General features: G+C 25.1%; 50 protein-coding genes, 2 tRNA genes and 1 pseudogene (1 of these 53 running past the window's edge). 13 read left to right on the top strand and 40 right to left on the bottom strand.

Annotated features, from left to right (window positions below):
• Nucleotides 1–565, bottom strand: partial view of an undecaprenyl-diphosphate phosphatase gene (locus AC5LG6_RS06300; RefSeq protein WP_141047085.1) — the 5' portion only. It extends 203 nt beyond the left edge of the window; only the first 565 of its 768 coding nucleotides appear in the window; it begins with the start codon at nucleotides 563–565; the stop codon falls past the left edge of the window.
• Complete coding sequence (locus AC5LG6_RS06295; RefSeq protein ID WP_498585992.1) at nucleotides 562–1,227, bottom strand: MqnA/MqnD/SBP family protein; 666 nt, start codon at nucleotides 1,225–1,227, stop codon at nucleotides 562–564. Before AC5LG6_RS06295 ends, AC5LG6_RS06300 begins: the two co-directional genes overlap by 4 nt.
• Before the next feature lie 70 nt (nucleotides 1,228–1,297).
• On the opposite strand from AC5LG6_RS06295, the gene AC5LG6_RS06290 reads away from it, so the two are divergent.
• From AC5LG6_RS06290 to AC5LG6_RS06250, 9 genes are all read left to right on the top strand, one after another.
• Entirely contained in the window at nucleotides 1,298–1,519 is a 222-nt protein-coding gene (locus AC5LG6_RS06290) for a MoaD/ThiS family protein (RefSeq protein ID WP_066164942.1), read from the top strand.
• A 1-nt stretch (nucleotide 1,520) separates the two neighbouring features.
• The gene (locus AC5LG6_RS06285) at nucleotides 1,521–1,970 is read left to right on the top strand and encodes a molybdopterin synthase catalytic subunit (RefSeq protein WP_498585991.1); all 450 of its coding nucleotides are present in this window, start codon (nucleotides 1,521–1,523) and stop codon (nucleotides 1,968–1,970) included.
• Nucleotides 1,967–2,770, top strand: coding sequence for a histidinol-phosphatase HisJ (gene hisJ, locus AC5LG6_RS06280; protein ID WP_498585990.1), 804 nt, complete (start codon nucleotides 1,967–1,969; stop codon nucleotides 2,768–2,770). The genes AC5LG6_RS06285 and hisJ overlap by 4 nt, the downstream gene beginning before the upstream one ends.
• 36 nt (nucleotides 2,771–2,806) lie before the next feature.
• On the top strand, nucleotides 2,807–4,234 hold the full coding sequence (gene glnA / locus AC5LG6_RS06275) for a type I glutamate--ammonia ligase (RefSeq protein ID WP_498585989.1): 1,428 nt from the start codon (nucleotides 2,807–2,809) through the stop codon (nucleotides 4,232–4,234).
• A gap of 179 nt (nucleotides 4,235–4,413) precedes the next feature.
• A complete protein-coding gene (ribH, locus tag AC5LG6_RS06270; RefSeq protein WP_066220172.1) occupies nucleotides 4,414–4,884 on the top strand; it encodes a 6,7-dimethyl-8-ribityllumazine synthase in 471 nt (156 codons plus the stop codon).
• Nucleotide 4,885: 1 nt separating this feature from the next.
• Nucleotides 4,886–5,284 (top strand): transcription antitermination factor NusB, encoded by a 399-nt coding sequence (gene nusB, locus AC5LG6_RS06265; protein WP_066156314.1) that lies wholly within the window; start codon nucleotides 4,886–4,888, stop codon nucleotides 5,282–5,284.
• A gap of 11 nt (nucleotides 5,285–5,295) precedes the next feature.
• The gene (gene pyrF / locus AC5LG6_RS06260; protein ID WP_082764307.1) at nucleotides 5,296–5,994 is read left to right on the top strand and encodes an orotidine-5'-phosphate decarboxylase; all 699 of its coding nucleotides are present in this window, start codon (nucleotides 5,296–5,298) and stop codon (nucleotides 5,992–5,994) included.
• An 80-nt stretch (nucleotides 5,995–6,074) separates the two neighbouring features.
• Nucleotides 6,075–6,165: transfer RNA gene (locus tag AC5LG6_RS06255), tRNA-Ser, on the top strand.
• 2 nt (nucleotides 6,166–6,167) lie between these two features.
• Nucleotides 6,168–6,244 (top strand) — tRNA-Ile (locus tag AC5LG6_RS06250).
• A 643-nt stretch (nucleotides 6,245–6,887) separates the two neighbouring features.
• On the opposite strand, the gene AC5LG6_RS06245 is transcribed toward AC5LG6_RS06250, so the two are convergent.
• The 4 genes from AC5LG6_RS06245 to AC5LG6_RS06230 are packed head-to-tail and all read right to left on the bottom strand — an operon-like array spanning nucleotide 6,888 to nucleotide 8,021.
• On the bottom strand, nucleotides 6,888–7,160 hold the full coding sequence (locus tag AC5LG6_RS06245) for a hypothetical protein (protein ID WP_498585988.1): 273 nt from the start codon (nucleotides 7,158–7,160) through the stop codon (nucleotides 6,888–6,890).
• Nucleotides 7,161–7,162: 2 nt separating this feature from the next.
• Complete coding sequence (locus AC5LG6_RS06240) at nucleotides 7,163–7,447, bottom strand: hypothetical protein (protein WP_498585987.1); 285 nt, start codon at nucleotides 7,445–7,447, stop codon at nucleotides 7,163–7,165.
• Nucleotides 7,448–7,449: 2 nt separating this feature from the next.
• The gene (locus AC5LG6_RS06235; protein ID WP_498585986.1) at nucleotides 7,450–7,728 is read right to left on the bottom strand and encodes a hypothetical protein; all 279 of its coding nucleotides are present in this window, start codon (nucleotides 7,726–7,728) and stop codon (nucleotides 7,450–7,452) included.
• 11 nt (nucleotides 7,729–7,739) lie between these two features.
• The gene (locus AC5LG6_RS06230) at nucleotides 7,740–8,021 is read right to left on the bottom strand and encodes a hypothetical protein (RefSeq protein WP_498585985.1); all 282 of its coding nucleotides are present in this window, start codon (nucleotides 8,019–8,021) and stop codon (nucleotides 7,740–7,742) included.
• A 140-nt stretch (nucleotides 8,022–8,161) separates the two neighbouring features.
• Here AC5LG6_RS06230 and AC5LG6_RS06225 point away from each other — a divergent pair, with 140 nt between their 5' ends.
• Nucleotides 8,162–8,380: a helix-turn-helix domain-containing protein gene (locus AC5LG6_RS06225; protein ID WP_026805419.1), complete on the top strand. Its 219-nt coding sequence runs from the start codon at nucleotides 8,162–8,164 to the stop codon at nucleotides 8,378–8,380.
• 712 nt (nucleotides 8,381–9,092) lie between these two features.
• Here AC5LG6_RS06225 and AC5LG6_RS06220 read toward each other — a convergent pair.
• The 15 genes and pseudogenes from AC5LG6_RS06220 to AC5LG6_RS06150 all read right to left on the bottom strand — a co-directional run.
• Entirely contained in the window at nucleotides 9,093–10,679 is a 1,587-nt protein-coding gene (locus AC5LG6_RS06220) for a type II toxin-antitoxin system HipA family toxin (RefSeq protein WP_498585984.1), read from the bottom strand.
• A gap of 257 nt (nucleotides 10,680–10,936) precedes the next feature.
• Nucleotides 10,937–11,380 (bottom strand): hypothetical protein, encoded by a 444-nt coding sequence (locus AC5LG6_RS06215; RefSeq protein WP_498585983.1) that lies wholly within the window; start codon nucleotides 11,378–11,380, stop codon nucleotides 10,937–10,939.
• A gap of 143 nt (nucleotides 11,381–11,523) precedes the next feature.
• Nucleotides 11,524–12,969, bottom strand: coding sequence for a dGTPase (dgt, locus tag AC5LG6_RS06210; RefSeq protein ID WP_498585982.1), 1,446 nt, complete (start codon nucleotides 12,967–12,969; stop codon nucleotides 11,524–11,526).
• A gap of 26 nt (nucleotides 12,970–12,995) precedes the next feature.
• Nucleotides 12,996–14,471: a hypothetical protein gene (locus AC5LG6_RS06205; protein ID WP_498585981.1), complete on the bottom strand. Its 1,476-nt coding sequence runs from the start codon at nucleotides 14,469–14,471 to the stop codon at nucleotides 12,996–12,998.
• A gap of 1 nt (nucleotide 14,472) precedes the next feature.
• Complete coding sequence (locus tag AC5LG6_RS06200) at nucleotides 14,473–17,256, bottom strand: AAA domain-containing protein (RefSeq protein WP_498585980.1); 2,784 nt, start codon at nucleotides 17,254–17,256, stop codon at nucleotides 14,473–14,475.
• A 1-nt stretch (nucleotide 17,257) separates the two neighbouring features.
• Nucleotides 17,258–18,769 (bottom strand): DUF2779 domain-containing protein, encoded by a 1,512-nt coding sequence (locus AC5LG6_RS06195; RefSeq protein ID WP_498585979.1) that lies wholly within the window; start codon nucleotides 18,767–18,769, stop codon nucleotides 17,258–17,260.
• Nucleotides 18,747–19,529 carry a DUF6602 domain-containing protein gene (locus AC5LG6_RS06190; RefSeq protein ID WP_020847942.1) on the bottom strand — a complete coding sequence of 261 codons (783 nt, stop codon included), beginning with the start codon at nucleotides 19,527–19,529 and terminating at the stop codon, nucleotides 18,747–18,749. Before AC5LG6_RS06190 ends, AC5LG6_RS06195 begins: the two co-directional genes overlap by 23 nt.
• Nucleotides 19,530–19,537: 8 nt before the next feature.
• Nucleotides 19,538–21,613 (bottom strand): hypothetical protein, encoded by a 2,076-nt coding sequence (locus tag AC5LG6_RS06185; RefSeq protein WP_498585978.1) that lies wholly within the window; start codon nucleotides 21,611–21,613, stop codon nucleotides 19,538–19,540.
• An 11-nt stretch (nucleotides 21,614–21,624) separates the two neighbouring features.
• Nucleotides 21,625–21,918 carry a hypothetical protein gene (locus AC5LG6_RS06180; RefSeq protein ID WP_498585977.1) on the bottom strand — a complete coding sequence of 98 codons (294 nt, stop codon included), beginning with the start codon at nucleotides 21,916–21,918 and terminating at the stop codon, nucleotides 21,625–21,627.
• 12 nt (nucleotides 21,919–21,930) lie between these two features.
• Nucleotides 21,931–25,512 carry an AAA family ATPase gene (locus AC5LG6_RS06175; protein ID WP_498585976.1) on the bottom strand — a complete coding sequence of 1,194 codons (3,582 nt, stop codon included), beginning with the start codon at nucleotides 25,510–25,512 and terminating at the stop codon, nucleotides 21,931–21,933.
• Nucleotides 25,509–26,702, bottom strand: coding sequence for an exonuclease SbcCD subunit D C-terminal domain-containing protein (locus AC5LG6_RS06170; protein WP_498585975.1), 1,194 nt, complete (start codon nucleotides 26,700–26,702; stop codon nucleotides 25,509–25,511). The genes AC5LG6_RS06175 and AC5LG6_RS06170 overlap by 4 nt, the downstream gene beginning before the upstream one ends.
• A 485-nt stretch (nucleotides 26,703–27,187) precedes the next feature.
• Entirely contained in the window at nucleotides 27,188–28,051 is an 864-nt protein-coding gene (locus AC5LG6_RS06165; RefSeq protein ID WP_434257194.1) for a hypothetical protein, read from the bottom strand.
• Nucleotides 28,044–32,858 carry an ATP-binding protein gene (locus AC5LG6_RS06160; protein ID WP_498585974.1) on the bottom strand — a complete coding sequence of 1,605 codons (4,815 nt, stop codon included), beginning with the start codon at nucleotides 32,856–32,858 and terminating at the stop codon, nucleotides 28,044–28,046. Before AC5LG6_RS06160 ends, AC5LG6_RS06165 begins: the two co-directional genes overlap by 8 nt.
• A gap of 247 nt (nucleotides 32,859–33,105) precedes the next feature.
• Nucleotides 33,106–33,258: a helix-turn-helix domain-containing protein gene (locus AC5LG6_RS06155; protein WP_498586031.1), complete on the bottom strand. Its 153-nt coding sequence runs from the start codon at nucleotides 33,256–33,258 to the stop codon at nucleotides 33,106–33,108.
• 12 nt (nucleotides 33,259–33,270) lie between these two features.
• A pseudogene (locus tag AC5LG6_RS06150) lies at nucleotides 33,271–33,666 on the bottom strand (recombinase family protein); the annotation flags it as partial.
• Between the two features lie 254 nt (nucleotides 33,667–33,920).
• Here AC5LG6_RS06150 and AC5LG6_RS06145 point away from each other — a divergent pair.
• Together AC5LG6_RS06145 and AC5LG6_RS06140 are read left to right on the top strand one after the other, a co-directional pair.
• On the top strand, nucleotides 33,921–36,035 hold the full coding sequence (locus AC5LG6_RS06145) for a TonB-dependent receptor (protein ID WP_498585973.1): 2,115 nt from the start codon (nucleotides 33,921–33,923) through the stop codon (nucleotides 36,033–36,035).
• A gap of 15 nt (nucleotides 36,036–36,050) precedes the next feature.
• Nucleotides 36,051–36,809 carry a DUF4198 domain-containing protein gene (locus AC5LG6_RS06140; protein WP_151029576.1) on the top strand — a complete coding sequence of 253 codons (759 nt, stop codon included), beginning with the start codon at nucleotides 36,051–36,053 and terminating at the stop codon, nucleotides 36,807–36,809.
• Between the two features lie 124 nt (nucleotides 36,810–36,933).
• On the opposite strand, the gene AC5LG6_RS06135 is transcribed toward AC5LG6_RS06140, so the two are convergent.
• The 19 genes from AC5LG6_RS06135 to AC5LG6_RS06045 all read right to left on the bottom strand — a co-directional run bounded on the left by AC5LG6_RS06135 (nucleotide 36,934) and on the right by AC5LG6_RS06045 (nucleotide 57,238).
• Complete coding sequence (locus AC5LG6_RS06135; RefSeq protein ID WP_066358158.1) at nucleotides 36,934–37,299, bottom strand: YgiW/YdeI family stress tolerance OB fold protein; 366 nt, start codon at nucleotides 37,297–37,299, stop codon at nucleotides 36,934–36,936.
• 84 nt (nucleotides 37,300–37,383) lie between these two features.
• Nucleotides 37,384–38,745 (bottom strand): ATP-binding protein, encoded by a 1,362-nt coding sequence (locus AC5LG6_RS06130; protein ID WP_434261612.1) that lies wholly within the window; start codon nucleotides 38,743–38,745, stop codon nucleotides 37,384–37,386.
• Nucleotides 38,742–39,407 (bottom strand): response regulator, encoded by a 666-nt coding sequence (locus tag AC5LG6_RS06125; RefSeq protein WP_066358163.1) that lies wholly within the window; start codon nucleotides 39,405–39,407, stop codon nucleotides 38,742–38,744. Before AC5LG6_RS06125 ends, AC5LG6_RS06130 begins: the two co-directional genes overlap by 4 nt.
• A 555-nt stretch (nucleotides 39,408–39,962) precedes the next feature.
• Nucleotides 39,963–40,256 carry a plasmid mobilization protein gene (locus tag AC5LG6_RS06120; RefSeq protein WP_434236531.1) on the bottom strand — a complete coding sequence of 98 codons (294 nt, stop codon included), beginning with the start codon at nucleotides 40,254–40,256 and terminating at the stop codon, nucleotides 39,963–39,965.
• A gap of 69 nt (nucleotides 40,257–40,325) precedes the next feature.
• Nucleotides 40,326–40,988 (bottom strand): AAA family ATPase, encoded by a 663-nt coding sequence (locus AC5LG6_RS06115; RefSeq protein ID WP_260937322.1) that lies wholly within the window; start codon nucleotides 40,986–40,988, stop codon nucleotides 40,326–40,328.
• Between the two features lie 86 nt (nucleotides 40,989–41,074).
• Complete coding sequence (locus AC5LG6_RS06110) at nucleotides 41,075–41,962, bottom strand: hypothetical protein (RefSeq protein ID WP_260937320.1); 888 nt, start codon at nucleotides 41,960–41,962, stop codon at nucleotides 41,075–41,077.
• Complete coding sequence (locus AC5LG6_RS06105; RefSeq protein WP_260937318.1) at nucleotides 41,962–42,621, bottom strand: AbiV family abortive infection protein; 660 nt, start codon at nucleotides 42,619–42,621, stop codon at nucleotides 41,962–41,964. Before AC5LG6_RS06105 ends, AC5LG6_RS06110 begins: the two co-directional genes overlap by 1 nt.
• A gap of 47 nt (nucleotides 42,622–42,668) precedes the next feature.
• Nucleotides 42,669–45,497, bottom strand: a complete 2,829-nt coding sequence (locus AC5LG6_RS06100; protein WP_498585972.1) for a type I restriction endonuclease subunit R — start codon at nucleotides 45,495–45,497, stop codon at nucleotides 42,669–42,671.
• 9 nt (nucleotides 45,498–45,506) lie between these two features.
• The gene (locus AC5LG6_RS06095) at nucleotides 45,507–46,586 is read right to left on the bottom strand and encodes a DUF262 domain-containing protein (RefSeq protein ID WP_498585971.1); all 1,080 of its coding nucleotides are present in this window, start codon (nucleotides 46,584–46,586) and stop codon (nucleotides 45,507–45,509) included.
• Nucleotides 46,583–47,329, bottom strand: coding sequence for an FRG domain-containing protein (locus AC5LG6_RS06090; RefSeq protein ID WP_498585970.1), 747 nt, complete (start codon nucleotides 47,327–47,329; stop codon nucleotides 46,583–46,585). Before AC5LG6_RS06090 ends, AC5LG6_RS06095 begins: the two co-directional genes overlap by 4 nt.
• Nucleotides 47,330–47,354: 25 nt before the next feature.
• Nucleotides 47,355–48,614: a restriction endonuclease subunit S gene (locus tag AC5LG6_RS06085; protein WP_498585969.1), complete on the bottom strand. Its 1,260-nt coding sequence runs from the start codon at nucleotides 48,612–48,614 to the stop codon at nucleotides 47,355–47,357.
• A gap of 67 nt (nucleotides 48,615–48,681) precedes the next feature.
• Nucleotides 48,682–49,641: an Abi family protein gene (locus AC5LG6_RS06080; protein WP_498585968.1), complete on the bottom strand. Its 960-nt coding sequence runs from the start codon at nucleotides 49,639–49,641 to the stop codon at nucleotides 48,682–48,684.
• Between the two features lie 9 nt (nucleotides 49,642–49,650).
• Complete coding sequence (locus AC5LG6_RS06075; RefSeq protein ID WP_498585967.1) at nucleotides 49,651–51,213, bottom strand: type I restriction-modification system subunit M; 1,563 nt, start codon at nucleotides 51,211–51,213, stop codon at nucleotides 49,651–49,653.
• A 529-nt stretch (nucleotides 51,214–51,742) separates the two neighbouring features.
• Nucleotides 51,743–52,663 carry a site-specific integrase gene (locus tag AC5LG6_RS06070; protein WP_498585966.1) on the bottom strand — a complete coding sequence of 307 codons (921 nt, stop codon included), beginning with the start codon at nucleotides 52,661–52,663 and terminating at the stop codon, nucleotides 51,743–51,745.
• Nucleotides 52,664–54,131: 1,468 nt separating this feature from the next.
• Complete coding sequence (locus AC5LG6_RS06065) at nucleotides 54,132–54,254, bottom strand: hypothetical protein (protein ID WP_258315628.1); 123 nt, start codon at nucleotides 54,252–54,254, stop codon at nucleotides 54,132–54,134.
• 203 nt (nucleotides 54,255–54,457) lie between these two features.
• On the bottom strand, nucleotides 54,458–55,570 hold the full coding sequence (locus tag AC5LG6_RS06060) for a hypothetical protein (protein ID WP_260937298.1): 1,113 nt from the start codon (nucleotides 55,568–55,570) through the stop codon (nucleotides 54,458–54,460).
• 34 nt (nucleotides 55,571–55,604) lie between these two features.
• On the bottom strand, nucleotides 55,605–56,315 hold the full coding sequence (locus AC5LG6_RS06055) for a hypothetical protein (RefSeq protein WP_498585965.1): 711 nt from the start codon (nucleotides 56,313–56,315) through the stop codon (nucleotides 55,605–55,607).
• Nucleotides 56,316–56,403: 88 nt separating this feature from the next.
• Nucleotides 56,404–56,679, bottom strand: a complete 276-nt coding sequence (locus AC5LG6_RS06050) for a hypothetical protein (protein ID WP_390840292.1) — start codon at nucleotides 56,677–56,679, stop codon at nucleotides 56,404–56,406.
• Between the two features lie 10 nt (nucleotides 56,680–56,689).
• Nucleotides 56,690–57,238, bottom strand: coding sequence for a hypothetical protein (locus tag AC5LG6_RS06045; protein WP_260937290.1), 549 nt, complete (start codon nucleotides 57,236–57,238; stop codon nucleotides 56,690–56,692).
• A 156-nt stretch (nucleotides 57,239–57,394) separates the two neighbouring features.
• On the opposite strand from AC5LG6_RS06045, the gene AC5LG6_RS06040 reads away from it, so the two are divergent.
• A complete protein-coding gene (locus AC5LG6_RS06040) occupies nucleotides 57,395–57,571 on the top strand; it encodes a hypothetical protein (RefSeq protein WP_498585964.1) in 177 nt (58 codons plus the stop codon).
• The last annotated feature ends 100 nt before the right edge of the window (nucleotides 57,572–57,671 follow it).

The following is a 57,671-nucleotide window of genomic DNA, read 5'->3' as shown; positions in this document are numbered from 1 at the left end:
TAGCACACATAACAGGAACAGCTAGTAAAAAAGAGAATTCAGCACTTGCTTTTCTATTAAATCCTACAAGCATAGCTCCAATTATACTAGCACCAGCTCTGCTAGTACCTGGTATTAGTGCAGCTATTTGAGCAATACCAATAAACAAAGCTTGTTTATAACTCACATCTTCAACATCTGTTATATGTTTTTTATTCTCATCATAAAACTTCTCAACTATTAAAAAGACAATACCGCCAATAATAAACATCCAAGCTACAATCTCTATAGAAAAGAGAGCTTTTATTTGGCTTGAGAAAATAAATCCAACAATTCCTATAGGTAAAAATGCTAGTGCAATTTTCATCCATAAATTTATATGTTTAAATGTAAATTTAGATGGATATATAAAAACCAAAGCCATAATAGCAGCAAATTGAATAATAATCTCAAAAGCTTTATTTACATTGTTTTGTTCAATTCCCAAAAACTCACTTAAAACTATTAAGTGTCCCGTTGATGATACTGGTATAAACTCAGTAACTCCTTCTATGATTCCTAGCCAAATTGCATCAAATATATTCAAATAATCCCCTTTTGTTTTGTAAGTTTTAAAAATAGTTTTAAAGCTCGTTTCTCTTTATACCCAATATCATAATCAATTTTTGTGAGATAATCCAAAATATTTTTCTTTGAAATACCACTTCTTTTTGAGTACTGCTCTAAAATATATTGAGGAATTTTGATTTTTCTTTTATCAAAATTTTTTGTAAGTTTTTTTAATCTACTCTCATATTTGTTGTAGCATAAAACAGCAAATACAAAAGGAAGATTATATCTATTTTGCCACTGTTTAGCTAAATCTATAAACTCTTCATCTTTGTTGTTATGATAAAACTTTAAAGCCTTATCTCCAATGATTACTTCGCCATCTAGTTCTAAAACTTTTGCTAGTGCATTTGAAGTTTTTGATTGAAAATCATCTCTATTTTTTCTATTTGGTAAGATTAAAACAGAATCCACATAATCTCTTGCAATTATTCCAAAATCAAGAAATTTCTCATTTCTTGAACCAATTGAAGAGATGAAAGCACTGTGTACTTTTCGTTTCTTAAAACGGTTTGTAATTTTTGATGGATAAGATTTTTTGTACTCAATACTTGACTTAAGTTGATTTGATTTTATATTTTTTTTGATATAAATGTGAAAAGGTAATAGGTTTATAAAATCAATCTTTGAGAATATCATAAAATTGTTGCCTTTAGTCTTTAAAATTAAAGTTGATATAATAGTATAAAAATAATTAGAAGGTATTAAAATGGTAAAAGTAGAGTTCTTAGGACCTATAAATAAAGAGAGTATAGATTTAGATATAAAAAATTTAAGTGAGTTGTCAAATATTTTAAAAAATGATGAAAAAATATCTTCTTGGCTTGAAACTTGTGCAGTTGCTGTGAATGATACTTTAGTTTTTTCAAAAAACTTTGAGCTAAAATCTGGTGATAAAATTTCACTTCTTCCTCCTGTTTGTGGTGGTTGAAATGTTTACGAAAGATTTACAAATACACAAAGGTAATTTACCAATAGAAAAGATTCACAACTCTTGGTATGAGAAATATAAAAACCTAAATTATGGTGCGTTTATAACTTTTGTTGGCGTTGTAAGAGATGAAAATGGAATAGATGGTCTATCTTTTGATATTTATGAACCTATTTTAAACTCTTGGTTTGCTTCATGGCAAGAAAAAGCAAAAAAAGAAAATGCAATAGTTTTTATGGCTCATAGTATTGGAGATGTAAAAAATCACGAAAGCTCATATATAGCTGGTGTTTGTAGCCCAAAAAGAAGAGTTGCTTTAGAGCTAATAGATGAATTTGTAGAAGATTTTAAAAAAAATGCTCCTATTTGGAAATATGATATTTTAAACAATCAAAGAATTTATGCAAAAGATAGAAGCCAAAAAATAGACGGAGCTGGGATTTTATCATGAATAAAAAATTAAGAGTAGATTTGCACAATCACACAACACTTTGTAACCATGCAACAGGAACAGTTGAAGAGTATGTAAAAAGAGCAATAGAACTAGGAATTGATGAGTATGGATTTGCATGTCATGCTCCTATGAATTTTGATCCAAAATATAGAATGAAACTCGAAGAGAGAACCCTTTATGAATCTTGGATAAATGAAGCAAAAGAGAAGTATAAAGATAAAATCAAAGTTTTATTAGCCTATGAAGTTGATTATTTAAATGGCTTTATGCTTGATGAGATTTTAAATGCAAATGTAGATTATCTAATAGGTTCAGTTCACTTTTTACAAAATAAAAATGAGATGTGGGGATTTGATAATCCTGAATTTATTGGTGTTTATAAAAGTGTTGATATAGATAAAATTTGGGAAGATTACTTTGATGCAATTGAAGCTATGGCAAAAACGAACTATTTTCAAATAGTTGGGCATTTGGATTTGATAAAAGTTTTCAAATTTTTACCAAAAAAAGATGTTAGATTAATTGCAAAAAATGCCTTAAAACAGATAAAAAAATCAAATATGATTTTGGAGCTAAATCCAGCAGGATTAAGAAAACCAATAGGAGAGACCTATCCTTCAAAAGCACTTTTAGAAGAGGCTTTTGATTTAGGAATTAATATAACATTTGGTTCAGATGCACATAGTGTTGAGCATGTTGGTTTTGGATATAGTGAAATCAGTTCTTTGGCAAAAGAGCTTGGATACACAAAATGTGCTACTTTTTATAAAAAAGAGATGAATTTAATCGAGTTTTAGATAAAATGGCAACTTAAAAATTTTTGGAGTTAAAAAATGGGAAAATTTGTAAATAATATAGAAGAGTTTTTTAAGTTTTGTAGTGAAAATGAAGTAAAATTTGTAGATTTTAGATTCACAGATTTAAAAGGTATGTGGCATCATGTAACTTACAATATTAAAGCTGTAAATAAAGATTTACTAGCAAATGGAATGCCTTTTGATGGTTCATCAATCGATGCTTGGCAACCAATTCATAAATCAGATATGATCTTAAAACCAGATGTTCCAACTGCATTTTTAGACCCATTTACAGCTGATAGTACGATAATTGTAATTTGTGATGTTTATGACATATATGAAAATCAAATGTATGAAAAATGTCCAAGATCAATTGCAAAAAAAGCAGTTGAATATCTAGCAGAAGCAAATATTGGTGATGTTGCATATTTTGGTCCTGAAAATGAGTTTTTCGTTTTTGATGATGTAAAAATTATAGATAGCGTAAATGAATCTTATTTTAAAGTTGATTGCGAAGATGGAGAATGGAATGATGCAAAAAACTATGAGGGTGGAAATATAGGTCACAGAGCAAGACTTAAAGGTGGATATTTTCCAGTAGCTCCAATTGATAATGGAGTTGATATAAGAGCTGAAATGATGCAAGTTTTAGAGCAAGTTGGTCTTGAAGTAACACTAGGTCACCACGAAGTAGCTCAAGGTCAACACGAGATTGGTATTGTTTTTGGAGATTTAATTGAAGCTAGTGATAATGTTCAAAAACTAAAATATGTTATTAAAATGGTAGCTCATCTAAATGGAAAATCTGCAACATTTATGCCAAAACCACTTTATGGAGATAATGGAAGTGGAATGCATGTTCATCAAAGTATCTGGAAAAATGGAAAAAATCTATTCTACAAACAGGGTGAATATGGAAATTTAAGTGATATTGCAAGATGGTATATTGGTGGAATTTTTAAACATGCACGAACACTTGCAGCATTTACAAATCCATCTACAAACTCTTACAAAAGATTAATTCCTGGATTTGAAGCACCTTCAATTTTAACTTATTCGTCACAAAATAGAAGTGCTTCTTGTAGAATTCCTTATGGAGCAGGAGAAAAAGCAACAAGAGTTGAAATGAGATTTCCAGATTCAACAGCTTGTCCATATTTAGCATTTTCAGCTATGTTAATGGCTGGACTTGATGGAATAAAAAATAAATATGAACCAATTGGTCCTATGGATGATGATCTGTTTGAGCTATCTTTAGATGAGATTAGAGAAAGGGATATTCCTCAAATGCCTCATACATTAAGAGGTTCTTTAGAGGCTCTTATTAGACATAATGATTTCTTAAGACCTGTATTTACTAAAAAAATGATAGATACTTATCAACATTATAAATTTTCAACTCAAGTTTGGCCTTATGAAGCAAGACCTACGCCATTTGAGTTCAAAACTATGTACTCTTGCTAATTTATTAAGATAAGAGTTTTACTCTTATCTCAATTTTTATTACTTTTACTAAATCTATACCCTTTTTAATAAATTCAATAATCAAAATATCTTATAAATAGTTCATAAACTATTGCTTTCAGAAATTAAGTACTATTTTTGTATAATGTAAGTTATTTATAAAGATTTTGGAGTTTAAAATGAGAGTAATAGAAGGAAGTTTAAGACTAAAAGGAAATGAAAAAGTAGCCATCATAAATGGAAGATTTAACCACATAATAACTGATAGATTAGTAGAAGGTGCAAAAGATTCATTCAAAAGACATGGTGGAAATGAAGAAAATTTAGATTTAATTTTAGTTCCAGGAGCTTTTGAAATACCATTTGCTCTTGAAAAAGCACTATCAAGTGGAAAATATGATGCTGTTTGTTGTGTTGGAGCAGTTATAAGAGGAGCTACTCCTCATTTTGACTATATTAGTGCAGAAGCAACAAAAGGAATAGCAACAGTTGCTTTAAAATATGGAAAACCTGTATCAAATGGTGTTTTAACAACAGATACGATTGAGCAAGCAATTGAACGAGCTGGTTCAAAAGTTGGAAACAAAGGTGCGGAAGCTATGGTTACAATAATAGAGATGCTAGATTTATATAGCGAAATGGGAAAATAATTTGGCAACAAGAACACAAGCAAGAGAGTCTGTAATTGGACTTCTATATGCATATGATTTAGGTAATGAAGAAATAGCAAAATTTGTTGATGATATTTTAGAAGAAAAAAAGATAAGAAATAGTCAAAAAGAGTTCGCTTTAAATCTATTTAATGGAACTATCAAACATATTTCAAAAATTGATGAAGAGATTATAAAACATCTTACTCAAGGTACAATAGAAGATGTAGGAAGTGTTGAAAAATCAATATTAAGACTTGCAATATATGAGATATTATTTGAGAACTTATCAAGAGCAATAGTTATAAATGAAGCAATTGAACTATCAAAAAAATTAGCAAGTGATGGTGCTCCAAAGTTTATAAACGCTATTTTAGACCAAATAAAAATAGAGAAATAAAAGGTCAATTTATGAAAACAAATATGAAACTTTGTGTATCTTTAGATTTAGAAAGCAGTAAAGAGAATCTTGCTTTAGTTGAAAAAATAAAAGATTTTGATATTTGGTTAAAAGTTGGATTTAGAACATATTTAAGAGATGGAAAGAAATTTCTAGAAGATTTAAAGTCTATAAATCCAAACTTCAAAATATTTTTGGATCTTAAATTGTATGATATACCAAATACAATGGCAGATGCAGCAGAAGATATTTCAAACTTTGGACTTGTTGATATGTTTAATGTTCATGCAAGTGCAGGAAAATTTGCGATGCAAACAGTTATGGAAAGAATAAAAAATATTCCAAATAGACCTTTAGTTTTAGCTGTTACTGCTCTTACTTCATTTGATAATAGTAGTTTTAAAGAAATTTATGGAAAAGATATAGATACAAAAGCTAGAGAGTTTGCAAAAGATACATTTGAAGCAGGTCTAGATGGTGTTGTTTGTTCTGCTTTTGAAAGTATTGATATAAAAAATAATACCAATAAAGAGTTCATTACATTATGTCCTGGAATTCGTCCTTTTGGAGAAGATAGTGGAGATCAAAAAAGAGTTGCTGATATAAACTTTTCAAAAGAAAACTTTGTAGATTTCATTGTTGTAGGTCGTCCTATATATAAAAATGAAAATCCAAATGATATAGTAAAGAAAATATTACAAAATATATAAAAAAACAAATGGTTAAGGGATTTTTAAGAGATTTTCTCTTATAATTCCCGTCCTGATTTTATGAACTTAAAATTAGAAACGGACAGTTGGGTGAGTTGGCTGAAACCACCTCCCTGCTAAGGAGACGTACTGGCAACGGTACCGAGGGTTCAAATCCCTCACTGTCCGCCACTGGGTCGTTAGCTCAGCTGGTTAGAGCACTCGGCTCATAACCGAGTGGTCGAAGGTTCGAGTCCTTCACGACCCACCAGCTTAAAAGCCTATAAAAATGCACTTTCAAACAAAAAAATCATAAATATAATTTATCATCAAAATTTATTTTTAATACATTTTTAATACAAGTATTAATTCTTATATAAACTATTATTCAAATTGATTAAATTAAATTCTACTTTTCTATTTAATTTTATCTTACACATAGTATATTTTACACTTAGAAAATTTCTACTTTAAAACTGTCCGAATCACTCCGGCAACCTGTCCGAATAAATCGGCTGGAGCATTAAAGATATTTTTGTTTGATGATATAAAGATTTTGTAATATTTGATAGCTTTGCTATAATTAACACAGAAAATTTATTGATAAATAAACTAGGAGAAAATTTGGAAGAGTTAAGATTTTTATTAGTTGCATTATTCGCATTTTTTGTACTTTATCTATCTTTTAAAGTAAAAAAGAAAAACGAAAATAAAAGCACTAAGTAATTTTTTAATCTCTAAAAATAATAAATCCCTGTTACTTATAAGTAAATAGGGATTTTATAAAATATTAAAATTACTTTTATTTTAAATTTTTATCTTTTTCATAATCAAATTTGCCAACTGCTAAAATTATTCCAATTACCAACATTGTAAGTAGCATAATTGTTACGGTATTAAATTCTAATTGCATTTTATCTTCCTTTATATGATCTGATTCTTTTAATTTTTAGATATTTTTTATATCTGTTAAACTCTCGTTTAAATTTATCATTTAAGTCAATTGCTAGAAGTATTAACATCATAAAACAAAATACAAAAGCTATAGCTATTTGTCCATCATTTATTCCAAAATATATGTTTATTGTAATATAAATAGCTAAAATATAAATATATAATTTAAATGAATTTGCAAAGTTATATAAAAAAATAAATAAAAATTTATCTAATCTATTTATTGGTAACATTTTTAATCCTTTATTTCACATTTTGTAACAGGAATTGAAGTTGAGCCTTTAAAAAAACTATTTTTATCTACACTCCAATTATCAGCTTTTGAGACATCAATCTTTAAAGAACTCATATTACAAATAAGCTCTTTATTGTTATTAAAATCATCTATTATATTGGCTCTTTCATTTAGATGAAAATATAAAACTATCAATGGTAATAAGAATATAACTAATATTATAAAAAATTGTGTTCTTATTTTACTTGATAAATATTCATATTTTTTTAATCTCTTTTCATTCATAACTATTCTTCTTTCTTAGATTTAGTTTCTTTACTATTTGATTTTAAAAAACTATCTGGACTCTTATGAACAATTTTTACTGCAGAAGTTAGTAATACAGCCCAAAATGCAAGATATAAGAGTCCATTATTAAAATCAAAATATTCATATTCATTATTAAAGAAAAGTGCATAAACCATAACAAATAAAAGTGACACTACTAAAACTAAAATAGATATTACAAAAAGAAATTTTCCAAGTCTACAAATAGTTTTATTACCTATTTTATAAAAATTACACATGTTATCTCCCTTTATTTAATATCACAATTATAGATTGTAAATATATTTACACCATTAGTTATTTGATAAGCTCTTTTTTTATCAAATTCATAAGCTAAATCTTTTGAAACAATATTGTTCTTACATATTAATTCTTGATCATTTACAAAAGCTTCATAAATTTTCTCTTTTTTATAATTATTATAAAAATATAAAAAAGCTATAAGTAGTAATAGTAATGCGCCAAGTCCTAAACTTCCTAAATATGAGAAAAATAGTTCTTTCTCTTTTTTACAAGTAATATCTTGTTCCATATTGTCTCCTTGTATTATCTAAAATAGATATTATTTAATTTATTATATACTAAAAAGGATATTATGTCAAGAAATATAATCTAAAATAGATAAATTAATGATATAATTAAAACTATATTAGATAATAAATAGGATAATTTATGACAAAAGAAGAGTTTTGTAAAAGATTAAAAGATATTAATCTAACACAAAAAGAGTTTTCAGAAATAACCAATGTACCATATTCAACACTTAATAATTGGGGATTCCATGATATACAAGTTCCAAAATGGGTAGGTCCATTTATAGAACATTATGAGAAATCTAAAAAGTATGATTCAATTAGAAAGTTAATATTGGAGTCTAAAGAGATATTGTAGAAACTTAATAATTGCTGTCAAGTTGAGAGTAGTTTTTTCAAAAATAAATTCCATTTTTTAGATTTTACAAAAAATATATCTCTACTTATATTCATAATTTTTAAAAATTATGAATTATAGATTACAAAATAAAAAAGGAGTATTTTTAAAATGCAAATATAAAAAGAAAAACTAATTCTAAAGGCTCATTTCCAACAATAGATTCAGTTTTTAAAATTTTATATATGTCAACACAGGAGGTTAAAGCAAAATGGGAAAGAACTAGTATGAGAAATTGGAGTGAAATTTATCCTCAACTTTGTATATTTTTCAGTGAAATTATGGAAAAATACACAAAGTAAGAAAAACGGCTAGAGGTGATTTACACAGTTTAGTTTACAGTCTCATATTGCTTGTAAATAGTTTTTATAAGTAGTTTAAATATTCTTTTTTAAACTCTTCATATAATTTCCATATTTTTGAATAAGTTGAAAAAAATAACTTTAATTACCAAAAAATAAACAACTTAATAAATTCGTATATTCTTTGTTAATAAAACTTCACAATATCAATACCATATTTATCTCTTACTTTTAATAGATTTTCATTTAATGCTTTATATTTTAGATCTTTTTTATAATCTATTAAACAAAAGGTTTTAATATTATGATCTGATGCAAAGTTTGATGCAGTTTATTAAGTTATCTTTTTTCATACTTTTTCTCTTTAATTGTTAAATAATCCAACCATGTTCTTTTAAATGCTCTACTCTCATTTTATGAAACTTACTTAATACTTCATGAAACTCAATTGGTTCTTTTGATGCTTTCAAATATGCACCCTCACCTATTTTTGTTTTTTGAATTTTTCTATAAAAAGGAATTAATCCTAATGATTTTATCTCTTCAATATAACTAGGTAACTCAGTTTCATATAATTTTGCAATGATATGAGCTTCTTTTTTAAATTCTTTAAAATTTACTTTTAATCTTTCGCATAATGGTTTAAAATCATTTGGTCTAATATTTGATTGTTTTCCATTTATAGTTAAATGTGAATCATAACCTTTTGATGTATCATAGAATCCCGTACAAGCTACATCATATAAAGGAGCAAAAAAAACTAAATCTCTGTCATATATCAATGATAAATTTTTTGTATGCATATCTTCATGTTGAATAATTACAGAATAAACATAATGTTTCAAAAGCTCCATTCTTTCGTGAGGATTTATTAGCTCTTTTGCTATTCTTTCAAAAAGTTTTTCACTAGTTGTATCATACTTGTTATCACTTCTTAATCCCAAAAAAACTGCGAATGTAGATTTAGCATATCTATGTAATCCAAGTCTATCAAATCTTTTTACAATATAGTGGTACTCTTCATCATTTTCATTTTTTACAATTGCACTATATGGAACTCTAAAACCTAATGTATTTTTAGCAAATGACATAAACAAATGTTCATTTAAAGATATATGAGGAAAATAGTTTTCATTGTCTTTATTTGCTTTTGGCTTACTATATGGTTTTAGTATATATGCGTGTGCAGAATCATCTAGTACTATCTTTTTATTATCTGTATCTATATTAACCAATTTTTTATACTGAAATCCAGATATACCGTGAGCTTTTTTTATTTCTAATTTTGAGATATCATAACCATCAGGAAATAGTATCTCATCTTCAATATCCACTACTAAATCTTTTAAAACATTAATTTTTGGATTAGAACCTAAAATTTCATTTAAAGATGATAAATAAGGTGGATTTGAGCTTTTATTCTTTACTATTTCTCTTGTTTTAGTAAAAGACAAATCACCTATGTTATCTTCCAACATTGTTAATATTTGGAATTCATCAGCCGTTCTTGAAGTTGTTTCTAATATTTCTCTATTAATCCCTTCTGGTATATTTTCTTCAAACACTGCAGGGATATTATTAAAATCAAATGGTAATATTTGTAAGTCTAGGCTAGGAATAGGCTTCGATTTGTTTATCAAAAATTCATTATCGTAATAAAACCTATATCTATCACTTAATTTAAATAGAATACCTGCAATTTCATTATCTTTAACAACATAAATAAATTCAAATCTTCTGTAGTTTGAGATAACATCATTAATTGCATACTCAGTTGTAGATGCACTACCTTGAACTATTACTCTGTTGCATTCTATTAGCTCTTTCAAAATACTTTGTAATGTTCTTGGACTAGGTTTATATTTATCTAATTTATTAATTAAAAATTTTAAGCTAACAAATTTATTTTCCATATGTAATTCTTCAAGAATAGCTGTAATTATTGGTTTTAACTTCATATTTTTCCTTTAAGCATATTGCGAATATGTTTTATATTATTTTAAGATTATACATTTATTTTAGAAAAAAAACAATATTATATTAATTTATTCTTAATAAGTTTCGTAATATGCTTAAATGATTTTCTATCTGATTATTTTTATAAATTATTGTATTAATTGACTTAATTCGCTAATTAACTTTGAATCTAAACAGAAACTAAATTTTAAATCAATCTACTATGAGTATTGATTGCCCATTTACTTTTGGTCAGCCATTATCCTCTCCTAAAGTTGATTTTTTTTATTATTAACATAAATATAGGAACTACATATAATCCATGTATCATAATCTCATAAGATAAAGATGTTATTTTCCCCATCATTAAATTTGGTAAAAAGAATCCGAGTGTAACTATTAAAAGTGGTATTCTAAAAATAAATCTTTTACTAAACTCAAGTAAATTCTTATAATCTTTTATCTCCTTATCATCTGCCCAAATTCTATACACAGTGATAGCACTAAAAATTGTCAATACTATAAATAATATTGTTGTTATTATAGAGAATGTTATTACTCCTGCTATTGGGGGATTAATAAGCTTTGTTATATTCGTATTTGAAGGATTAACAATATCAAACTGATATAGAGCTAAAATAATACCAATAAAAGATGTTACAATAACTCTGAAAAGAATATTAAAAGGACTAGAAAAAATCATATTAAATATATAAAAAATATTTAAAAATGGATTTGACCAATTTTTCTTTCAGATTTTTTTAAAAAAACTTTTTTAAAATAATTATTAACCCTTATGTTATAGATATATTACATAAGGGTTAAAATTTTAAATATAATTAAATTCTATTTTATTGCATGTAATATTTTATACTCTTCAAGGGCAAAATCATCTGTCATTCCACTAATATAATCAATTATTAATCTAACTCTATAATAGAATTCTAAAATATTATATTCTTCAATATTATCAGTATTTAATTTTTTAATATCATTTTTATAAGCAACTATTTGTTTAGAAGAAATTCTTTTTATCAATCGCTTTGATATAAAACAATCTATCTTTTCATCTTCTAAAAGTTTTGAAAAATCAGAAGTAGTTAATTCTAAAAGTGGTTTATAAATATCAAATAAACCATTTACAATAGTATAAGCTTGAAGCTCCAGAGTTTGAACCTCTTTATTTGAATAGATATGTTTTTTTGAAATATCTTGTAAAACTTCCAAAGCTTTATAATATTTACTTGTTTTATCATACTCTAAAAGTGCGCTATTAAAACTTCCTTCAAATATTGCTTTATGATTTTCAATAAATATATTTGAAACATGCTCCACAAAACTTTTAACTAAATCGACTCTTACTAAAGTAAAAAACATATTAAACTGATAAGGCTCTTCATTCTCTTTTGCTTTTTTATATCGTTTCTCAAGTATCTGTGATAAAAAAGTTTCATCTCGTTTTTTACATTCACTTGTAATAAGAGTATAAACTTCATCTAAAGATAATATTCCTTTTTCAACAGAGTCTTCTAAATCAGCTGTTAAATATGAGATATCATCAGCTGCTTCCATAATATATGTTATTGGAAATCTATGTCCTACTTTTATATTTAAAGTTTTTTGAATTTTTTCGACTAAATCTTTCTCACTAAAATAGAATCCTGGTTTCTTTTTTAGATAATTCAAAGAATCTGTATCTTTTGGTTTCTCTTCAAAAGCTCCTCTTGTGTATTTCAAAACAGCAATTATTTGAAAATATGATAAGTTTAGTCTTTGAAGTTTTGTTATTATTCTTATTGCTTGAGCGTTGCCATCATAATTACAAATATCACTTTTTAAGATATTTTTTAAATCCTCTATCTCTTTTGTACTAGAATTAAAAGTTTCTAATTTTTGTACAACATTATTTTTAAGCCATTTATTTATTGTTTCTTCAGCAAAATGACCAAAAGGAGGATTACCAATATCATGAATCAAACTTGTCATTTCAGAGGTAGAAATAAATGCATTTTCCATATCTTCTAAACCATAAGTTTTTAAATCATTTTTTTTCAATTCATCTAAAATAGTTCTTGCAATATATCTTGCATTTTGTGCAACTTCTAGTGAATGAGTAAGTCTTGAACGAATAGAAGCATTTAATTCCAAAGCAAAAACTTGAGTTCTTTTTTGCAGTCTTCTAAAAGCCGCTGATGAAAATATTCTACCTCTATCACTTTCAATACTTATATCAATATCACTATATGAATTAAGTTCTCTGTCGGTTGTTAATTTTTCTTTATAGTTAATCATCAATATTCCTTTCAACTCTAATAAAATTAATCTATTTTTATACGATTTATATTTTTTAATTCATTTTCAAATTGAATAATTTCTTCTTTATTTTCTTTTGAAATTAAACTTGATTTTTTTTGATTTAAAATATTTAGTTCTCTTTGTAAAGTTTCTAGATTTTCTTTTTGTTTTTCATAATTCTCAAGCTCTTGTGCCAATTCAAATATTTTACTTCTATTTTCTAAATAAATAGGATATTTCTCTAATTGTTCTTCATTATTTGTTTTTTCAAATTCATCAATTCTTTTTCTTACTAATGCACGTTTTTTAGAGTCATTTAAATCTATTCCATAAAGCTTATTTTTATCCTCTTTAATTTTCTGCATTTCTTTATCAAAATCTTTTTTATCTTTAAAAGTTAAATTATTCATTAATTTTGTAATTTCTTCAACTTGAATATTTATTTCATCAAGTTTATTTTTATCATAGTTAGGTTCAACCATTATAATTTTTTCTAAAAAATAATTTGATAGAATTTCTTTAATACTTTTTTTATCTTCTAAATCATTTATCTCATAAATGGAATCATTTTTTCTTATATAATATTCATCCCCAAATATAAAAATATCATCCAAATTAATATCTATAAAAAATATTCTTTTTTCTTTATCATTAGTATAATTAGTAAAAATATATAAATTTTTTTGATTCTTATTTAATTTAATTATTTCATGGGCAATATCTTCAATTTTTGTTGAAAAAATAACAACAATTGAATTATCTTTATTTAAAGAAATTTTGTCTCTTAGAATAGGAAGAAATTCTTCTTTATGACAAAAAAAATTTTCATTTTGTATAAAAGTTTGATTATTTAGATTTTCATAAATTTGATTATCTAAAAATTTTAAATCATTGTGATTATTAATACCTTGATTACTATAAATTAAAAATTTATTATCAGAATAAGTCAATAATTTAACTTTTTTTGTTGATTCTTTACTATCTATTAATTCAAAATTTAAAAATCTTTTATCATTTTCTCTTATATTTTTTTCAAATTCATTTTTTAAAAAATTATGAATATCTTTAAATTCATCTTTAGTTAAATAAAATCTTTCTTGAATTTTTTCTTTTTTAAATTTATTTTCATATTGTAAATATTCAGCATTTTCATCAAAGTTAATAATAAGATTATCACTATCTAATCCATTTATCATATCAATCTGAGCTAAATTTTTTAAATTCTCTCGTATTATATTTTCATCAAGATTTAATAAATCAGCAATTTTTTTAATATTCATTGTTAAATATTTTTCATCTGCTTTTTGAATTATTTTTAATGAATATTTTTCAAATAAGTTCAATGGAACTGTCTGTTTAAAAAGTATGTTTACATAAGCTTCAAAAGTTAATAATTCTATATCTTTTATTGAACATAATTTGCTATCAAACTTATTTTTCTTTTTGTAGTTTCTTATTTGACTCATTTGCTCAAGGGTTAAGTCATAACCATATAACATTTTATTCTCCTTTTACACTACCAAATTTTTTTGCAATATTAAATATTTCATCATATTGTTGTGCCGATTTCCCATTATTACCAAATCTAAAATTATCAGGATTTCCTACGATAATTAAAAGATTCCTTGCTCTTGAAAAAGCTACATTAATCCTATGAGGTTTTTTTGCAAAACCAACTTCATGTTTTTTATTATTTCTTACCAAAGACACAATTATGATATCTTTCTCTTGTCCTTGAAATCTATCAACAGTACCAAATCTAATATCTAAATGGGGATAATTTCTATCTTCTCTTGGAAGTCTCCAAAATCCTTTTTTTTCTAAACTTGTTAATTCTGATAATTGACTTCCATAAAAAGTAATTACTCCAACGGAAGGTTTTTTTTCTATTTTTTCATATGATTTATTTAAAAAATCAAGTGTTGTTTTTATTCTTTTAATTTCAGATTCATTAAAAAAAGAGCTACTTCCTTTATGTTGACTTTCTTCATCACTTTTTTTTGTTTTTAGCCAAACTAAATGTTTCTTGTGAAATGTTTTATCTTGTATTTGATGACATTTTTCTAAATCTGGGTTTTTTAGTCCACACTTCAAGCCTTCATTATTCTTTTCATCTCTATAAAATTGATTTATTGCTTTTTGAATATCAGGATGCATTCTATATTTAGTATTTAACATAACATAGTTATCTGGATTATTTTGAATAAGTTTTTCAAAAACTGTAGTATCAAAATCTAAAGAATCTAAACTTATATTACACTCTTCAGCTATATCTTCCAAACTAACATCTTTTATAATTGGGGGTAATTGTTTATGATCTCCTACAAGTATAAGTTTTTGACCTTTTAATATTGGAAGTACAAGTTCTGGAGGTGTTGCTTTTGATACCTCGTCTACGATAACAACATCAAAGTTTTTATTTTTAAAACTATTTTTTCCTGTTTCAAATAACGTTGCACCCCAAATATTTAATTTATGCATATAGTTAGAAGATAAATAACCTAATTCTTCATCATAGATATTTTCATCTTCTTCAATTTGTAAATCATTTAAAAAGTTTCTTTGTATTTCTTCAAAATATTTTAGTTCATTTAACTCATTAAATCTATCATGAATTAAATCAATATTTTCATCATTAGTCTCCATTAAATTTTTTAAATGTATAAATTCTTTTTCATTTTTATCTAACTCATCTTTTAAATTTTTTACAATTCTATTTTGATAAAAAGTACCTAAGTTTTGTTCTATTGGTAAACTTTCTCCATCTTCAGGCTCGTAATCTTTTCTTATAATTCTAATTGGATATAAAGAGGGATGATTTAATCTCTGTATAGCATTATCTACAGCCATATTTGCTTGAGATACTATTAAAACTTTTTTACCACGTATTGCTTCTTGATAAGCTATTTCAGATATTACTTCAGTTTTTCCAGTTCCTGGAGGTCCTTGAATCATAAAAAGTTCTTGAGAAATCAAAGCTTTTTTTATAGCTTCTTTTTGTTTATCATTTAAAACTTTTGAAAGATATTTGATTTCAAAATTATCTATTTGATTTTGACTTATAACTGGTAGCTTTTTATCTCCGAATAAATAAGGTTTTAATGGATGATTTTGGATTCTTTCTAAACCTTGTTTAAGTGTTTTTAATTGGAATTGATCTCTAAAATAAGATACTCTTAATATTAATTTTTCTCTTGGGTTGAATTTTTTTGAGCTATTATTTCCTAATAAACTTAATACATTATTGATATTGTCTTTTTCTTCATTACTTAATGTATATTCATTTTCAGAGTAATGCGCATATTCATTACTTAGTTTAGAAAATAATTTAACTAAAAGATTTTTTTCTTCATCTTTTATATTTAATTTTAAAATATGATTTTTTACTTGAGTTGTACTATTTACTTTTTCTTCGATAAATTGTCTAGCTTTCATGGCAAAATTTAAATCATCTAATGCAGATGAGATAATTTCACTATTTTCATTATTTGTAAACTCTTTTTTAAATTCATCACTAAGTGTAAAGGTAAATTCTTTTTTATTAGCATCAAACTGTCTATCTAACTTACCAAAAAAATTATCTTTTGAATTTCTTCTATCCTCATCCCATTCATGTAATTTTTTATTTTTATTAACATTCTCAGGATAATAAAAAATAAAATCTTCACCTCTAGCTTTTTTTAATTTTTCAAATATATTATTATCATTTACAGAGATAGTTGCCTTGTTTTTACTATATGAAATTTCAGTTTCAATATAAAAATCTTTTGCATCAATTAATTTTTCTAAAAGAGTCAAATAAACAAACCATTTTTTATATTCTTCATTTTCTTCTAATGACTGAGTTTTATAAGGTTTTAATTCTTCAAATTTTTTTTCTATGGCATCTAGTAGGCTCTTTTTTGAATTATTATAGTATTCTCGATTAAACTCTGTTGGTATCTTTACTTCACATTCAATATCTAAAAAATCATTATTTTCATCAATTATAATTTCAGGTTTTTTTTGAATATCAAAACAAAACATATAATTATCTATTTTATTCCTAAGATTGTCTATGCTTCTTTCTACAAAAAGGATATAGTCACTATCATTGATTTTTATTCCAATTTTATTTTTATCTTTACTTTTATGTTTAAATATAAATATTTTTAATTCTTCATCTTGAGGAAACTCTTTTTCAATAAATTCCTCAATATCCCTATTAAATTTATTTTTTATTTTTTCTTTTACTTTATTTCCTAGTGAAATAGTAATAATTTTATTTTCTTCTAAATATTCCATATTAAATGTTATTTACTTCCTTTTTCAATTTCTCTAAAATCTTCACCATCGCCAAAGTATCGAGTTTACAATATTCTAAAAGTGAGTTTCTTAGTTTTAGTTTCTCTTTTTCATCTAGTGAACCTAGTCTTGCAAAAGCATTCATGGCTTGACTTCCATTTTGAACACCATCAAGTTCTTTATATGCTTTTTCAAACTCAGGCTCAAGTGCTGGTAAAACATATTTTATAGAGTAACTTCCATTCATAGATGGAGTTACATACCATTTCTTTTGAAATGGAATCATTAAATCTTGCATATTATCATTTATAGCTAATAGATGTTCACTAAATTCTTCAAATAGTGTTGCTAATCTTTTTATAACACTTTTTTCAAAACTCATATTGTAAGCTAATACAGTTACATCTTTTGGTATATCATTACAAAGCTTAAGTGCTAATTCATATCTACTATCTACACTATCTTGTGCTAAATACTCTTTATGTGCCAAAGTTCCATCTTCATACTCAATATGAAGTGAGTATTGAAATGGTATTTGTTCAAATGGTTTTAAACCTTTGTATTGAGGGATTGCTTGTTGATATGTTTCAAAGTCTAAGTGATAAATTGGATAAGTTAAATTTTGTAAAAATGATTTGATATTTTCTATATCTATATATGTAATTTTTGATTTATAGTTTTCAACAGCTTGTGCTTGAATAGAAGTCATATCAAAGTTATATGGTACATCATCTATATTTATAATACCTCTACTATAAAGTTCAATTTGTTTTTTACTTCCAAGATTGAAAATATTAAATATAGAATAATCAGGTATTTGTCTTTGAACTTTCCAACAATACTCTTTTGCATCACAAACATAAGGATTATTACAATGTTTACCAATATCTATGTTTGGTTCATTTTCTCTGTCTTCTAGATATGTTTCAAACTCTTTTAAAATATTTGGAATATTTGATTGCATTGATATAACTTCATTTGTAACATCAACTATTTTTAAAAGTTGATTTATATCTAAATCATCACCTCTAATGTATTCATTGTTTATATGAATTACATTTGCACTTTTTATTTTAAAACCCAAGTTTTTCAGTACATAATACTGAATAGATAAATCATGTAAATATATATCTTTAACCTCTGTAGAACTTTTTACTTCATAAATAGATACTTCATCATTTAAAATAGTTAAAATATCTACCATAACTAAAATACCTGAAAAGTTAAATGTAGCTTCGTAGATATTTTCTTCTCCATCTTCAAGCCACTTTTTTGTAGTAGCTATCATTTCATCATAGTTTTTTGAATATGGCACTTCTTTTCCATGAGGGAAAAGCTCGCAAGCAAAATCTCCCACTATATTTCCAGTTTCAAATACGGCAAGAGCTTGCTCATCTGGTGGTGTTAGTACACTTTGCTTATATTTTTTAAGCCAAAGTGCTTTGTGGCATTGGATGCCTTTTGTGTAGAGGGATTTTGATAGATTTTGACTATTCAAATTGTTCCCACCCATCAGTCATTCTTCCAAAATAGTTTAAGTATGGAACTTCATCTCTTCTTTTTGATTCTCTCATAAGAAATTGCAACAAATTTGAATAAAAATAAAAAAAGGCTCTGTTATCATCAGTTTCATTAGAATATTTATTTTCAGTAGGATTAATTATACCTTTATTCAAAATATAAATTCTATCAATAACACAAGGATTAATAGATAATTCTTCTGCTCTTTTAATAAATCTAGCGTATTCATCTTTCATAGACATCTTACTATCAGATGAATAAGCAAAAACAGAAATAAATATTCTAACCTCTTTATTTGTTGGGTTCCTTCCCCGTTCATATTGTTGGATGCTTTTTCCAAATGGTTTTAACTTATATAGTTTTTCTGCTTTTTTTAAACAATCTTCATATTCATCTAAATTAATTTTTGATTTAACTTCTATTATACCCATAACAGACTCTGCTAATAAAATTGTAGGTTCTGTTTTAAAAACTGGTATGCCATCAATATTTCTATAAATTATTAGATCTGATTGAGGACTAACATTACCTTTATAATCAATAATCTCGCCAGATAAAACTGCAAACTTATTAGGTAAAAGTTCTCTAAAGAACTCCTGAATTGGTTGTTCTCTATATTCCCCTTTGGACAATGAATGTTTAAATACTTGGCTTTCAGTATATTTACCTTCAAAATTTTTTACTGCACCTATAATTCTTTGCTTTATTGCATCATTAACATTTTTAGAACGTTGTTTATAAAATTTTGACATTTATTTTCCTAATTTAATATACATCTATCACATTCTTGAATGATAAATTCTGGAATAATCTCATATTTTCTAGGATTTAATTGACTAATATATTCATTCTCAATATGAAATGTTTCATTTATAAATTTTTGAACTACATCACTAGTATGTCTACCTTCATTTATCAATCTAAATAATTGTAGCTTTTCATAATCACTTTCACAGCTAGCATATATTGATTTTAAATTATTAATATCTTTCACTTTTAATAATTGTTCACTATAATTGAAGTTATCAATTTTTTCACGAATTTCACTCGTAGCATCTACTATCTCACTTGATGTCATGTTAATTTCACCATCATTTGTAAATTTTGTAGGTACATCTCTTTTTTTAAAAAGACTTGCTAAAAGCTGATAAGCTTTACCTTTATCATCCAATACTTCAAAATATCTTCTAAGGTAAATTAGTTTATTAATATCTTCGCTAGAAGTTGAAATATTTTCTTTACAAACTTGTGCAAATGTTTGTAAATCATCTTTTAATATTGGAATTTCTTCAATAATACCATTTCGTGATTTTATAAAATGTGCAATAGGAACAGGTTCTATTTTTCCATATAAAACTTTAAACATATCAATTATTGGATCAATATCATGCGTGAGCATTAGAACTGTTTTTCCTTTTAAAGATTTTTCTCCTCTAAAAAGTCTATCTATTATTGCAAACTTTTTATTTTTATCAAAAGATGATATTGGATCATCAAGAATAATTAAATTTGGATTTTTTGAAAGACAATCATACATAAATAACATCAATGCAAATGCATTTTTTTCACCGTAACTTAAATGTTGATTTCCATTTTCTACAAAAAAAGATATATCTGAATGTTGTAATCTTAGTTTATACTCTTCATTTACTTCTTGTATATCTATTATATATTTATATCCAGCGTATTTGAGAAATTCATTTATTTGTATTTTATATTTTTCAATTTTATCAATAATAGATCGTTTTTGTTTATTTATTTTTCCTTTTAGTTCACCAACTTTTTGAAGTAATTTTTCTAAAGAATCATTTAAAGGGCTGATTATTTGTTCTGTAGCTGTAGATTTTAAAGCGGGAACTAAATCCAAGTCTATTTTCAATTCATTAATCTTTTCAGCCATATTATCTACATCTTTAAATGTTAAAAAAGCAAGTTGTTGTAACTGGATTAATTGTCTTATTAATGTATTAATCTGATTATAAATACCACTTAAAAATTCTTTTTCTTCTTCATTTAAAGCAATCTTATTTTTCGTAACTTTTTCTATTGTTTTTTGACTCTCATCAGTAAAATATTGTTTTAAATTTTCCATTACTTCAATTATTTTCAATAAATGCTCTATTGATTTTTCATTGTACTCGGTAGATACTTTTTCTATGGTTTCTTTTTTTGTACTAATTGAAGAAGTACAATATGGACATTTATCAGATATTCCTAAAAAACCTTTTCCTGATGACTGCCATTTTATCCATTCAGTATTTTTATCACTTTTTAAATATTCTGAATATTCTTCCAAACCATCTGGAATATTATCAATTTTATTACCTTCACCTAAAGCTTTTATTATCTTACTATTTTCAGCAATTCCCCCTTTAGATTTACTAAATGTACTACTTAATTCATTTAAATCATTTAATATCTTAGACAAATTTCCATCTGATTGAAATGTATTTTTTACATCTTTAAATAATATTTCTAACTCTTGTAAATTTTTTTCAAAAAATTCATCTTTTATAAAAATTTCAAAACTATTTTCGAGTAATTCATCCTTTTTAAATACGAATTGATTAATATAATCTTCATTAAATATCATTATTTTTTCATAAACTTCTGCCCCATGAACATAAGGTTCTATATTTTCAGGATTATTTTCTAAATATTTAAAAGGTAATAATCCTTTTAAATATTCAGGTTTATTATGAAACATTATAGCTTTAGCTGTAGTACTTTTGCCAGTTCCATTTATTCCATATTTAATATTTATTGTATTGTTTTCTATTGATATATTTGCTTCTTGTATACTATTACAATTTTTTATATTAATAATATTTGGCACTTTGTATCCTTTTATATAGACATATAAATTTGACTCATTCTGGAGTCATTAGGATTATATCCTTCTCTTATATCATCAAATTTACTATCTAATAAAACTAATTTTTCAATATTTTCAATAATAAATTGTCTCCACCCTAAATCCTTAGATGAATTACTTCCACCTTCAATTTGAAATGCACTTAATGTATTATCACCTTTATGTGAACATCCGAAAGTATATGGCTCTACTACTCTTTTTTTATCATTGTAAACAAATTCCAATAATTGCTTATTTGCAATAGCCTCTCTAATTATATTTTCCATCCTGAACTCCTTTTAATTTAAATCCAAAACACTAGTCCCATCACCCTTAGGCATAACCCTAATCTGCAACGGAATCCTCTCTTTTAATGCTTCCACATGGGAAATCACACCTACCATCTTTCCTGAACTTTGTAACTGATTTAGTGCATTTAGTGCCAACTCTAAACTATCACTATCTAGTGTTCCAAACCCTTCATCCAAGAAAAGTGAATCTATACTTATCTTTTGACTTGCAAGTGCTGAAAGTCCAAGGGCTAGAGAAAGACTTACTATAAAACTTTCACCACCAGAAAGCGTACTTACAGGTCTTACTACATCCCCTTGAAAACCATCGATTATCTCTATTTCTAATAGCTTACTTGAATCACCACTTCTTTGAAGTTCATATCTAGGACTTAATATTTGTAAATGTTTGTTTGCCAGATAGATTAGTTGGTCTAGAGTGATACCTTGTGCAAATTTGGCAAATTTATCTCCACTTGCTGAACCTACGATTTCATTTAGTTTTATCCATACTTTAAAGGCTTCTTTTCTCTTTTCTAACTCTTTGATTTTATCTTCATGTTTTTTCATATTTGAAGCATTTATTTCAAGTTCTTTTTCTAAACTACCTATTGATTTTTGAAGTTCATCAATAGCTATTTGCAACTCTTTTAATTCATCATTTAAAGTTTGAAGTTCTTTATCTGTTAGTTTTAACTCTTTTTGTTCAGATAATTTTTTTGCTGTATCTATTTTTAGAGTTTTGATTTGAGTATATTTTTCTTCTAGAGCTTTACAGATCAAAGACAACTCTTCTCTTTGCTCTTTACTTAAAAGTGCTTTTTCAAACTCTTCTTTTGAACTGAAACTATTTTCTACAAGAACTTTATTGAAATTTTGTTTTATTTTTTCTAGATTTGTATTATCATTGATTTGTTTTTGATTCAGCTCTATTATTTGAGTATTTAGTGATTCATTTTTTGAATTTAGATTTACTAACTCTTTTGATAAAAAGTTATATTTTTCATTGATAGTATTAAATTTACTTGTTATCTCTCTTTCAAAGATATTTAAATCAGATACATCCAAAATAGCTTTACTTTGAGTTTGTAATTCTATTGTTTCATTAGATATTTTAGAAAGCTGTTCAGCATCTGTTTTTAAACTTGATTCTATTGATTTGATTTTTGTATCAAACTCTTTTAGCTGTATTGTTAAATTTTGAAGCTTTATATCAAGTTCTTTTTTTGATGTTTCATTTTTAATAAAACTATCTTTTTTTACGACTAAATTTCTAAAGTTTTCTTCAAACTTTTCATCAAATATTAGTTCATATTTACTATAAATATTTGAAAGTTCTTCCTCTAAACTTTGCTTTTTAGATATGTTTTGAGTTTGTTCATTTTGTAATTGTTCTATTAAATTTTTTAGTTTATAAAGTTCTTGTTCATTTTGAGAAACTAAAGTTTGTTTTGTATTTAACTCTTTTTGAAGATTATCTCTTTGAGCTAAAACTTTCTCTTTTTCATCTCTTGTTTTTATTATATTTTTTAACTCTTCTTCTAAAAGTTGCTTTTCTTCTTCTAAGTTTATTTTAGAATCATCTGTTAAGATGAAATTTAATAAACTAAATACTTGTTCTATATCTTCTTTATTTTTTAATAATTTGTTTAGTTCTAAAGTAGAACTCTCTATTTTAGTTTCAAGTTTTGATAAGTTTAATTCAATAATTCGTAAAGCTTTATTTTCCTCATCAAATATCTGCTTCTTTTGAGCGATTATTGAAGTTGTTTCATCAGCATTTATATTTATTTTATGATTTACAAATGGATGTTCTTTTGAACCACATAAGAAACACTCTTCACCCTCTTTTAGATTTACTCTATCACTCTCATATTTTGCTATTAAAAGTTCTGCTTCTCTTTTATCATTTAAAGTTTGAATATGTGTTTGAATTTCATTTATTAGTTTTGTTTTTTCTTCTATATTTGTTTTTATAGTTTTTAATTCATCTCTTGAAGAAGATATGATGTTTTCCTCTTTTAAAATAGATTCCAACAATCTTTTATATTCATCTATAGAAATAATTAGTTTTTCAATACTCTTTAATCTATCTCTATTATTTGTTTCTTTTTGATTGAAATTTAAAGTTTGAACTTCTAACTCTTTATACTCTTTATCTTTTGCATCAAACAGTACTTTTATCTCATCAAACTCTTTTTTTGCCTTAGTAAAACTATCCTGTAAAGTTTTTTCATCTAAACTATTATTTTGAAGTTTTTCTTCTATTTGTTTTAAAAGTTTAAGTACATCTTTATAGTCATTTACATTTTTAGAGATTAAAGATATCTCTTCTATTAATGATTCATCATTTTTATTTTTAATTAGATAATCATTTATAGTTTTTAACTCATTTTCAATCTTATCTTGATTTGTTTTTAGTACTTTCAAATCTTCATTTAGTTTTGTTTTTTGTTCATTTTGAGAGCTTATTTTATTTTCTAACTCTTTAATATTTTGAAGTTTTGATTCTATTTTAGTTTGTAGTGTTCTTACTTCTTGAAGTTTTTTAGAGTTCGTATCAAATGAGATTTTTTCTTTATCTAATTCATCTTTTGTTTTTAATGATTCATTTGTTGTTGATTCTAAGAGTTGTTTTAAATCTTCTAACTCTTTTTGAAGTTTTTCTAGCTTTTCTTTATCTTGATTTATTATTTGAGTTAAAGAGTTCTTTTCTTGATATATTGGTTGAACATTTAAAGCTTTATTTGCTAAATCTAGTCTCATAAAATCTTCTTTTTTATTCTCTTTTTCAAGACTGATTTGTTCAAATTCTTGTATATACTTAGTATTATCAGCTTCAAGTTTTTGCAGATTTTCAAGCCAATTGATTACTTTTTTTAGCTCATTTCCTTTAGAATCAAATTCAAGTTTTTGAGCTTTTGAATTGTTTAAAATTAAAGTCTTTTCGGTAACAGCTTCATTTGATAATAGTTCAATATTTCCTAATAAATTTTCATCTAATTTAATCTCATCATTTTTTCTAGTATAAGTTTGATATATCTCTTGTGAAATTTGTTTATAGATTTGTGTTCCAGTAATCTTCTCAAGTAAACTTGAACGCTCATTTTCCTTTGCTTTTAAAAATGCATCAAAACTTCCTTGAGCTAACATCATAGATTGAATAAATCTATCAAAATCAAGACCAGATAACTCTTCTATATATTTTGGAACTTTTGAAAGATATGATTCTAAAACTTTTCCTGATTCAACTTCACTAATTTCCATTTTAGCACTTTGAAAAGCACCATCAGAACTTTTTCTAGCTCTTTTTTGGCTCCAAGAACTTCTGTAAACTTTTCCTTTTACTTCAAATTCTACTTCACATAAACACTCACCAGTATGTCTACTCATAAGTTCATTTGGGTTTGTAAGTCTTGCAGTTCTTCCATATAAAGCACAAGTAATTACATCTAAAATAGTACTTTTTCCAGCACCCGTTGGTCCAGTAATAGCAAATAATGATTCATCTTTCAAAAACTTCTCAAAGTCTACTTCAAACTCACCTTTTAGTGAGTTAATATTTAGTGATTTTATCTTTAGTATTTTCATAAGCTTTGCACCTTAGAAACTACTTCTTTAAAGTTAAAAAGTAGTTCTTTTTCAAACTCTTTATCCTCTAACTTTTCAAGTTCTAATCTCTTTTCAAATACTTGTTCAACTGATAATTCATCTAAACTTATTACTTTTAATTCATTTGCTTTTATTTGTTTTTCACTTTTATCTATTTTTACTGCAAGTAGTGTTAATTCAAGTTTTGAAGCAAGTTTTCTGATTTCATTATTTGCATACATCGCATTATCATCTTTAATATGAACTTCTATCCAAGAGTTTTTATCTTCTATTTTAGTAAGTTCATTTTTTATAGTTTCATAATTACCTTTAATGACAATTAGTTTTCTAAAAAGTGGAACTTCTATTTCTTCTATACTCATTTCATTTTGAGTAAAAGATACAAAATTTACTTTTTGAGTATTTTTAGATTCAGAAAAACTAAGAGGTATTGGAGAACCTGAATATCTAACATGTTCACTATTTCCAACTATTTGATTTATATGAAGGTGCCCTAAAGCAACATAATCAAACATACTAGCTAAATAATCTCCACCAATATCAATAGTTCCACCTATATAAATATCTCTTTCACTTTGAGAACTTCTACTTCCAACTGTTGTTAAGTGTCCCATTGCTATTATTGGGATATTCTTATCTTCTTTTAGTTGAACTACTTTTTTATAGCAATTTTCATAATAAGCTTTAATACCACTATTTGCTAATTTTTCTTTATCACTTATTGTTATTCCACTAATAGATTGTCTAATAACACTATCTCTTAAAAATGGAACAGCACAAACAATAGACATTAATTCATCATTTTTATTTATAGGAATAATTACATTTTCATCTTCATCACCAGTTGTTATAACATGAACATTTAAAACCTCTAAAAGTTGTTTTGGTGCTTTTAGAGTTGAAACTGAATCATGATTTCCAGCAGTTATAATGGTAGTAATTAATGTTTTAATACTTGATAGTTCTTTTAAAAAATTATAATAAAGTTCCAAAGCATAGTTTGGTGGAGTTCCTGTATCAAAAATATCTCCAGATACAAGTAATACTTCTATCTCTTTTTCTTTTATAATTTCTAAAAGCCAAGATAAAAAAGCTTCATGTTCATCTAGCCTACTTTTTCCCATAAAGTTTTGACCTAAATGCCAATCCGAGGTATGTAAAATTTTCATTGATATTCCCTAATGTGTGTTAGGCTTATTATATTTAAAATAAATAAAAATAGTATGAAACTTAGTTATATATTTATTATGTTAAAAAATTGTTCTCAAACAAAATATAAAAATTTGCACTAAACTTATAAGAAATGCTTGATTTTGGAACTTTGTCAAATATAATATGTACTTCTTATAACAACAGGAACTATCTGTATTTCAATTCAATACTTTATTCCCTATAGCACTAGGCTTTTGTTAACATAAATATAAATTACCGTAAATTTTACCGTTAAGATTTTCAATTATTTTTATATGAAATTAAAAAACATAAAATATATTAATTCATGAGCTTATACTGCTCGTAATTCTATCAATATTAAGTAAAATATTTTTTATACTTAATTTAAGATAAATTTCAAATACCGCTGTATTTGTAAACATTTAGTTTAAAGGTATACTATAAAATGGATGATGTTTTATATGTAGCTACATGTACATTTTTACAATTCCTGTTTTTTTGCTATGAAAACTAAATTAGGTATTGAATTTTTTAAAAGATTGAAGTAGTCTTCTCTCAATAATAGCTCACACCCTTCAAGTTTTGCTATATTTGAATCTTCACCTACAAATGAATTACTATTACCAATTAAATCTTTTCTCCATTGTCTAAATTCTAATACAACTTCCTTACTGCTATTTAAGGCTCTTAACCCTTTATTAAAGTCATCTATTCTAAGCCCTAAATATTGTAAAATAATACTATTTACCCATAGAATATATTTTGCTTCAACTGTATTAAATTTTTTATAGAGTCCAATAATTTTTTCTTCTTTAGCATAGTAAAAAGCATCTTTCCAAATCAGGGAAGATGGAAGATAATAAAAAAATGGATCAGTATTCTCTATTGGTGTTAACCCTTCAAAAATTATATATTGTTTAGGGTTTGTACGATAATCTCCTAAAAGTAGTTCAGCCTCAAATTTTGCTATTCTAATAAAATTATCAACTTTACCTAGACTACTTTTAATTCCAGTTTTAATTTCACTTGGATTTTTAAAATTTGGTCGTTCTACATAAGAATATTTTGTAGCAATAAGAGATTCCATATCTAACTTAAATGAGATATCAAAATCAAATTCATTTTTACAATTATGCAAAATAAATTTATTAGATTCTTCAAAAACAATATTTTCTAAATTTATATTAGGAGAGCTTAAACTATATATTCTGTTCCAATAAGTTTCAAATACGCCTTTTTCTTGCTCTATTTTATTTTGAATTTTTTCTTTCAATACGCTAGTATCAATTTTCAAATACTCTAAGTATTTTATATAATCATTCGAGTTAATTATTTCTTCAAACATTTTTGAACCTATCAAATAGTAAAGTAATACTATTTTGAATATATCTATTTTCAATAGTACTTATTGAAGTAATATCTTCAATAATATTTTTTAAAAAATCATGCTTATTTTCAGCATATAGACTTAATACTTCTAGTAATGCCGATAATGATAATTGAGGGAAATAGTGACAATTTTTAAAAAACCATTTTAGTGGTTCAACTAATAAGCTTTCATCAAAATTGATGAGATAGTTAATTGCAAAAATTACTTCCTGTTGAATATAGGAGTCTAGATTCTTTAATCTACAAAGTAGCATTACAATTGCTATCGCATCATGACTCATGTTGTTTATGTCTTTATCTTTAATATTTTTCCATTTAAAATCATTTTCATCAGGTAATCTATATTCTATTTGTTCAAATCCTGTTTTATACATTGACAAGACTTCTTCATGTATTCCAGCATATTCAAATGCAATAATTAAATTGGCTGTAGACTTTGAACCATAACCTAAATTAGAAAAGATATTAAGTAGGCACTCAGCCAATATATTTATAGTGTCTTCTTTATTTATGGCTACTGCATCTTTTAAAGATTCTTTATATACAAACTGTGAGAACCATCCATTTTTTGAATATAGAAAATTATTCACTAAAAGAAAAATTTTTGTGCTATTGTCTATGTTCAAAAAATTAATTAGCTGATTTAATTTCTCAAAATACTCTTCATCTCTTGGAAATCTTTTTTTAATTATCGGAATTAATATATCTATTACCATAGAATCATTATTATCTTGTTGCAGTAAATAGAAATATATTCTATTTAAGTCTCCATCAGTCAATTTATCTTTTTTCTCAAAATACTCATTAATTTCATCAAGACTTTTATCTTCTAAAATAAAAAAAACAGTTTGAAAATCTTTGTTTAATTTATCTATTAATTCTGTATCTTTTTTATATGACCAAGAAGTATTGTCCTTTTTTTGCTCTGTTGTAATTGGTATTGCAACATTTAAAGTATTCTTTAATACATGTAACTTTTTTATGGTGTTAGATTTCAATTTCTCATTTGAACTATTTATATCTCTTGATAAAATATTAACTAGTGACTGTCTTGCTAGGCTTTTATCTACATTTTTTATTCTGTAAATATTATCAGCAAAATGATTGATATAATTATCTTTTGAATTAGTAGGAGATGTTAGGTATAAAAAGTTTAAAATAATTGGATTAACCTTTTGGCTAATTTTCAAATAATCCACAAACATATATTCATGTTTCCAATAAAAATCATTGTTTAGTAATTGATATATTAAGTAAATAGAAGAAAGTTTATAATCAACTTCTAAAAACTTTTGAAACCACTCAATAGTTAACCATCTAATATCTTTTCCATCTTCAGTATGCTTCATTACAGCATCAGTTAAATATTTTAACTTTTTGGCATATTTTCTAGCAAACTTGTGATCAATATTATTAACTATGTTTAAAGGTTCAATTATTTCTGAGAGTGTTCTATCTTTACGATATGTATAACTAGTTAGGAGATATGTAGCTTTTTTTAATTCACTTTTTGCAACCATTTTGTTATCGACTTTTGCATAATAAATAGCTTTCTTAAAAGCATATTCTAAATGTTCATAGTAATCTAGTTCAGATGATTTATCAAATTCTTCATAGCAATTAATAATAAGGTTTATATTTTCATTATTGACATACTTTTTTTCTACAACAGATAAAGTGTTAAAAGGAATTCTCTTTAAAAAAACAAATACTTTGTTCCAAGAATCTTGGGTTTTAATATATTTTAGACCTTGTTCTAGTGAGAGATTTAATATATCAGAGTTTTCATACTTAAAATCTACAACTCTAGGTTTCCCCTTAAAAAGGTCTATATCACTCGCTAAAAATTCAAAATTTTCAACAATATCATTTTCTAGTTCTGCATAACTTTTATATTGAGCTTTATTTATATTACTTTCAATAATCAAATTTCTTATAAAAAATTTCAACCAATTAAAAAAGAAATTTTCTAATGGTATTGATTGTTCAAACTTTTCAAGTTTCTCAATATTATAAACTGCATACATTCTCACTAGACCATAAAAATTTCTTAACTCTTTTTTTTTTATGTAGCCACTTATAAAATTTAAATTTAATTCTTCTAACACAATATCTTTTCTTGGATTCTTAGCTACTAATATTCTTTGATCACAATTTGTTTTATTAAGAGAACGATTTATTTTATTTGCAACGCTTGCTTTATCTACACATTTAACTTTATTATATAGTTCTAATATTTGGATAAAACCAATTTGTTCATACACTTCTTCAATAAAAATACTTAAAAAATCATCATATCCACCTGATAACAGTTCATTAAACTCTATATTTAAATCATTATTTAACGCTATTCTTTCACTAATATAGTATTTATAATCTTTTAATGGGATTTCATCTTTAAAATAACCCTCAAGCAAATTCCATCTTGGAACAAAACCATTTCTTTGGGATATATAAAAAGCTTTAGCAATTATCTCATTACTAAAATTAGCCTCTCCATCAAAGAAAAGCATTTCATTTGACTTTTCAAAGCCATATATTAAACCAACTGCTTCAAAATATAATTCAAATCTTTCTAAAAATTCACTGTTATAATCATCTGATATAGTTGTGTATATTGTTCTGTTTAGTTCACTAATATATACATAAAGTGACCAATCTAATGTTTCTCTTGCTACATATAAAAAATTATCATAGTTTGTTTTTATGATTCCTTCTGAATAACCATGATAAAGACTTTTTGTTAAGAAATCATTTGTAGCGTATTTTTTTACATTGGTATAATTTTTTAGTTTAATATAATACTTTAACAGATATCTATATGATTTTGCATTCTTATAAAAATGTTGTTGTTTTAACCATTTAGCAATATCTTTATATATCTCATCAAGATTTGCATTTGATTCAAGTTTTTTAATATTAAATCTTCTAAAAGAATCATGATAAAGTTTTATTCCACCTCTTGAAACGTTTTCAACTATTACAGGGGATAAAACTTTTAAATTATTCTCTAAATGATTACTACGGGGGATGATTTCACTCAACTCTTGTCTTGTTACAGAAAAATCTAGGCAAGATAAAGTTTCTGATGTCAGATTATCTCCAATTTGTTCTGTTAAGTATTGATAATATTTTTCAAGGTTAAAATCATATGCTGGAAGTTTATTAAACGTCTCTAGACTTATTTCCTCACTTATAAGCGTTTTGATAATATATGTTAAATAAAGTGGATTACCTTCACTTTTTTCAAAAATATATTCAGATAAAGATTTATCTTTTAGTAACATATTGTCTAAAGAAAATTTATGCATTAATTTTATAGTGTCATTAATATCCCATTCTGGAATTTTATATTCTATAAATCCGAATTTTTGCATTAAAATTTTAATCTCATCTACTGGTTGAGAACCTAAAATAATAGATATATTCTCAGGTAAATTTATTCTAGAAATGTATTCAATAATTTTTGTTTTATCTTCTGCTAAAGTAGATGAACTTTTTAAAACCCTATCAATATGGTCTAAACCATCAATTATAATCACTAAATCTTCTTCAATGCAAGATAGTAATAATTGAAGTTCATTTAAATCAGATACAAAAAGTTTTTCTTTTACTTCTTGTAAGTTTGGAAACTCTTCTATGATATTAGCAATTAAATTACCAAAAAAGACATCAGAACTAACTCTTTTTTCTATTAAATCATCTTCTGTACTTGTGTAACAGTAGTGTCTAATTACTTTTTTAGAGTGATCATTTAAATAGTCTATAAAGTTTGTTAAGAACCAAGACTTTCCGCTTCCTGGTTCTCCAATAAGTAGACTCTTTCTATTTGTAATAGCTTCATCATAAAAAGAAGAAAACTTTTCAATATTTTTAATATTTTTTGTTTGGTCAATTTCAAACTTTTGTTCTATCTTTCCAAAGTCAGTTTTTATCTTCAAATCTTTTAAAATATTTTCTACAGTAACTTCTGCTGATTTAGCTCTATATTCTCCTACTTTTTTTGCTAAAATAATTAAAAAACGATTTATATCAACATCATTATTTGGATATTGACCCACTCCTAACTTTTCTGCTTGTAGATATAAAATGTTTTCCAAATAACTTGGAGAAGCAAAATCTAAACTTGCTTTAGGAAATTCCAATTCTATAATTAGCTCATCACAAAAAGTCTTAAAATCATTTCTATTTATTGAATTTTCTATTATAAAACTTCTGAAGTTCTTCCAAGAGCTTAATGGCTCAGAATCATTTTCCCATATTTCATCTAAATTAATTTTAAAAAGTTTTGTTGGGTAATCTAAAAAAGATGATGTTTCACTTTGTATTGGTATTAATACATTTTTTATATCATCATCTACAGGTTTATCCCAAGCCAAACAAAGCCTGAACTCACTACTAGAAGATTTTAATTCATTCCAAGTTCTATATATCTCATATAGTGCCAAACCTTTACTATCATTTGCAAAATCATTTTTTATAAGCTTTCTTGCAACACTATCATTACTATATTTAATTTGCTTTCTTTGAATTTTAGAATCATTAACAATAACTAAATCATCAAATCTATCAGGTGTACTTTTAACTGTAACTTTTTCACTACCATCTTTATCCCTAGTTGTTACATTATATGTACCTACTGTATGTTTTTTATCAATATAAAAAGTAGTTTTATTATTACCCTTTAAAATTTCTTTTAGGATAAAATAGCTAGTTAATAAATCTTGATAATCATAACCTTCATGTGCATTATTTAAACTCAAAATAAACCTTTAAAAAATATTGTTAAATTAACAAAAATATAATAAATACTAATTATATATAAATATATACTTTTGATAAAAAATATGTTGATTTTATATAAAACAAAACTTGATTTTATTCCTTATGGTAACAGAAAATAATTTTTTTATAATTTTGCAAATAAGTATAAAAAGCAACTTAAATAACTTGATATATACTACTTATTTTAGTTGCTTTAAAATTTGAATTTCTTTTTATGTAAGAAGTTTAAATATTCTCTCTATTTAAACTATCAATTAATGTACTTCTTTTAACTTCAAAAGTTCTACATATACTTGCTTTACTCATTCCATCATTTAAAGCTTTTTTAATAGCTATCATTTTTTCTTCACTAATAGCTCTAGGACGTCCACCCCTTATTCCTCTATTCTTAGCAGCTTCAAGTCCAGCTTTAACTCGTTCTTGAATTAAACTTCTTTCAAATTGAGCTAAAGCTCCAAATATATGAAAGAACAATTCACCAGAAGCTGTAGTTGTATCCATACCTTCAGTAATAGATACAAAAGATACATTTTTATTTTTTAAATCTGTAATAACAGATATAAGATGAGCTAAACTTCTTCAAAGACGATCAAGTTTCCATACAACTAAAGTATCACCATCTTTTAAAAATTCTAAAGCTTTATCTAAACCAACTCTTTTATCTTTTGAACCAGATGTTTTATCAGAAAATATATTTCTTTCATCTACACCATATTTTAAAAGTGCATCTTTTTGTAAAGATAAATTTTGATCATCTGTTGAAACTCTAATATAACCTACATGCATACGAAAAACCTCTCTTATATAGTTTTCGTATTATATTGCAATCCGATACTATTTATCGTGTAAAAAATAGCTATTTTTTGTAATGTTTTGAGAAGTTAAATAAAGTGTCGGAAAAGAAGTGTTAAAAAATAATTTTCTAGATTTTAAAATACATACTATTTTTGCAACTAAGTTGCATTAAAGTTGATTGTCATTATTATTCTAATTCTTATTTGCAACTAAGTTGCAAATAAAATTAACAATTAGGAACAGATATGAAAATACGATTAGTTCTATTGGCTTACTCAATCATTTTTATAACTACTCATTCAAATGCAGAAGCGACAAAGCTTGAAGAGATAAAAATTTTTGAAGAAACTAATAAATCTACTGGTTATACAAATCAATTTCAACAAGAAAGTTTAACAGGCTCAAGACTTGGATTAAATATCAAAGAAATACCTGCAAGTATTGAACTAATAAACTCAAAAACTATGGAAGAAAGAGGAGATACAACAATATCTCAAGCTATAACAAAAGCTACAGGGATAATTGGTGGAGAATCGGGCCATGGTATAGGTGGAAAATTCATAGCAAGAGGGTTTGCTGGGAATAGATTCCCTGGTATTACTTTTTTAAGTGATGGTTTAAAATTAGGTGGATCTCCAATATCTGTCAGAAATATAGAAGTTGCAAACTTAGATAGGATAGAAGTTTTAAGAGGTGCTTCATCTGTTTTAAATGGTGAAGGAAGTATTGGAGCTACTATAAATTTAATTACTAAAAAACCAAATTTTACTAAAGAAGAAACTGAACTTGATTTTAGATTGGGAAGTTATGATAGCTATAGAGCATATTTTGGTACAAATGGTGTTGCAATAAAAGATATATTAGCTTATAGAATAGATGTAGTTACAAGGGAAATTGGTTCAAATTTTGATGGAGAAAAAAGAGAAGTTGATTCTTTAAATACTTCATTCTTATACAAAATTAATGATAATTTAATTACTACATTATCTATTGAAAAATCTAAAGATGATAATGAATATATTTATGTAGGAACACCATTAGTTAATAATAAACTTGATAAAAGTGTAAGAAAACAAAATTATAATATTTTTAGTGATGGTGTAGATAAAGGTGATAACTTACTAATTAAGCAAGGTACTGAATGGTTCTATGACAATATAGAAATAAAAAATCAATTCTATTATCAAAATTCTGAATCAGAGGCTAGACGACCGTTTACAACAAATCAAGTTCCTAATGAATCCAAAGTTAAAATAAGCGGTTCAGATATGTGGTCAAAACAAGATTTAATCGGTGATAGATTAGATTTTATACAAAAAGGAGATATTTTTGGTCTAGAAAATAGATTCTTAGTTGGTACTGATATAAGTAAAATGAACTTAAAAAGAGATATTTCACCTAGTAGTACTTTACCAAACCCTGCAATTAATATGTATAATCCAAATAAAGAGATATTTGGAAATAGATTTAGATATCGAGAAAAAGAAGTTGATTTAGACATCAATCAATACTCATTTTACGTAGAAGATCAACTAAATATAACTGACAATCTTAAACTTATCGGTGGAATACGTTATGATATACACGATTTAGAATGGAATTATCTTAAAGGTTACTATGCAACAAATAGTTCAAAAAGTAAAAAACATAAAGATTTATCATATAGAGCAGGTTTGGTATTTGATTTAACTGATACTACAACTCTTTATACTTCATATACTACTTCAATTGAACCGGGTGCTTCTTTAATTGGGCTAAGAAATAACCAAACAGATTTAGATTTAACAAAAGCTGAACAATATGAAGTTGGATTAAAACAATCTTTATTAGATGATAAAGCAGAATTTACAATAAGTGCCTATGAAATCAATAAAAAAAATATGTTTGTAAATGATCCAAACAATGTAGGAAATATTCTAAACTCAGGAGAACAAAAATCAAAAGGTTTAGAACTTAGCTTTGGTATTCAACCAATTGAACAAATTTCTATAGATGCAAATTTTGCATATACTGATGCTAAATTTGAAGGTTCATACAATTATGGAAAAACTCCAAATTCTGTTCCAGAGTACATAGGAAATTTAGGAGTTAGATATATGCCTATATCAAATTTTGGTATTGGAACTTGGCTTAGATATGTAGATTCTTTTTATATAAATGATACAAACACATTAAAATTACCAAGCTATACAACAGTTGATTTAACTTTAGACTATACATATAACAAAAAAACAACATTCTCATTCTTACTTAAAAACTTAACAGATGAACTATATGCAACAACAGCAAAAAATGATACAGGTGGTGTTTATCTAGGTGAAGCTAGAAGTTTTGAATTTGGTGTAAATTATAAATTTTAAAAATAAGGATAAAAGATGATAAAAAAAATAGGTTTTGTAGTATTATTTACTACTATTTCAACGGTACAAAGTTTTGCTCATGATGTATGGGTCGATGGTTATAATAGTTCAATGTTTAAAGGATTTATAAAATATGAGCATGTTTTCTTTATTCCTCAGAAAATAGAAAATGATAGAATTCATCTTTTTGAACCACTTGTGATTATTGATAAAGATTTTAAAAGTACAATGTTAAAAAATGGTGTTGAAAATGGTCAATATAATTTAGATAAATCTCTAGATGATGGAACTTATATTTTAAAAAGTAGTTACAAACCTACATATTCAACAAAAAATGAAAACAATAAATGGATTACAGGAAAAAGTAAAAAAGATATTTCAAATGCGCAATATTGCAAACAAATATCAAGATTTGCAAAAAGTATTATAAATATAGGAGATGATAAAAATGATTTTGTTACTAAACCAATAGGACAAAATCTTGAAATTGTACCTTTAGAAAATCCTTCAAATTTTAAAACTGGAGTTTCATTTAAAGTTAAAGTCTTATTAGATGGTAAACCTGCCCAAGAAGTGGCTTTAAAAGGTACTTTTGAAAGCTTTAAAAAAGAAGAATTTGCATTTTCTGGTACTACTGATTCAAAAGGAGAAATTGAGATTTTACCTTTAAGAGGTGGAAAATGGATTTTATTAACTAAAGTTGTTAAACCTTATGAAGGTAAAGATTGTGATGAAATATCATATTCTTCAACTTTGAGTTTTCAAGTTAAATAGAAATATAAAGAGAAGTTATATTCTCTTTATATTCTGAATAATTTGCAATAATCAATCTTTACAAACAAGAAGATTTTACTTTATATTTTTATTATTTTTAAATTTAAATATGTACTTTATAAAATTACTCTTTTGTAATCGAATCCACATCTATTTCTATGCTCATCCAATCTTTATCAACTTCCCCATGAATTGTTACTTTATCTTTTGGAGATATTTGCATTCCATTCCAATTTTCATTGTCTATTTCAATAGTTATATCTCCAGTGCTATCTCTAAATAAATACTTATCTTTTCCTAAATGTTCTACAATATAACCCTCAATAGCTACGGGCATATCATCTTTATAAGTTTTTGCTTTTTCAATAGTAGACTTTGTAATAGTAGGTCCAACAAATCCACCTCTTTGAATTTGAGATTGGTTTAAATTCTGTGCAAATAGAGATGTTGTTACAAAAAATAAACTCGTAACTAAAATACTTTTTTTCATTTTTTTCCTTTGTTTTAATTTTATGATGGAATTAAAACAAAGAATTATTAGCAAAATATTAATTTTTTATATATCTTATAAAATTTACCAATATATATTAATTTTAAATCCATTTGGATTTATATTTTCAAAATTAACATTTAAATTATGCAACTTTGCAATTTGCATAATAATCGAAAATCCAAGACCACTTCCTATTTGTTTTTGTCCAGCAGGTCTTAAAAATCTTTCTCCTATATTTTTCAAGATTTTAGAATCCAAACCTTTTCCATTATCTTGAATAAATAAGTTATTTTTTTCTAATTTAATTTCTATCTTTGTACCTTTTTCATTGTATTTGATTGCATTATCTAGAAGATTTCTAATAAGTAAAGATAAAATAAAAGGCTCACCTTTTATAGTTTTTATATCTTCATCATATAAAAAATCTATAGAAATATCTTTTTGTTTTGCATTAAATTCTACTTCTTTAATCGTTGAATTAATAATTTCAATCCAATTTATATTTGTTAAATTCTCAAAATTACTTATTGATTCTAATCTTGAAAGAGCTAATAATTGTTCTATCATTCTTGTTGATTTATCTACACCCATTTCAATATTATTTAAAGATTTGATTAGTGAGTCTTTATCATCTAAGGATAGTTTTGCAACTTCAGTTTGGATTTTTATTGCAGCAAGTGGGGTTTTAAGTTCATGCGCTGCATTTGAAGTAAATCTTCTCTCTTTTTCAATCATATTTTTTATTTTAATAAATAATAAATTTAAAGCTTTTACTACAGGTTTTAATTCTATTGTTGTATGTTCATCAAGAGTTGAACTATCGTTTGGATTACGTGATGCTAAAGTATTTGATAATTTATTTAAAGGTTTTAACTCTTTTGATATGAGAATAAATGTTATTGCTACTAAAAATGGTAGAACAAATAACCACGGATATGTTAAATTTTCTATAATATCAAATATCAAATCATTTAAGTAATCTATTTCTTGAGCAACCATTACTATAAATTTTTTATCATTACTACGCATCCAAACAATTTTAAATTCTTTATTTTCTTCAAATAGCAACCCATCATTTGTATTTAATATATTATTATTAAATACAAAATTATCGTTATTCTCTTCACTAAAATCTTTGTAAATAATTTTTCCATCTAAAGAATATATTGCATAAGTGAGACTATCATCTTCAATAGACATATATTTTTCTGCAATATCTTCGTTTATATTGTTTAATTCATAATTTAAATTTGAAGAATTAATAAGAGTATTGATATTTGAATTAACAACTCTTTTTGCAAAATAATATAGCTGAGTATCTAATACTTCAACTAAAGTTTTTTTTGTTTGATACATACTTATAGATATTGCAATAATAGAGCTTATAGCAAATAAAAATAGTAATATAATTGATAACCGTAATTTTAAACTAAAATTTTTCATTTTTTAGGCTCTTCTAATTTATATCCCGCTCCATAAACTGTTTTTATATAATCATTTCCAATTTTCTTACGGATTGCATGTATAAAAACATCAAGAGCATTTGAATTTAGTTCTTTGTCAAAATCATATAATTTTTCAACAATAACTTCTCTACTTAAAACTATTCCTTTATTTAATATGAAAAGTTCAAGAATTTTTATCTCTTTTGTTGTTAGTTCTACTATATTATTATTCTTTAAAACTTTTTGTTCTAAAGGGTATAATTTTATATCTCCTATTTCAAGGTATTCTTTAACTAAATTATAATTTCTTCTATTTAATGCAATAACTCTAGCATGTAATTCAGCTAAAGAAAATGGTTTACATAGATAATCATCAGCACCTTTAGTTAAACCTTCAACTCTTTGATTTATTGCATCTCTTGCAGTTAAAATAATTACAGGTGTTTTAATATTTTTTTCTCGCCAAAATTTTAAAATATCAAGCCCATCAATATTCGGAAGACTTAAATCTAAAATTACTGCATCATAATTTATCATAAATATTGCCTCTTGCCCATCTAACCCATCTTCGAACCAATCAATACTAAATCCAAATTTTTTAAATGCAGAAACAATACCGTCGCCTATTAGATTATCATCTTCAATAAGTAAAATTTTCATATAAATATCTTTTTTAGAATTTTTATATTATTTATATCATTTAAAAATTAGTAAAAGATTAATATCATGTATAAATAAAGAAATATAAAAATAATTTTAACCATTTTTATATTTTATAAGTAATTCTTATTTTAAAAAATTACATACGAAAATAGAATTAATATTTTCCGACATCTGTCGAAAAGCTTCTTTATATTTTCGGTATAAAATACTATATTTTAAAAGCTTAAAAAAATATCAGATGTCGGAAAACAAGTGTTTTAAGATGTATTTTAAATGTCACTTTTATATTATTTTGAAAATAACATTTATTGAAAATTATAAAAAATTCATTAAGTTAAAATTGAAGTAATTATTAATAGTTTTAGCTTTTATGAATTTTCTTATTATGAAAAATTCATTTGTAACATTTTTATTTGTTTCGTATTTTAAATTCATAATAAGCAAAAAGTATAACAACCAAAGCTATTACTATAAAACTAATTAATTCATTTTGTAAATTTTGCATGATAATTATTTATACCTTTTAATTTCATAAGTTTATTTACTCTAATGTTAATTTATACCAAATACTTTAAGCATTACATATTTTGAAACACTTAAAGATGATTGCTTAGCTTTTTTTGTAATTTCATCTTTTTGCTCTTTTGTCAGATAAATTACAATTTGTTCTTGCTTTAAATCATCTTTATCAACTTTTGGTCTACCTTTTGGATTTAAAACTTTTTTAGTCTGCCCTCTTCCAGAGTTTACAAATTCATCTAATTCATTAATATTATTTTGAGTATTTTGGTCTTCAACAAATGCAAATGATTTTTTTTCATTTTTTTTAAATATTGATTCTTTCATTTAGTAACCTTTATTTTATTTATATTATATAATTATATTAATATTAATTTATTAGTAAATAAATATTATTTAACTATTTACATATTCAACTAATTCATCAAAGAAACTATTAAAATCTTGATAAGCTTTAGACTTTTCATCAAGGAATTCTAAAATACCTAAACCATTTGAAAAAGAGTTTTTATATGCTTCTCTCTCATATATTACACTTTCACAAAGTTTTATATCTTCAAGGTTTTTATCTTTAATATATTGTTTTAAATCTTCTATTTTTTTAGTTAAGAAAGGATTTGGGCTAGCTTTAGAAATAGTAATTAGTGCTTTAGTATTAGGATTAAAAGCTTTAGCTTGATTAAATAAGTTTATCATTTTATTTAAAACAGCAATATCTAAATCACTTGGAAGTGTTGGAATAATTACTAAATCACTAATAGCTAAAGCTTGTCTCATCTCTTCACTATCTCTTCCACCTGTATCAATTACAATAGAAGAGTATTTATTTTTTAAGCTTTTTACTTCTTTACCAAGACTTGTTCCAAATTTAGAAACAGTATTAAAAATAAGGTCAATATTTTCATTAGCTCTAATATTAGTAAATACTTCAATACTTCTTTGAGGGTCTGCATCAATAAGCAAAGTATCTTCTTTTAAAAGTCCTAGTTTAACTGCAATGTTTAAAGCAATTGTAGTTTTTCCACTACCACCTTTTTCATTACAAACTGAAATGATCATTTTAATTCCTTTGATATTTTATTATTAAATTATATATAAAATGATATTAATTTACTATTATATAAATATTAGTTTATAACTTAAAACTATATAATTAAATCAAATTTAAATTTTTTTGGATTTTCATCAACAGGATAAAAACTTTTTATTTCATACACAACTGTTTCAAAAGGTTCATCTATTTTAATTATTTTTACAAAATCAAATCCCATAAGCCAATTACACTCGATTTCTAATTCATCAACATATTTTATGACAAATAATCCATCTTCATCAATCACTTCTAAAATACTATCATTGAGAGCTATATTTTTTATATATTCAAAAAAACTTTTATCAATAAAAAAACTATTACCTTTCAATCCTGCTTTAGATCCAAGGCTTTCAAGAATATAAGATTTTGATAAAGCAGTATTCATTTGTAATTGTCTAGGATTGTGCATTAAAGTATAATCACCAGTATTTATGGCTAATTGTGATTTTTCATTTATGTCTCTTTTTGTATAGTTATAGACTAAATCATCTACTGTAATTTCATCTAAAAAGCTATTAAATCTTTCACCATATGATAAAACTGTTCTAGCTCCAATTTCATCGCTTTTATTTACATTAATATGTGAAATAATAACAGTTCTAATCCACATTGAAATTTCATATATGTGATTGTTTAATGGATAACAATTCATTACAGATGAAGATTCATTATAAACTAATGGAATTGTTCTTACAACAGCATCATTTAAAATAAAAATGTACTCATTTAAAGAAGAAATATTAAGATAGTGTTGTCTATAGAAATTTTTTAACCTTAAATCAATTTTTTCCCATTGTTCTTGATTTAATATCCATCCATTTTTACAAAAATCATTACTAAATCCTAATAGGTCACTCCAAACTGTTAAGTTTTTTATTAACTCAAATTTTTTATGTTGAGATTTTTTATCTTTTTCATCCAATCCAGAAAAATATTCCATTAATCAATATCTTTTAATTTTTCTAAATTTTTATAGTATTCTTCAAAACGTTTTTTTTCTAAATATTTAGCTTGTTTAATTAATCTTTTATAAGATATATTATCTAATATTTCATCATTTGTTTTGAAAATTATATCTTTAAATGCTTTATCAAATTTTTCTTTTGGAGCTTCTTTCCAATAAATGAGAGAATCAATAATTTTATTAACATTTGTTATTTTTAAAATAGTGTAAATTGACAAATCAACAGTTCGTTTTGATATATGTTCTGAAATAGCTTCACTTGGAGACTGAAATTTACTATCTTTCCAACCAACATATAAACTATTATTTTTTCTTTCATTTATTGTTTCTACAAATTTATCTTTTTGTCTATGTAAAGCTATAGGAAATGAAAAAAATTCAATTTTTGATTTATGACTATTCAGCCTTTTTTGTAACTTTTTATTATCATATTTTTTACCAGCTATTACTTCAATACCAATTCGAAATAAGATATACAATTTACTAATTTCTTCTCGTGCTATATGTGATAAAGCATATGCTCTAGCAAAATATTTATTATTCAATAATAACTCAGCCTCATCTGATAAAGATTGTGCATTTAATTTAATTTTCACCATTCCATCAATAATATCATCTATTGTCATATTTTGCATTACAATCCTTTTTGTTATTAATTTGCATATTTCACTTATTTAATACATCACTTCTCATAAAATTTATCAACAAACCCAACAATCTTATCAAGAACTCTTGTTAGTATAGTTCTTCTCTCTAAATATTTTGGAGTAACATTTAATGTTTTAGCAATATCGTTTTGAAGTGGTTCTCTTTGTTCATAAATATAGGTATCTACAACTTTTTTTAATTCATCTTTATTTAGATTTTCTTCATCTGCAATTGCATTAAATGCTTTTAATTTCTCTTCATCCCAGAATTTTACAAACTCATCTTCAATATTTTCACTGTTATCTATTTTTACTAAATTTTCATTTATAAATTTTTCTATTAATTCTCGTTTACTTCTTAGTTGTGGGTTATTGTTTAGTAAATTAGATATATCTTCTCTTTGTTTAGCTTTTTGTTCTTCATTTTCGCTTTCTTTAAATAAACCCAAAAGCTTTAAAATATATGTAACATTTATTTCATCTTTATGAATTAGCTCTAGTTCAAAGTCCACATCTTCTAAAATAGATACTTTTTCTTTATTAGGATTAACACTAGGTTTTAAATCAAGGTATTTACTCATATAATCTTCAAACTCTTGCTCTAATATCTTTAAATCATCCCATTTAAAATCACTAAAACCACCTAAAATATTCTTTACTCTTAATAGTTCTCTAAATGCTTTAATAAACTCTAGTTTCTCTTCTTCACTATATAAGTCACTAACACTACTAACTGTTGGAACAATTAATTTTAAAGCATCATATTTTTCATTGAAAGTTTCTACATAACTTTCATATGGTTGCATTATAATTATCTCTTTTGCATCTTTATTTGAAAATAAAGATATTGCATCATCAGTTGCTTGTTTTAAATTTCTAAAACAAACTATATTACCTTGAGATTTTAATTCATTTAGTATTCTATTTGTTCTACTAAATGCTTGTATTAATCCATGATATTTTAAATTTTTATCAACATAAAGTGTATTTAGAGTTTTACTATCAAATCCAGTTAAAAACATATTTACAACAAGTAAAATATCTATCTCTTTTTGTTTAACTCTTTTGGAAATATCGTTGTAGTAGTTATAAAAACTTTGAGAATCTTTTGTAGAGTATTTACATCCAAATATTTTATTATAATCTTCAATAAACTCATCTAGTTTTTCTCTAGAGTGTTTATTTATATGCTCTTCATCAACATATGCACCATTTGATTCATCTAAATCAATCATTCCAGTTGCATCTTTATCATCTTCATTTGCACTATATGAAAAGATTGTTGAAATATTTAAATTATGGTTTTTCTTTTTAAATAGTTCATAATATTTTATAAGCATTTCAACAGAGCTTACACACATCATAGCTGTAAACTCTTTTGAGTGAGTTTTTCTATCATGATTTGCAATTATATAATCAACTATTTTTTCAATTCTATCGCTACTTTCAAGAAGCTCTTTTTTATCAATATCTTCAACTGCAATATCAATATTTGTAACACTATTTTCTCTTTGTTTATACTTTCCAATATACTCAACAGAGAATTTTAAAACATTCTCATCACTAATAGCATCAGTAATTACATATTTATGTAAACACTCATCAAATAACTCTTTTGTGGTTCTTTTTCCAAGTGCATTTCCAGTTGCATTTTGGGCAAATATTGGTGTTCCTGTAAATCCTATCATTTGATTGTTTGTAAAGAATTTAGTAATAGCTAAATGAGTTTCACCAAACTGGCTTCTATGACACTCATCAAAAATAAATACAATATTTTTATCTTTTACTATATTCATTTGTTCTAAATACTGTTTTTTTGAAATTGCAGTATTTAGCTTTTGAATAGTTGTAACAATTAGTTTTGTATCATCAGCAAATTGTTTTACAAGAGTTTTTGTATTATCTGTTCCATCCACACTTCCATCACTAAAGCTATTAAACTCTTTTGTTGTTTGATAATCTAAGTCTTTTCTATCTACAACAAATACTACTTTTTCAACTTTAGGAAGTTTCATAAGAATTTGAGCTGTTTTAAAAGAAGTTAGAGTTTTTCCACTTCCAGTTGTATGCCAAATATATCCATTTTTATTTGTATCTCTAACTCTTTCAATAATAGCTTCAACTGCCCAGAATTGATATGGTCTTAGAACCATTAGAGATTTTGAAGCTTGTGCTAAAACGATATATTTACAAATCATTTTAGATAAATGACATTTTTCTAGGAAATTTGTTGTAAATTCATTTAAGCTATCAATTCTATGATTGTTTTTATCACTCCAATAGAAAGTTTGTTTAAAATTCATAGATTCTAGTTTATTATTAGAGTAGTATTTCGTATTAACATTATTTGATATTACAAATAGTTGAATATAAGTAAATAGAGCATTATTAGAACTATACGAGTGTCTTTTATATCTAAGTGTTTGATTAAATGCTTCTTTTAGCTCTAAGCCACTTCTTTTTAGCTCTATTTGGCATAAAGGAAGACCATTAATTAAAATTGTTACATCATATCTAGTTTTATAAATACCTTCAACACTTACTTGTGAGGTTACTTGAAATAGATTTTGGCACCAATGTTCAGAATCTAAAAATTCAATATATTTACTTGTTCCATCATCGCAAAGTAAAACAAATTTATCTCGTAATATCTTTGCTTTTTCAAAAACATTACCTTTATTTAGATGATTTAGAACTCTTTTAAATTCAGTATCACTTATAGTTGTTTTATTATGCTTTTCAAGTTGGATTTTTAGATTGTCTTCTAACTCTTTATCATCTTTAATAACAACTCTTTCATACCCTAAATTTTGGAGTTGTTTTAATAAGTTTTCTTCTAATAGTGCTTCGCTTTGTGTGCTCATTTTGTTTCTTTATTTATGAAATTTTATATATGAGATTTCATAATCTATATTAAGAAATGTTTCTAAAATTTGAACTCTAGATCTTATATTAGATGAATTATTAGTACCTTGCTGAGTATTACTATAATAATCAAAATATATATATTCATCTTCATCAATTTCATCAAAAGATTTTTTTCCTACCATTTCAACTTTATTTTGAAACTCAGTTAGTTTATTATTTGTAATTAAACTAATTAAATTTTGATTTATTGCATCTTTTACAAGAATATAATAAATTGGTAAATCCCCTTGTCTTTTTAGGAGTTTGTCACTATCAAGAAATATTACATTAAATTTATTTAAAACTTGTTCTACATTATTTTTATAGATTTCAATTGTACTAGCATCTTTTGCTTTGTAATTTAAAACAAATTTATCTAAAAATGATTTTGACGTATCAATAATCTTTTGATGTTCAAATATACAATGTTCTAGATATAGTAATTTTGTACATATCTCATGATGCTGATATCTTGAATTATTAATAGTTATTTTGTTTGAGAAAAAACTATTTTTAGTCAGCTCTCTTATTGCTCTAACTACATTACCTCCAATAGCATTTCTTTTTTCAGATGCATTTAATGGAACAGCTTCATTTAGACGAGAAAACATGTCTTCAATCAACATTATGTCGTCGGTTTGTACTATTACAATAGGTAAATTAAACGAATCGAAATGAATTCTAATTTTTGGAAATTCTTTAGCTAAATCATTATACTTTAATGATTTTAAATTTAAACATTCATCTTTAAAATATTTAAAATCATCCGCTAATGAAAATTTACCATCCATAAACTCCCAAATAGTTTCCAATCTCTGACGTCCATCAATAACAGAATATAAATAATTATCATGTTTCAATTCATGAAAATATATTTTTGGAATATCATAATTGTTTAGTATAGAGTCAATTAGTAATTGCTTTTTTTCTAAACTCCAAATATTACCTTTTCTTTGATATTCAGGACTTAGATCAATTTCATCTCTTTCTGCATATATTTTCATAATAGCAGAATGATTCATTGGAATCGTATTTATTGTACTCATGATATTACTCCTCTTTTTTTTAAAATACTTTTTATACTAGCTAGTTCAGGGAATAATTGGAATTCTGTTATTCCTAATATTTCTATCTGTTTTAAGATGTTTTTTTTACTATCTTTTTTTATAATATATTTGACCATATGTGTTTGGTCACCAATATCTTCTATTGATATTTTTTCATGATGATGTATTGTAAATACACCCATCTGTGCTTGTATTCTTGGGTTATTTCTTGTTGCAATAACAGCAGCTGGACTTAATTCAACTTTTGTACTTATAAGACTTTCTATAGAATATCCAATAATTTCGTCATCTTCAAAAGAAGGTATATAAAATTCCTCCTCTTTACTCTTTATCTTTGCATTTTTATTTAATTCTGTTGGTTTCAAAGCCCAAACTACAGCATCTGAATTATCCTCTATTTTTCTAAGTGCAAAAAATAATGCTATTAAAGGACTTTCACTCCAGTCTAGAAGTCTAGTTGGAATACCATAATGTTGCATTAAAAACATCCAATCAAATTTATTATTAGGCTGGGTAGATGTTAACATCGATGCATTTTGTTTAAATGCACTCAGTAAAGTCGTTTCTGGAGCATTAGAATTTCGTAAATAGCTTGGAAGCAAAGTATATGATTCTTTAGTTTGCCCCCTATACCATACAGAACCACCATAACCTGTAAAATCATTTTCCAATTCGTTAATAAGTTCAGTTAAGGAACTTATCTCTTTGATACTGTATGCCATAATTATTATTTCCTTTTTTTTAATTTTATATAAACATTTCTTTTAAAAGTGATTTTTTAAACTCTTGTGTTAATAATAGTTGTTTTTGAACTTGTTCTATTTTATTATCTGTTGAAGATAGAAAGTTAGCTATTTTTGTTTGTTCTTCTAGGCAAGGTACTTTTAGTTTAACCTTCTTCAAATTACCTTTTGGAAGTTGTTTTAATGCTGTACCAGTTTCAAAAGCTTTATACTGTTTTTTGCTATCTCTGTAGTCCAAAGCATAGAGCAAATAAAGATAATTAAGTTTTGATGTGTCAGTAATCCTTAATAGGCAAATCTGTGCATTTATGTTTGAACCGTTGTGTTCATTTTCTATTAAAGCAAGATTTCCTAGTTCCCCTCTAGTCGTAATTAAAATATCATTAGTTAAAAGATGACCTGCTGTCAAAGTAGAGTGTTGCTCTTCTGAAATGTATTTTGTATCACTAGTATCTATTTTTAGATTTTTAATATTGTTAGCTCTTAGGAAAGGAACACCATTTGGTTTAAAATCATCTGATGTCGGATAAAGTTCTCCATAATTACCATCAGAAATAAGGATTGGTAACTTATCAATAGTCTTCTCTTTCCACTCACAAAACTCACTACCATCATCAGCTTTAAATCTAATTTCTTGATTAAAGATTTTTTGCATTATACTTTTTTTGTATTGTTGTAAAAGTTCTTCTTTTTTTATTAGTTGTTCTATTTTTGTATCAATAGATGTTAAAAATAAAGCTATCTTTTCTTGCTCTTGTTTTGATGGAAGACTTAGAGTCAATGTTTTTAAATCTGAATTATATACGTTACTAATACTCACACCTTTAGCTAATGTAGATATCTTTTTCTTTAATTTTGTATTTATTAAATAAGATACATACTCAGGTAAATATGTATTGTCTGACAAAGGTCTTAATATATTTATTGTTCTACCAATAGCCACATTAGATATTTTTAAAGCTGAAGCTGAACCTATATCTAAAGGATCTTCACCTGCTGATGGAAGTAAGATTTCATTTCCTTGACTAAATGTTAGTTCAGATTTATCTAGATTAGTTTTATTAATTACTTTACTAATTACTTCACTATACATATGATATAATTCACCATATCTTACACATGGTATATCAAAATTAGGTGAAGCTTCATTTTGCTTAATATTCTTACCAGTTGAAAAACTAAATATATCTTCAAACTTATATTTTTTATAATTCTCACTAAACTCTTTAAATCTCAACTTAGGCACATTAATACTTTTGCTCATTTTAAACTCTTTTTAAACTATAGTTGTATACAATTACAGCACTTACGGTAAGTCCCTGCATGCACACTTACCTTGTCTTTATTTTTATAATATTCATAACAAAATCTTCCATTTTTTTATCACAGTTATTTAAAATATCATTTACAAATAGTTCTTCTAAATTTTTAGTATCTTTTATTTTATAATGCTTTTCTAAAAGAATTTGCATTGAAAAATATACATCTAATAGTTTATGCTCATAAATATTTTTTCTAAGATTTTTGTGTAATCCATAAGCTTTAACACCTCTATAATTTCTATTAAATAATCTTCCATTATGGGCACATCTATTTCTTAGCTCTTTTAATCTTAATAAATAATTCAAAAATACATCTTTATCATACATACCAAATCTATTTGCTAAAAGCTTTAAAATACTATTATCGTTTACATTTAGCTTTGAAATAATATTAATTAAACTTCCAAGTGTAACATTTTCAATAAAATAGTGAAATGGTGGATAATTTATATTCATATTACGATTCAAATCAATTAATGTTTTATCTTTTAAATATTTCACTTTATTTGAGTTAAAATCATATTTTCCTAAATAATAATCCCTGTAATGAAGATATATTTCATTTTTTTTATTTTTTAGCTCTTTTACTTCCCAATCATAAATAGATTCATCACTTAATTTAAAATTATCAACATATGAATCTTTTAAAAGATAGAAAAATGGATTATTTGTAAGACTATAAGCAATCTCTATTAGGTAAGTTTTTAATTTTATTTCAATTTGAGAAGTTGATTTAAATAAATTTATAGAAATTTGTCTATCCAAGTTATAAAGTTCCAAAACATCATCTATACTATATTCACTTACATCTTTTCTAAATGCTTTTACATATCCTTTAAATCTAAAGATTCCAATTTCTTCAATTATTTCTTTTAATTGGTCATATTCATATTTAGATTTTTGAAAACCCTCTTTATATAATAGTTCTATATAGCTATCTACAGTTAGTCTTTTATAAGAGTATTCCAAAACTATCTCCTAAAATGGCGTAGAGATATTTAATTCTCTACAAAACGAAACTATTGTTTCATCTGTTGTTTTCATCTCTTTTTCTAAAGCTTTTAATTCACTTGAAACTTTGTCTAAATCAATAACTTCTTCCTCTTCAAATGTATCTACATATCTTGGGATATTTAGATTATAGTCATTCTCTTTTATTTCATCCATACTAGCTAAGTGGGAGTATTTTTCTATCTCTTTTCTATTTGCATAAGTATCAATGATTTTTTCAATATTTTCATTTGTTAGATAGTTTTGATTTTTTGCTTTTTCATAATCATTTGATGCATCAATAAATAATATATTATCACTATGCTCTCTACACTTTTTAAATACTAAAATGCATGTAGGTATTGAAGTACCATAGAAGATATTTGAAGGCAATCCAATAACTGCGTCTAAATAGTTTCTATCTTCAATTAAATATTGTCTAATATGTCCTTCTGCACCACCTCTAAATAATACTCCATGAGGTAAAACTATAGCCATAGTTCCATTATCATCAAGATGATAAATCATATGTTGAATAAATGCAAAATCAGCTTTTGAAGAAGGTGCTAGTTTTCCATATTGACTAAATCTATCATCATTTAAGTGAAGCGGATTTGCACTCCAGTTTGCAGAAAATGGAGGATTAGCAACTATTGCTTCAAATCTATGCTCTAAATGTTGAGGATGTTCAAGAGTATCTTCTTGTTTAATATCAAATTTTCTATAATGAACATCATGCATAATCATATTCATTCTTGCAAGGTTATATGTAGTTCTATTTAACTCTTGACCATAAAAGTTTGATACATCTTCAACTTCTTTTGCTACACGAAGAAGTAGTGAACCAGAACCACATGTTGCATCATATACTGATTTTAATCTAGTTTTTCCAACAGTTACAAGTTTTGCTAAAATTTTTGATACTTCTTGAGGAGTATAAAACTCCCCTGCTTTCTTACCTGCTCCTGCTGCAAATTGCCCTATTAAATATTCATAAGCATCACCTAAAACATCTCTATCATGATTTTTTAGTTCAAAGTTAATATTATCAAGATGATATAGAACTTTTGCTATTAGTTTATTTTTTGCTTCTTCAGTACGACCAAGTTTTGTGCTAGTTAAATCTAAATCTTCAAATAAATGTTCAAAATCATCTTCACTCTCTGTTCCCATAGTTGAAGACTCTATATGTCTTAATACTTGTGTTAAATCATCAAGAATAAAGTTATTGTTATCACTATTTCCTTTTTTTGCCATAGCTGAAAATAATTCATTTGGTTTTAAAAAGTATCCTAGTTGTTGAACACAATCATCTTTTAGGCTATTTAATATCTCTTCATGTTCAGGATTATTTGAGTCAAGGCTTGTGAATGTAATACCATCTTCTTTTAGAAGTTCATTTGTAAAGTTTTCAATTTTTTCAGATAGATATTTATAAAAAATAAAACCTAGAATATAATCTCTAAACTCATCAGCATCCATCTTACCTCTAAGCTCATTTGCAATATTCCATAATTGTTGTTCAAGTGCTTTTTTATTCTCTTCACCCATATAGTTTTAATCCCCTAAATATCAAAAATAGTGTGTAATTTTATAGTGTTAAATTAGTATTAATTATACTTTTTTGAAACTTCTAAGGTGGTTAAAATGATAGATTTATAATATAATAAAGAGGAATCTAAAAACTGGACTATAAAAAATAAAATAGATTTTAAGTCTTTAAATAATAAGAATATTATTTATAAGTATAGATTTCATTTAGATAGCTTATAAAATAGCTACTCCGAATTAGATACTTTTGCAGTAGGAATAGCATATAGATCCAAATCTAGATAAAAAAGATGTAGAGAAATTTTTTAAAGAAGCTGTAAAAGATTTAGAAAAAGTTATGAAATTTCCACAATAAAATAAATTACTAAAATAGAATGATGATGTTGCAGATGAGATAACAAATGCCTTATTTAAAACTTGACTTATTTATACTATAGTTTTAGCTTTTAATTAATTTATAAAAATATAAAGAAAGTATCAATTTCTAATCTAAATTTATAATATAAGAAATTTTTTAAAGAAAATAAAATCATCCTCCAAGATAATGCTCAGTAATACTAGCTCTATTATGCTTCATCTCATAGCTAACTTGTTGTAGTGAATCAGAATAAGAATAACCAGCCTTTCCATACTCAAACATTCTTCTTTTTGCAAAGTTCCATCTAAGACCATGACTTCCTTCAGAAACTTCTTTTGAAATAAGTGCTGCTTGTTTTATATCGTTATAATAATCTTGTCGATTGATTTTAAATTTTGAATTTAATGATAGATAATTTTTTAATTCAGCATAAGTTTTAAGTGACACTAAAACTTCACCTTGTTTTCCACCTTTTTCCTTTGTAAAAATTATTCCTCTTTCAATTTTTGTAACTTTATCAATTTTAATTCCAAGAAGTTGTTCAGGTTTTATTAATGCAACTCCTTCGATTCTAGCTCCACCTTCAAGTTGAATTTTAGCTGCAAGTTGATTAATAGGATTTTTCAAATTTGAAATTAAAAGTTCTGGATTATTATATGCACGATTATGATAATTACTGGCTACAAGTTTTAAATCTCTAGCTTCATTTAAAATAGTTTGCCTAATTGAAAAATCATATTCTCTATTTTCATTATGAATATTTTTTGAAAAGTTTTTTAATGCAATTTCTAGTTTTCCAAGTGCAGCTGAAATTTTTTCTAAGTATTGTTTACTTGGATAGTATTCAATCTTATAATCCATATACGCTTGAATATGTTGTGCTTCAATTTTTTCAAAATTTCTTATCTTCCAATGCTCTAAAAGATAGTTAAAAAAGTTGTTCCAAACTCTTCTGTAACTCTCCATAGTTTTATAGCTTGAAACCATTTGGTAGTATTCATGATTTGGATTTATTTTATCTTCTTTTTTTGCTCCTTCTTGAAATATTTGTTTAACAAGTTGGGAACTTTGATAATAAACACTTCCTCTCATAATAATCCTTTTTAATATTTTGTGATGATAGATTCAGCTCCTATCTGAAGCAATTTTTTGTTAAGTCAATCTGCTTTTTTTTAAATTCTTGCATATGAATTTTTTGGAATAATGCGTGAAGGATCTCCGTAGAGGTCAGAATTATATTTTATATTTTTCTTTCTAGTTTATTAAAAGTAATTGTGCTTTTATAAATTATAAAAAGATAAGGAGTAATAGATATTTTTTGAAAATATAATATCTATTGTTTTAGTATATTTCTAAAAAATATACTTAGTAGCAAACCTGTAAAGATATTACAAGCTAATTATTCAAAAAGTTAAAGTTATAAAATTGTAACATAGATTTTTGTTTATTGCTTTTAGGATAATTTTTTTGATAGTTTAAAAATTTGCTACGGTTTCCTTTTTTTTCTAAAACTAGACCAAACAATCCTACAATAGGGCTTCTTTAAAGTGTTGATTTTTTAACAAGAAACAGTAAAAGAAACACTTAGGAAACACCAAAAGAAACAGTTTAGAAACAGTAAGAGCTAATTTTTTTGAAAATTTTTATAGATTTTGAATTTAAAAATAGATTTATTTTAAAAAATAACAGTTATCTTTTGATGATTTTATTTTATTTTCCAAGTAATAGAATATCTCATCTTGAGTAATAATTTTTGTAGATTCATTTTTATTTGAAGCTCTTTTTTTAATAATACTTCCAATCTCAAGTGATTCTAAATATTCATCTTTTTCATTTGTGTAATTATTAATATGTAAGCCAAAATCTTTTGGATTTATTTTAAAATATAATTTGATTTTTCCATAAATTAAATTATTAGTTTGAGTTAAAATCTCTTTACTATTTTAATCTACAATACTATTTTTATATCATAAGCGAATAAGATTTTATTTACTTCATCTAATTTAATTGCCATTGAATAATCTTTAAAATGATGAATATTTATTTTTCCTTTTTTTAAAAATATAGAACTATTTTTTTATCAAAATATTAATTTATTAGATTAGTTACTATGAAATAAAAATATAAAATTTATTCAATTATTTTTACTCTCAACATTTCTTTTTCGCTGAAAAAATTGCAACTCCTACAATTCCTAAAAAAATTGGCATAAATAAAAATACCCACACTTACTATTGTTGTTGTCATATGTCTTTTCCTTTTTTAAAATAATATAATAGTTTTTAAAAATTAACTATTGAATATTTAATTTTTTTGTATTTTTAATTTTGTTTTTTAGTTTTTAAATCTTGTTAATAAAAATATTTACATACAAGTAGCAATATTCCTATCAATTCAATAACTGTTATTTTGATTATATCACTATCTAGTTTATGTCACTTAAGTTATATCTAGTTTCATATATTTTTTAATTTAATTTTCAGCAAATTAAGAATCCATCCAGAATTAACTGGAAACTAATTTAAACAACAAATTATTTATAGATTAGTTCGCTAAGACTTTAGCAAGATTTTTTGTATTTTTTCTTTGGTTCTTTTAAAATTATTCCTATCATCAATGGAAATAACATTGACAAAAAAGCAAAGCTTCCAAGAGCAATTAATCCTCGAGTTACATTATCCACTTTTTCTCCTTCTTGAGATTTCAAGTACTTCTTGAATCCCACTTATTAAAATAATTATACTAAAAAGTTTTACTAAAAACAATCTTTTTATTGTTGGTCTTTGAAATTGAAGCACATAAAAATCATTTTTGTGCTAGTTATAAACTTGCATTAAAGTAGTAAAAATAATTTAAAATTTCTTTATATAATCGAAAGTTGTTATATCAATTAATATTATACTTTTTACTATCTGGATCAATATTGATAGTTTCATGTATTTTTTTAAACAAGTTATTTCTTGTATCAAACATATCATTATTAATATAAGTATCGTATAGTTTTAAATTATCTGTATTTTTAATTTTATCTATAACTCTTATAGAAGCAAAAACTCCTGAATACTCATTTATAATTGTATTCTCTTTTTTAGGTGTATCTTCAAACAAAGAAAATACTCCAGCAACAGCTAAACCAATAGCAGCTGATGTTAAATCACCATTTGAACTACTTGCCAGATTCATAGCAGATTGTCCTACACCAATATGGCTACTATTATTTTTATCTTTATTATTTGCCTCTATATTAAATTTATTTCCTGAATCCAAAGAAACAAATTTAATTCCTTTTTTATTTTTTCTTAAATATTTAAGCTCTGCAGGAAAATAATCTCTTGATAATTCAAAATAAATCTCTTTATCTGCTTTTTCTGGACTATCCACCATTTCCCAAGAACCTAGTTCAATTTGTTTCTTAATGCCATTTTTTACTAAGTCATGAAAAAAAGAATATCTAGTGAAAAATACAAGTTCTTGCATATTTGAATTTTCTTTGTCAAAATATATTGAAGCAGTTAAATATGTATCTCTTTTATTAAATGAAGTTTCAATATCTTTATCTGTTATAAGTGAGAAATTTAGATAAGAATAAATATTTTGAATATCTTCAAGTTGAGCTACTAAATCAGTATATTGTTTTTCAAAAACTATTTTTGTACCATCATTAGATACTTTAAACTTTCCATTCTCAACTTTTTTTCTTAAGTCGTTCTCTATTGAAGTATATTTTGAATTAGTAATGCCTGTTGCTTCTTTTTGATTAGCTAGAGTGTACCATTTTATTGGAATAATATCAGAACTATTTAGATCTTCAACTATTTTTTTATTTGCTTCAACAACAAATTTCTCACTTAAATCCTCATAGTAAACTTTTGTTTTACTATTATCTTTTAAAACTGAGTCATTGTTTACTGATAAACCATTAATTGTAGTAGAACTACAACCACTTAAACCAAATATAATAGCAGCAAGTGTTGCTATTTTCATAATTAGATTTTTCATCTCTTTTTCCTCCCTCCCCCCTTTTTTTGTATTATTAATGTTTATCATTTTGATTGTCCCAGATACTCCACCAAAAAAATACACTCCAAAAAGAAAATGGTTTTTCTATTCTAGGAAATTCTCTTCTAGGCTCTTTATCTCTTTGATATAATCTAAATAATATAACTGGAATCATTATATATAATAAAATTTGAAAAACATAAGAATTGTTTTCTTCTTGCTTAATTGTTTTCAGGAAAAAATCTTTTTGTTCTTTTGGTAATTCAATATGACTTTGATATACTAATTTATCAAAATCTTCTTTAGTTGTATCTATAAGAGTATATGTTCCAACAAGACTACATCTACTATTAACAAACTCTAAATATTTTCCATTTAACCAATCTTTTGGGTGTTGATTTAAAATATTTGTAGATATAGCCATAATGTCATATAACTTATTATCTAGTCCACTTTTACAATTATCTGGCATAGTTACTACTTTTCCCCACTCTTTAGAGTTAGATGCCGATAAAGAGTTCATTGTTACTCTCCACTTCATATCTGCTTTTGTAATTGGTAGGTTATTGCCTAAATATCCAACTATTTCATTTTCATTATCTTCTTTTTGTTTACTTGTTTGGTCTTCGTTAGCACTGCTTCCCATTTGGCTTCTAACTTTTTCCCATTTCTTCAATTGTTCAGGATTAACTCTTTCCCAAAATCTTCTTTCTTCATCAGTAAATGCAAATAAAATGCTATTCATTAGTAAAAAAGCTACAAGCAACTTTTTCATATTAAGGCTTTATACATTTTTTCATATTAATTATTTTGAATTTTTCATTAAAATTATATTACCCACCACATTTCATACCAGTAGCATTCCACTGTTTATCTATTTCAATCATAGGCATTTCACAAATCATTCCTTTAATTTGTAAAATATATACTATTTTTCCATCTTTTTCAAAAGATTTTACTATTTTTATATCATTTTCTTGAGCTGATTTAATATTATATAACACAGCTATAGATTTAACAGTTTTTTCATCTGGAGTAGAAGAACAGCCAATAAAAGCTGTTCCCATTAATATTGTTGATAATAATATTTTTAAATCTTTCATTTTCATATTAGTCTACTTATTTAACAAGTTCTGGAAAATCTTTGTGATTTAAAATATCACTAACTAATTGATTTACAGTTGGTTCAAATGATGTTCCCATATTATTACAAGCTGTTGAAGCTAAATATGCTGATGGATAATCTCTTTTTGTGTTTACAGTTAATGATTTCCCATTTGAAGAGTTTATAGTTGCATTAATTTCCCAATAAGCATTTCCAAACATAGAGCTTCCATATACTTTATTTATATTTCCACTTAAGTTTATATTTGAATTTTTATCATAATTCCCAGCCATTTTAAGTTCACTTAAAAGTGCATTTTCAATATATGTAGAAAATGGTTCACCTTTTGGAGTAGATACTGTTTCTGCTAATCTACACAATACACTACTTTCACCTTTATTTGTAGAAGTAAAATTTGAAACATTTAATTTAAGATCTTTAAAATCTCTTAATGTTTGTACATTATCAGCAGATGGATTATACTCTGTAGTTTTTATACCACAACCTGTAAATAATAAAGTTGCTAATGCAACACTTGAACTTAATAATAAAACTTTTCTCATTTTTTCCCTTTTATATGTTACTAGATTATAAAATCAATAATCTGTTATTACGGTGTATTCTAAAATATTTATGCTTAATTAATCCGTAATTACAGATTGATAAAATGATTTCATTTAATTACTATCACTCTGTAAGAATAGAGGGTTTAATAATTAATGAATAAATTTCAAAATATAGAAGAGTTTACTGACAAACAAAAAGAAGAATTTTATAAAAGAATTGGAAGCAATGTCGCAAGAATAAGAAAAAAACATAAACTTTCACAACTTAAACTTAGTTTGCTAATAGGTCACAAATCAACATCCCTGTTGGCTGGAGCTGGGGAGTGTTAGAAATTCCGTGTCAATCTGATAAAATAATATCAAGGATTGACAATGGAACAAGAGATAAACTTTGATTTCAATGAAATATTGAAAGAATTTAGAAGTGGTA

It is taken from the genome of Arcobacter thermotolerans, from assembly GCF_983172305.1.
The sequence above is the reverse complement of the archived record's forward strand: the minus strand, read 5'-3'. Positions and strand labels throughout refer to the sequence as shown.

Bases quoted from the DNA above. Each gene is read 5' to 3' on its own strand.
- AC5LG6_RS06295 (WP_498585992.1), bottom strand. From the start codon at position 1,227: ATGATATTCTCAAAGATTGATTTTATAAACCTATTACCTTTTCACATT.
- AC5LG6_RS06290 (WP_066164942.1), top strand. From the start codon at position 1,298: ATGGTAAAAGTAGAGTTCTTAGGACCTATAAATAAAGAGAGTATAGAT.
- AC5LG6_RS06285 (WP_498585991.1), top strand. From the start codon at position 1,521: ATGTTTACGAAAGATTTACAAATACACAAAGGTAATTTACCAATAGAA.
- hisJ (WP_498585990.1), top strand. From the start codon at position 1,967: ATGAATAAAAAATTAAGAGTAGATTTGCACAATCACACAACACTTTGT.
- glnA (WP_498585989.1), top strand. From the start codon at position 2,807: ATGGGAAAATTTGTAAATAATATAGAAGAGTTTTTTAAGTTTTGTAGT.
- ribH (WP_066220172.1), top strand. From the start codon at position 4,414: ATGAGAGTAATAGAAGGAAGTTTAAGACTAAAAGGAAATGAAAAAGTA.
- pyrF (WP_082764307.1), top strand. From the start codon at position 5,296: ATGAAAACAAATATGAAACTTTGTGTATCTTTAGATTTAGAAAGCAGT.
- AC5LG6_RS06245 (WP_498585988.1), bottom strand. From the start codon at position 7,160: ATGTTACCAATAAATAGATTAGATAAATTTTTATTTATTTTTTTATAT.
- AC5LG6_RS06240 (WP_498585987.1), bottom strand. From the start codon at position 7,447: ATGAATGAAAAGAGATTAAAAAAATATGAATATTTATCAAGTAAAATA.
- AC5LG6_RS06235 (WP_498585986.1), bottom strand. From the start codon at position 7,728: ATGTGTAATTTTTATAAAATAGGTAATAAAACTATTTGTAGACTTGGA.
- AC5LG6_RS06230 (WP_498585985.1), bottom strand. From the start codon at position 8,021: ATGGAACAAGATATTACTTGTAAAAAAGAGAAAGAACTATTTTTCTCA.
- AC5LG6_RS06225 (WP_026805419.1), top strand. From the start codon at position 8,162: ATGACAAAAGAAGAGTTTTGTAAAAGATTAAAAGATATTAATCTAACA.
- AC5LG6_RS06220 (WP_498585984.1), bottom strand. From the start codon at position 10,679: ATGAAGTTAAAACCAATAATTACAGCTATTCTTGAAGAATTACATATG.
- AC5LG6_RS06215 (WP_498585983.1), bottom strand. From the start codon at position 11,380: ATGATTTTTTCTAGTCCTTTTAATATTCTTTTCAGAGTTATTGTAACA.
- dgt (WP_498585982.1), bottom strand. From the start codon at position 12,969: ATGATTAACTATAAAGAAAAATTAACAACCGACAGAGAACTTAATTCA.
- AC5LG6_RS06205 (WP_498585981.1), bottom strand. From the start codon at position 14,471: ATGTTATATGGTTATGACTTAACCCTTGAGCAAATGAGTCAAATAAGA.
- AC5LG6_RS06200 (WP_498585980.1), bottom strand. From the start codon at position 17,256: ATGGAATATTTAGAAGAAAATAAAATTATTACTATTTCACTAGGAAAT.
- AC5LG6_RS06195 (WP_498585979.1), bottom strand. From the start codon at position 18,769: ATGGGTGGGAACAATTTGAATAGTCAAAATCTATCAAAATCCCTCTAC.
- AC5LG6_RS06190 (WP_020847942.1), bottom strand. From the start codon at position 19,529: ATGTCAAAATTTTATAAACAACGTTCTAAAAATGTTAATGATGCAATA.
- AC5LG6_RS06180 (WP_498585977.1), bottom strand. From the start codon at position 21,918: ATGGAAAATATAATTAGAGAGGCTATTGCAAATAAGCAATTATTGGAA.
- AC5LG6_RS06175 (WP_498585976.1), bottom strand. From the start codon at position 25,512: ATGAAAATACTAAAGATAAAATCACTAAATATTAACTCACTAAAAGGT.
- AC5LG6_RS06170 (WP_498585975.1), bottom strand. From the start codon at position 26,702: ATGAAAATTTTACATACCTCGGATTGGCATTTAGGTCAAAACTTTATG.
- AC5LG6_RS06165 (WP_434257194.1), bottom strand. From the start codon at position 28,051: ATGTTTGAAGAAATAATTAACTCGAATGATTATATAAAATACTTAGAG.
- AC5LG6_RS06145 (WP_498585973.1), top strand. From the start codon at position 33,921: ATGAAAATACGATTAGTTCTATTGGCTTACTCAATCATTTTTATAACT.
- AC5LG6_RS06140 (WP_151029576.1), top strand. From the start codon at position 36,051: ATGATAAAAAAAATAGGTTTTGTAGTATTATTTACTACTATTTCAACG.
- AC5LG6_RS06135 (WP_066358158.1), bottom strand. From the start codon at position 37,299: ATGAAAAAAAGTATTTTAGTTACGAGTTTATTTTTTGTAACAACATCT.
- AC5LG6_RS06130 (WP_434261612.1), bottom strand. From the start codon at position 38,745: ATGAAAAATTTTAGTTTAAAATTACGGTTATCAATTATATTACTATTT.
- AC5LG6_RS06125 (WP_066358163.1), bottom strand. From the start codon at position 39,407: ATGAAAATTTTACTTATTGAAGATGATAATCTAATAGGCGACGGTATT.
- AC5LG6_RS06120 (WP_434236531.1), bottom strand. From the start codon at position 40,256: ATGAAAGAATCAATATTTAAAAAAAATGAAAAAAAATCATTTGCATTT.
- AC5LG6_RS06115 (WP_260937322.1), bottom strand. From the start codon at position 40,988: ATGATCATTTCAGTTTGTAATGAAAAAGGTGGTAGTGGAAAAACTACA.
- AC5LG6_RS06110 (WP_260937320.1), bottom strand. From the start codon at position 41,962: ATGGAATATTTTTCTGGATTGGATGAAAAAGATAAAAAATCTCAACAT.
- AC5LG6_RS06105 (WP_260937318.1), bottom strand. From the start codon at position 42,621: ATGCAAAATATGACAATAGATGATATTATTGATGGAATGGTGAAAATT.
- AC5LG6_RS06100 (WP_498585972.1), bottom strand. From the start codon at position 45,497: ATGAGCACACAAAGCGAAGCACTATTAGAAGAAAACTTATTAAAACAA.
- AC5LG6_RS06095 (WP_498585971.1), bottom strand. From the start codon at position 46,586: ATGAGTACAATAAATACGATTCCAATGAATCATTCTGCTATTATGAAA.
- AC5LG6_RS06090 (WP_498585970.1), bottom strand. From the start codon at position 47,329: ATGGCATACAGTATCAAAGAGATAAGTTCCTTAACTGAACTTATTAAC.
- AC5LG6_RS06085 (WP_498585969.1), bottom strand. From the start codon at position 48,614: ATGAGCAAAAGTATTAATGTGCCTAAGTTGAGATTTAAAGAGTTTAGT.
- AC5LG6_RS06075 (WP_498585967.1), bottom strand. From the start codon at position 51,213: ATGGGTGAAGAGAATAAAAAAGCACTTGAACAACAATTATGGAATATT.
- AC5LG6_RS06070 (WP_498585966.1), bottom strand. From the start codon at position 52,663: ATGAGAGGAAGTGTTTATTATCAAAGTTCCCAACTTGTTAAACAAATA.
- AC5LG6_RS06060 (WP_260937298.1), bottom strand. From the start codon at position 55,570: ATGAAAAATCTAATTATGAAAATAGCAACACTTGCTGCTATTATATTT.
- AC5LG6_RS06055 (WP_498585965.1), bottom strand. From the start codon at position 56,315: ATGAATAGCATTTTATTTGCATTTACTGATGAAGAAAGAAGATTTTGG.
- AC5LG6_RS06050 (WP_390840292.1), bottom strand. From the start codon at position 56,679: ATGAAAATGAAAGATTTAAAAATATTATTATCAACAATATTAATGGGA.
- AC5LG6_RS06045 (WP_260937290.1), bottom strand. From the start codon at position 57,238: ATGAGAAAAGTTTTATTATTAAGTTCAAGTGTTGCATTAGCAACTTTA.
- AC5LG6_RS06040 (WP_498585964.1), top strand. From the start codon at position 57,395: ATGAATAAATTTCAAAATATAGAAGAGTTTACTGACAAACAAAAAGAA.